We start from the raw sequence: 55,038 nt of genomic DNA, 5'->3' as shown, positions 1-55,038 counted from the left end.
GTCGGTAAAACGCGCATGGCGGAAACGGGACAGGTCGTGCCCCGGCGCGCGTCCCATGACCAGGTCCGCAGCGACGCGCCCCACAGCCGGACCGATGCCAAAGCCGTGGCCGGAAAGGCCGGTAAGGATGGTCAGGCCCGGTGTGCCATGGGCATGATCGATCACCGGCACCACGTCCGGCATAGTGTCGATCATGCCCGCCCATGCCACCTGCAACCGGGGCCGCCCCAGCTTGGGGAAAGCACGCGCAAACTGGTCGCGCAAACGTTCGACCCTGGGCGCGTAGGGGGCCGGGTTGAGGACACGCATGCGTTCGAACGGCGAAACCTCGTCCGCCGACCATCGGCGCGGCGTTGACCACGCGTCGGGAAAATCCCGTGGCGCGGCAGGAAGGAGACGCGTGCCGCTGATCGGCGTGCGTAGACCGGGACGATAGATCGGCAGGTGGCGAAAGGCATCCGGGCCCACCATGAACTCATGAAGATCGCAAGGCGCAAGGGTATAGCCGCCATCCTCTCGGCGGCGAAACGCGAACTCGGCATCAGCAGCCGCGCCGGCAAAGACCTCTGGCAGCGGTTCGGTCGCGCAGACGGTCGCGCGCACGGCAAGCTGCGGAAGGTATATGCCCTCGGCCCGCGCGAAGAGCCCCGACCAGGCTCCGCCCGCCAGCACGACGTGATCGGCGGCGATCCTCCCCCGCTCGGTGATGACGCCACAGATGCGGCCTGCCTGCCGGTCAAGCGCACGCACCGCGCAGTCCTCGGCGATCACCGCGCCGCGTTGGGCCAGCGCGTCCGCGATGGCAGGCACGGCAACCCAGGGTTCGGCCCGCCCGTCCGACGCTGTCCAGAGGCCGCCCGCCCAATTCGCCGCACTTGGCACCATCGCGTCCAGTTCGGCCTTGGTCAGCAGCCGCGTGTCCAGCGCGTGAGCGCGCGCATGAGCCATCCAACGTTCATGCGGCCCGACGTCCTTCGGCGTGTTCGCGATATATAGCACGCCGGTCTGACGGTACCCCAGATCCTGACCCACCTCTTCGGCCAAACCCGCCCAGATCCGCTGCGCTTCGGCGACCAGCGGAATTTCGTCGGGGTCCCTGCCCTGCTTTCGCACCCATCCCCAGTTGCGCGATGACTGCTCTGCGGCGATCCGGCCCTTTTCACACAGGACAACGCTGTGCCCCGCCTTGGTCAGGTACCAGGCCGTCATGACGCCCGCTATCCCGCCCCCGATGACGACCACGTCGGCCCGTGCCGGCAGTGGCGTCAAGAAGCGCGCAAGGTTCGATACTCCGATGGGAAAGGGTTTCACCTGGTCTTCTCGACATTTCTCGGGTCGGCCGCACCGGCCCCGGATTCATACGCTGCCCGATCGCCCTGCACCCTTGCCTCGCGCCCATGTGCCAGCTTTTCGGCGCCAGAGTGACGCGGCTCCCGCCTGCGGTCAAGATGCCGATACAACGCATCATATTGCAGCGCCTTACGCTACGGAATGCAGTCCACTTTGTATGTTGCCGGATGAACGAAAATCGCTAACACTCACCCAACAGCAACCCGGCGCATGATCGGGAAAATCAAAGAACAATAATCGACTGGGGAGTTTCCATGCCCGATGGGGCTGTGCCCGTCCTTGACGTCAAGGGCCTGAAAACCGTTTTCAGGACGCGCGGAGGCGAAATCCACGCCGTGAATTCCGTAAGCTTCGACCTGCGCCCGGGAGAGCTTCTGGGCGTGGTCGGCGAAAGCGGGTCCGGGAAATCGGTGACGATGATGTCCCTGATCGGCCTTCTGCCCATGCCCCCCGCGGATGTGCGCGGCGGGACGGTAATGTTCGACGGTCTCGACCTGCTGAACTGTTCCGAGCAACAGCTTCGCGCGGTTCGGGGCGCGCGCATCGGCTTCATCTTCCAGGACCCTATGACGTCGCTGAACCCCGTGTTCACCGTGGGCTTCCAGCTGATGGAGCCGCTGCGCAAGCATATGAGGCTTGGCAAAAAGGCCGCGCGGGTGCGCGCCAAGGAACTGCTGGAACTTGTGGGCATCCCCGATGCGGCGCGGCGGCTGGACGACTACCCTCATCAGTTTTCGGGCGGCATGCGACAGCGCGTGATGATCGCCATCGCGCTGGCTTGCGATCCCAAGGTGCTGATCGCGGATGAACCGACGACGGCGCTGGACGTCACGATCCAGGCGCAGATCCTTGAGCTTGTGAAGGAGCTTCGCCAGAAGCTTGGCATGGCGATCGTCTGGATCACTCACGACCTGGGTGTGATCGCCGGCATCGCCGACCGCGTGATCGTGATGTACGGCGGCCAGATCGTCGAACAGGCCCCGGCGCGCGAACTTTTCAGCAACCCGCGGCACCCTTACACCCGCGCCCTTCTCAAGACCGTGCCCTCGGTCAGAGGGGAGCGGATGCCAAAGCTCAACGTGATCGAGGGGCAGCCACCGATCCTGCGGGCCGAACCCTCGGCCTGCGCCTTTCGCGGGCGCTGCGCTCATGCCATGGCGCGTTGCGCCCAGGAAAACCCGCTTCGCCGGATCGTCGGGCCCGGCCATGACGTGGCCTGTTTCTGGGAACCGTTGGACCAGGAGTGGCAGGATGGCTGACTCGGCGCCCCGGCATCTGCAATCATGCCGCATCGCGAAAGCCGCGGAAGGAACACGTCATGCTTGACCGCGCCGAACGCGGACATCGCAAGCTGGTCGAGATCAAGGGCCTGAAGATGTACTTCCCGATCACGGCGGGCATCTTTCGCAGCAAGGTCGGCGATGTAAAGGCAGTGGATGACGTGAGCTTCGACATCTACGAGGGCGAAACCCTGGGTCTTGTCGGTGAATCGGGATGCGGCAAGTCGACCTGCGGGCGCGTGATCCTGCGGCTTTACGATCCCACCGACGGCTCGATCCGCATCGACGGCGTCGAGCTTTCCGACGCGGACAGCGGCACGCTCCGCAAGCTCCGGCCGACGATGCAGATGGTCTTCCAGGATCCGCAGGCAAGCCTGAACCCCCGCATGACCGTTGCCGCGATCATCGGAGAGCCGCTGGATGAGCACAGCCGCCTGTCGAAGGCAGAAAAGCTGGACCGCATCTACGAACTGATGGATGCCGTCGGACTGAACCGCAACTTCGCCAACCGCTACCCGCACGAGTTCTCCGGCGGCCAGCGCCAGCGTATCGGCATCGCGCGCGCCCTTGCCCTGAACCCCAAGTTCATCGTCTGTGACGAACCGATCGCGGCCCTCGACGTGTCGATCCAGGCGCAGGTCGTCAACCTGCTTGAAGACCTGCAGGACCGGCTTGGCCTGACCTACCTGTTCATCAGCCACGACCTGTCGATGGTGCGCCACATCGCCGACCGCGTCGCCGTGATGTACCTGGGCCGCATCGTCGAACTTGCACCGCGCGACGCGCTTTATGACCGCCCGATGCATCCCTACACGCAGGCACTACTGTCGGCGGTCCCGGAGCCCGACCCCGAGATCGAGACGGAGCGCAAGCGGATCATCCTGACGGGCGACGTTCCATCGCCGGCGAACCCGCCGAAGGGCTGCAACTTCTGCACCCGCTGCCCCAAGGTTATGGAGATCTGCCACAACGTGAACCCGCCGTTCCGGGAACTTGAGCCGGGCCGCTTCGCCGCCTGCCACCTGTACGAGGATACCGATACGACCGCCGGCAAAACGGCGGCGCAAGAGGAATTAACGAGCATCCAACAAGGAGTGTGACATGAAACTCAAGACTGCCCTCTTGGGCGCCGCCGCCAGCCTGGCGCTGGCCCCAGCGGCCTTCGCCGAACGCGGCGCCGATGGCCATGTGAACATCATTTACTGGCAGGCGCCTTCGATCCTGAACCCCTACCTGTCCTCGGGAACGAAGGATATCGAAAGCTCCTCGCTCGTGATCGAGCCGCTTGGACGCTACGATGAGAAGGGCAACATGGTGCCCTATCTTGCCGAAGACATCCCGACGGTCGGCAACGGCGGCGTCGCAGACGACCTGACCTCGATCACATGGAAGCTGAAGCCGGGCCTGCTTTGGTCCGACGGCAGCCCTGTCACCTCGGCCGATGTGGTCTTCACCGCGGAATACTGCATGCATCCCGAAGGCGGCTGCGCGCAGTTGGCCAAGTTCGAAGGCGTCGACAAGGTCGAGGCGATGGATGACCTGACCGTCAAGGTCACCTTCAAGGAACCCAAGCCGAACCCCTACGGCCCGTTCATGGGCGGACAGTCGCCGATCCTTCAGAAGGCGCAGTTCGAAAACTGCCTTGGGGCCAAGGCGCCGGAATGCACCGACGCGAACTTCAGCCCGATCGGCACCGGTCCCTTCACCGTCACCGAGTTCAAGCCGAACGACGTGATCCAGATGGTGGCCAACCCCAACTACCGCGACCCGGCAAAGCCGGCCTTCGCGACGCTGACCTTCAAGGGCGGCGGCGATGCGGCGGCGGCTGGCCGCGCCGTGCTGGAAACCGGCGAATTCGACTATGCCTGGAACCTGCAGCTTGCACCGGACGTGCTTGCGGGAATGGCAGCCGCGGGCAAGGGTGAGGCGCTGTCGGCTTTCGGCACGCTGGTCGAGCGGATCGAGATGAACATGACCGACCCGTCGCCCAACCTGCCCGAGGGCGAGCGCTCCACCGCCAAGCACCCGCACCCCTTCCTCAGTGATCTGCGCGTGCGCAAGGCGCTGTCGATGGCGATCGACCGCAACCTGCTGGTTGAGGTCGGCTACGGTCAGGCCGGGCGCCCGACCTGCAACCTGGTGCCAGCGCCGGAACTTTATGCCTCCGACAACACCGACTGCCTTGTTCAGGACATCGAGGGCGCCAAGGCGCTGCTTGAAGAAGCGGGCTGGACCGATACCGACGGAGACGGCGTCCGCGACAAGGATGGCGAGAAGCTGCACATCCTCTACCAGACCTCGACCAACGCCGTCCGCCAGGACTTCCAGGCGCTGATCAAGCAGTGGTGGACGGAAATCGGTGTCGAAACCGAGCTGAAGAACATCGATGCCTCGGTCTTCTTCGGCGGTGATCCGGGGTCGCCCGACACGTTCCAGAAGTTCTACGCGGACGTGGAAATGTACGCGAACAACTTCGACGGCACGGACCCGGAACCCTATCTGGCGCAGTACGGCTGCGACAAGGCGCCGACGCCCGAGAAGCAGTGGCAGGGTGAGAACATCAACCGCTATTGCGACCCGGCCTATGACGAGCTTCTGGTCGAACTGAGCCGGACCGGCGACCTGGAGAAGCGGGGCGAGATCGCCAAGAAGCTGAACGACATGCTGACCAAGGAAAGCTACACCGTCGTGGCGCTTGTCGACCGTGGCCGGGTGTCGGCGCGTTCGAACACGCTGGGCGGCGTCATCCTGAACACCTGGGACAGCGAGCTTTGGAATGCGGCCGACTGGTACCGCATGAAGTGATCTGAGCATGGGCGGCTCCGGACACACGGTCCGGGGTCGCCCTTTTCATACCGAGACCGCTGCACAGAGACGCCGATGCTGACCTACACGCTCAGACGTTTGCTCATCGCAATCCCGACGCTTCTGTTCATCAGTTTCGTCATATTCATGCTGCTGGACCTGGCCCCAGGCGATCCACTGGCCGACCAGCCGCTGACGATCCCGCCGGAAGTGCGCGAAAAGATGCGCGCCGCCCTTGGCCTCGATCAGCCGGCCTGGGTCCGCTACCTGCTGTGGCTGAAGCAGTTCTTCTGGACCGAGCCCCTGCACACCTTTGATGTCATGTTCGGCACGAGCTTTGCCGAAGGCGGGCAGAGGATCATCTCCTGGCAGTTCCGCTCGCCCGCGATGGACGTGATCTGGCAGCGCCTGCCGCAAACGCTTTGGGTGGTGGGGCTGGCCTATGTGGTCGGCGTGATCATTGCCCTGCCGATCGGAATCATTTCGGCCTATCGGCAGTATTCCTGGTTCGATCAGATCGGGACCTTCGTGTCGATGATCGGCTTTTCGGTTCCCACCTTCTTTACCGGCGTGGTCCTGATCATCGTCTTTGCGGTGAACCTGCACTGGTTCCCGTCCATCTACGACACGACGCTGAAAGTCACGGACTGGGAAAGTTTCTGGAAACAGGTGCGCCAGATGATCATGCCGGTCACGGTGCTGGCGCTGTTCAACGCCAGCCAGATCAGCCGCTTCATGCGCGCCTCGATGCTTGACAACCTGGGGCAGGATTACGTCCGCACCGCCCGCGCCAAAGGGATGAGCGAAAAGGTCGTGGTGCTGAAGCACGTCCTGCGCAACTCGCTGATCCCGGTCGTGACGGTGATCGCGCTTGGCATCCCCACGATCTTCGGCGGCGCTATCATCACCGAGCAGGTTTTCAAGGTGAATGGACTGGGCCAGCTTCTGATCACCGCCATCTACGCGAACGACCTGCCGATGGTGCAGACACTGACCTTCATCTTCGCGGCGCTGACCGTGCTGTTCAACCTGATCGCAGACATCCTGTACGGCGTTCTGGACCCGAGGATCCGCTATGACTGACATGCCCGCCTCCAAGGTCGACGCCGCGCTGAAACCGCCGCGCAATCAGTGGTGGGACGTCTGGGACCAGTTCAAGACGCACAAGGGCGCGCTGGTCGGCCTGATCATATTTTCACTCATTCTGTTCGGGGTCACGCTGGGCCCCTTCCTGTGGCGCATCGATCCGACCTATGTCGACCCAAACCCGGTCAATATGCTGAAGCTGAGGAACCAGGGGCCCAGCTTTGCGCACCCCTTCGGCACCGACCAGTTGGGCCGCGACCTGCTGGCAAGGTTGATGGCGGGGGGCAAGGTCTCGATCGCCGTGGGCATGACCGCGATGCTGCTGTCGCTGCTGCTGGGCACGCTGATCGGTGTGCTTGCCGGGTTTTTCCGGCGGCTTGACGGGATATTGATGTCGATGACCGACCTCTTTCTGTCCCTGCCCCTTCTGCCGCTGCTGCTTCTGATGGTGACGCTGTTCCGCGAACCGCTATCACAGCGCTTCGGCACCGAGGCGGGCATCTTCATGCTGATCGTGGTCGCCATTGGCGTGACAAGCTGGATGCAAACGGCGCGGATTGTACGCGGAGAGGTTCTGGCGCTGAAAGAGCGCGAGTATGTCCTTGCCGCGCGCTCGATCGGCACGCCGGCACGCCGGATGGTCCTGCGCCACATCCTGCCGAACGTGATGAGCCCCATCATGGTCTCCGCCACTCTTGGCATCGCGAATGCGATCATCACGGAATCCGCGCTGTCTTTCCTTGGCCTTGGATTTCCGCCTGATTTCCCGACCTGGGGCCGCATCCTGTTCGATGCCGTGGACCAGATGCAGCTGTATCCGCTGCGCGTCATCCTTCCCGGTGTCGCGATATCGCTTACAGTGCTATCCGTGAATTACATCGGCGACGGTCTGCGCGATGCACTTGACCCGCGGATACGCGGACGATAGCCGGGCGGGGGTCGAAAAAAGAACGCGGCGATCGCCCAGGGCTCTCATGTCGCCTCATTGTTCCGCTCGGACCCGACGGTTCGCGACCATGATCTGCGAAAGCGTCGAAAAACGGGAAATTGTTCCCGGCTCGCGCGGTTAGGCGGCCAGCAACGAGGTTTTTCGCCTGACAGACTCGGAGTATCTGCGAACAAATTCCTATATGCGGAGATGTTCAGATGTTCGAGACACTAGGGTTCGAAACCCTTGGCCCGCGCGAAGTCTCGGTCATGTTCGGCCTTGCGATAGGTGTCGCCTTCGGCGCGCTGGCCGAAGCAACGCGGTTCTGTCTTCGCCGTGGATTGGTAGGCCCCCAGGACGAACGCCGCGCGGCGCTTGGCCTGTGGTTGATGGCGCTTGCCGTGGCGGTCGCTGGAACGCAGGCCGCGGTCTGGCTTGGCTGGATCGATTTCACCGACCACCGTTTCATGGCATCGGACCTGCCGGTTCTGGCCATTCTTCTTGGCGGGCTTCTGTTCGGCGCGGGCATGGTGCTGACGCGTGGCTGCGCCTCGCGCCTGACGGTGCTGGCGGGAACGGGCAATCTGCGCGCGCTGACGGTGCTGCTGGTGTTCGCGATCGTCGCCCATGCGACGACCAAGGGCGTGCTTTCGCCGCTGCGGGAACTTCTGGGCGGCTATAGAGTGTCAATGGGCGAAGGCATTTCGCTTTCTGCACTGCCCGGCGGCGCGATCGTGTGGTCCGCGATCATCGTCGCGCTCGCGGCGGGATACGCGCTTCGCTCGGGCAACCGGCCCGCGCCTCTTCTGGGGGGCGCCATGATCGGCGCGCTGGTGCCGCTGGCGTGGGTCGGCACCGGCCTGGTCCTTTTCGATGAGTTCGACGCGATCGCCTTTGAAAGCCTGTCCTTCACTTCTCCGGCGACCGAGGCGCTTTTCTGGTCCATCGCCTCAAGCTCCATCCCCGCGGGCTTTGGCACGGGCCTGATCGGCGGCGCGCTGGCCGGCGCGGCGGCGTTGGCGGTCATCGCAGGCCGGTTCCGCTGGCAAAGCTTCGTCTCCCCCCGCGAAACCGGGCGCTACCTGGCTGGCGCGGTCCTGATGGGATTTGGTGGCGTACTGGCCGGGGGCTGCACGGTCGGCGCAGGGCTGGCGGGCGTACCGACCCTGTCGCTTGCCGCCGTACTTGCGCTGATCGCCATCGCCGCCGGGGCCGTTGCGGCGAACGCGGTGCTGCGGCACCGGTCCGCCCCGCGCTTTCAGCCGGCCGAGTAGGAACCTCGCCCGGGTCAGGACCCGGGCGTGGCTCGTCCCCGCGTCAGTGGGCCTGCTTCAGCGGGCTGAGCTTTTCAATCGCATCTTCCTGCAGCGCCGCCATCTTGAGGAACTTGACCTCAAAGACCCCGAAACGCCGCTGCCTTGGCTTGGGGGAACAGCCCCGCGACAGCCTTTCCTTCCCCTTTCATCTCGCCAAGCGCTTCGTAGTCTCGGTATTCGTTGCGGAAATCCGGGTCATCCATGAATTCCTGAAGATAACGTACGAAATCTTTCGCACATTTGAGCGTGAGGTAGGCTCCTTTCAGACTGGCTGAGAGATGCTGCATGCCGAAGCCGACCGCCTATGCGGCGCGCGGGCCGGTATGAGCGGAGTGAAGGGCGCAAGAACACGCGTGCAGGCAGCTATGGCGCTTGGCGCCGGTTCGCTAAATTCTGGCAGCGTCGCCGCGACGCCACCGCGCTAGTGCATCGACCGGCGGATACGCCGCACCAGCAGCCAGACCAGCAGCATGACAACGGGCGTCAGAGCGGCTGTAACAAGCCCCTTCGACAGGCCGATCGGCTCGGTCAGCGGATAGGCAGCGTAGGCTGCAAGGTTGACCGCGTAGTAGCTGATCGCCACGACCGACAGACCTTCAACCGTATGCTGAAGCCTTAGCGCCAGATCCGCGCGACGGTCCATGCTTTCCAGCAGCTTCTGGTTCTGGGCCGAGCGTTCCACGTCGACCCGGGTCTGGAGCAACTCGCCCGCCCGCTCGGACCGTTCCGCCATTTCGGTCAGGCGCCGTTCGGCGGACTTCACGGTGCGCATGGCTGGGTCGTAGCGGCGCATCATGAACTCGCCAAAGGTCTGCCGGCCGTTGAAGCGCGTTTCGCGCAGCACCTGCACCCGCTGGGTCACGATCGCCTCGTACGCGCCCGTGGCGCCGAAGCGGAAGGAATGTCGGACGGCAAGGCTTTCAAGACCCGCCGCGATTGCCAGAAGGTCATGCAGCGTTTCCTCGGCCGGGCGCGTCTGGTCCGCCATGGCAGCGACAAGATGCGACACCTGCGGATCCAGCGCGTTCAACTGGCTGTTGAGTTCGCGCGCGCGTCCCAGCCCCAGCATCGACATGGCGCGGTAGGTCTCGATCTCGCAAAGCCGCTGGACGATGCGGCCCACGCGCCGTTCCCCGGTTCCCGGCCGGACGAAGACCGCGAAACGCATGTGCCCCGCAGGATCGATCTGGAAGTCTCCTGCGATGACCGCCGCCTCGTCCAGCACCCAGGAACAGGCCAGGCTTTCGGGAACAAGCCAGTCATCCAGCTTGGCCTTGACGGTCGATATGTCGTCTGGCAGCTCCTCGACCCGGACCAGGACCGAGGCGATCCTGCGCCCCGGCGCCTTGGTCAGCCAGTCGGCGGGAAAGACCTCGGCCGCGCGCGGATCGAATGCAAGCGCGGACAGCCCTTTCGAAAATGCCGAATAGGTCACGAATTCCGTGTGGCTTTCCCACTTCAGGTCGTGCTTGCCGATGCGCGCCGCGTGGTGCGTGGCGCCCGGCTGCGGGTGGGGGGCGCCGTGCCTGTCCAGCAGTGCAAGCAAATGGTCCCGATCCGCGCCCTTGTCCCGGTTGTGGGCGTCCTGCATCTCTTTCACGGCGACGTAGACAGCCTGGCAGGGCACTTCCAGCGACGGAAATGGCCGGGCGTGAAGCTCGTTTACAAGCGCGAAGCGCAAGGGATGGTCGTCGATCATGGTCATACCCCGGTCTCTGGGTATCGACATACCCTGTCCGCAGTGCCGGTCCAGCCCCCGCAGGGTGCGGCGGACAGGCACACGGTGGTATACTTGCTTTTCTGCAACGTCCTGCACGCGAAACGCCCCGCCGCATGGCGGGGCGACGCATTTCTGATCAGCCCGTGAACGCCTTCACTCGACCATCGGCAGCAGATGGTCCAGGCTCTTCTTGGCATCGCCGTAGAACATCCGCGTGTTCTCCTTGTAGAACAGCGGATTCTCGATGCCCGAGTAGCCCGTGCCCTGCCCCCGCTTCGAGACGAACACCTGCTTGGCTTTCCAAACCTCCAGCACCGGCATCCCGGCGATAGGGGAGTTCGGGTCTTCCTGCGCAGCCGGGTTCACGATGTCGTTCGAACCGATGACGATGACGACATCGGTGTCGGGGAAGTCCTCGTTGATCTCGTCCATTTCCAGAACGATGTCGTAGGGAACCTTCGCTTCGGCGAGAAGCACGTTCATGTGGCCCGGCAGGCGGCCCGCGACGGGGTGGATGGCAAAGCGAACCTCCTTGCCCTTGGCGCGCAGCTTGCGCGTCAGCTCACTGACCGACTGCTGCGCCTGCGCCACCGCCATGCCGTAGCCCGGCACGATGATCACGCTGTCCGCGTCATTCAGCGCGGCAGCCACGCCATCGGCGTCGATGGCGATCTGCTCGCCCGCGATCTCCATCGCCGGGCCGCTCGTATTGCCGAAGCCACCCAGGATCACGCTGACGAAACTGCGGTTCATCGCCTTGCACATGATGTAGCTCAGGATCGCACCCGAGGAACCCACCAGCGCGCCGACCACGATCAGCAGGTCGTTCGACAGCGAAAAGCCGATCGCGGCCGCCGCCCAGCCCGAGTAGCTGTTCAGCATCGACACCACGACCGGCATGTCGGCCCCGCCAATCCCCATGATCAGGTGGTAGCCGATGAAGAACGCCAGCAGGGTCATAAGGATCAGCGTCCAGCTGCCCGCGCCGTTGAAGTACATGACCAGCAGCGCCAGCGAACCAGCCGCCGCCGCCGCGTTCAGAAGGTGCCCGCCCGGCAGCTTCATCGCCTTGGAGGTCACCTTGCCCGCGAGCTTGCCGAAGGCGATGACAGAGCCGGTGAAGGTGACGGCCCCGATGAATACGCCCAGGAACACTTCGATCTTGAGGATGTTGATTTCGGCCGGGGTCTTGTGTGCGACCTTTTCGGCAAAGCCCTTCAGCGCCTCAAGCCCGGTCGCGTCGCCTGCGGCCTGAAGGGCGGCGATGCGAACCATCTCGATCTCGGCGTTGAAGCCGATGAAGACGGCGGCCAAACCGACGAGCGAATGCATGGCCGCGACAAGCTGCGGCATTTCGGTCATCTGGACGCGCTGCGCGACCATCCAGCCGATCACCCCGCCCGCAATGACGAGGATGACCGAAAGCACCCAGTTGCCCTGCCCCGGCCCCATGAGGGTTGCCAGAACCGCAAGGCCCATGCCGACGATGCCGTACCACACCGCGCGCTTGGCGCTTTCCTGGCCCGAAAGCCCACCGAGCGAGAGGATGAAAAGAACCGCCGCAACGACATAGGCGGCCGTGGAGAATCCGTATTCCATCGCGACCGTCTCCTTACGACTTCTGGAACATGGCGAGCATGCGCCGGGTGACCATGAAGCCACCAAAGATGTTGATGCCGGCCATGAAGACCGAAAGCGCCGCCAGCAGCATGACCAGCCAGGACCCCGACCCGATCTGCAACAGCGCGCCGACGATGATGATCGACGAGATTGCATTCGTGATCGCCATCAGCGGCGTGTGCAGCGAATGCGAAACATTCCAGATCACCTGGAAGCCCACGAAGCAGGCCAGCACGAAGACGATGAAGTGCTGCAGAAAGCTTGCGGGCGCGTAAAGGCCGACCAGAAGCATCAGCGCCCCGCCCACACCCAGCAGGGTGAACTGACTACGCGTCTGCGCCTTGAAGGCCGCGATTTCGGCAGCCCGCTTTTCCTCGGGCGTGGGTTCCTTGACCTTCTCCTTCGGCTTCTGGGCGGCGATGGCCTGCACCTTCGGCGGCGGCGGCGGGAAGGTGATCGCCCCCTCATGCGTCACTGTCGCGCCGCGAATGACGTCATCTTCCATGTTGTGGTTGATGACCCCGTCCTTGCCCGGCGTCAGGTCCGTAAGCATGTGGCGGATGTTGGTCGAATAAAGGGTCGACGCCTGCGCGGCCATCCGGCTTGGGAAATCGGTGTAGCCGACGATCGTCACCCCGTTGTCGGTGACGATCTTTTCGTCGGCCTTGGTCAACTCGCAGTTGCCGCCGCGCTCGGCGGCCAGGTCGACGATGACGGAACCGGGCTTCATCGCCTCGACCATGTCCTTCGTCCACAGGACCGGCGCGTCGCGCCCCGGGATCAGCGCGGTGGTGATCACGATGTCCATGTCCGGCGCGAGCTCGCGGAACTTTTTCAGCTGCGCCTCGCGGAATTCGGGCGAGGACGGGGCGGCATAGCCGCCCGTGGCCGCGCCGTCGGTCTGCGTTTCGCTGAAATCGAGGTAGACGAATTCCGCCCCCATCGATTCAATCTGCTCGGCCACCTCGGGGCGCACGTCGAAGGCGTAGGTGATCGCGCCAAGCGCGGTTGCCGTGCCGATTGCCGCCAGACCGGCGACACCCGCGCCCACCACCAGGACCTTGGCCGGCGGTACCTTGCCCGCCGCGGTCACCTGACCGGTGAAGAAGCGGCCGAAGTTGTTGCCCGCCTCGATCACCGCACGGTAGCCCGCGATGTTCGCCATCGAGGACAGTGCGTCCATCTTCTGCGCGCGCGAAATCCGCGGCACCATGTCCATCGCGACGACGGTGGCGCCTTGGTCCTTGCAGCGCTCAAGAAGATCCTTGTTCTGCGCAGGGTAGAAGAACGAGATCAGCGTCTGTCCACTGCGCAGAAGCTCTGCTTCGGCTTCGGTGGGAGGGCGCACCTTCGCCACGACGTCTACGGCGCCGAACAGATCCACCTCGGATCCGACGACCGTGACGCCCGCCTTTTCATAGGCCGTGTCAGAGAAACCCGCCGCCTTGCCGGCGCCTGTTTCGACGAAGCATTCATGTCCAAGTTTCTGCAACTGGATTGCGCTGTCAGGCGTCATCGCCACGCGCGCCTCGCCTTCGAAGGTCTCTCTCGCTGCCCCGATCTTCACTGTCTCTCCCTTCCCAAAACGACGGTTTCCAGACGTTTTCGGCAAAACACGCCCTTTTTGCCCTTAGCACAAGGTAGTTACCGATAACGCCGCGATGCGGCAACGATTTTCTTGGACTTCAAAGCCAGCGCCGGGTTCGGGTGCGATAGGCCTCGAAGTCCTGGCCAAACGTCTGTTTCAAAACGCTTTCTTCGGATTCGATGAAACGGCGGCCGATGATCCAGACGAAAACTGCGACCAAAGGCAGCGCCAGAAGCGCGTTCCAGTAAAGCGACAGGCCCGCCAGAATCATCGCGTCCCCGAGGTAGATCGGATTGCGCGTCAGCGAAAAGACGCCACCGCTGACAAGCGCGTCCGGCGTCTTCCGCGGCACGAACGTCGTGCGCGACCAGATCATCTGCCCAACCGCGATCAGCATCAGAACCACCCCGAACCCTGCCAGTACAAGGCCGGTTGCCGGAAGCGCGGGCATCGGCGCAATGCGCCCCACAGCCCAACTGAGCGCCAGGAACCCCACAAGCCACACCGGCGGGTAATCGATCGATTTCAGCGCGCGCATCACCATCTCCCCTTGCAGCAGCGACCCTATCCGTTGGCGCGCCCATCGCAAGCGGTGGTTTTGTCGCCGCACGAATTTCCTTGGCAAGTTGCGCAAGGATGTTTTAAGCATAAAATAAATCGTCGGGGGAATTGACATGCCCACAAACTTCGCCGTGACACGCGCGATGTTCCACCTGCCCGAAGGCACGATCTATCTTGACGGCAACTCGCTTGGTCCGTTGCCGCGCGGGGCCATCGAAAAGGTCCGGGCCTGCATCGAGGACGAATGGGGGCAAATGCTGATCACGGCCTGGAACCGGGCCGGATGGATGGACAAGCCCCGCGCGCTTGGCGACCGCATCGGCCGGCTGATCGGCGCCGAGCCGGGAACCGTCGTTCTGGGCGATACGCTGTCGATCAAGGTCTACCAGGCGCTGGCTTCGGCGGTGGAACTTCGGCCCGAGCGGCGCGTCATCCTGTCGGACACGGGCAACTTTCCCTCGGACCTCTACATGGCGGATGGCCTGGTCCGCACGCTGGGTGACGGATACGAACTGCGTACCGTCGCACCGAAGGATGTGGAAGAGGCGATCACGACCGACCTTGCGGTGCTGATGCTGACCGAGGTCGACTACCGCACCGGGCGCAAGCACGACATGCGCCGCCTGATCGCGAAAGCGCATGAGGCAGGCGCGCTAGTCGTCTGGGATCTGGCCCATTCCGCCGGCGCGATCCAGGTCGACTTGTCGGGCTGCAACGCCGACTTCGCGGTGGGGTGCACCTACAAGTATCTGAACTCCGGCCCCGGCGGCCCCGCTTTCATATACATCGCACCACGTCTGGCTGCTCAGGTTCGCCCCGCGCTTTCCGGCTGGCTGGGACACGAGTCGCCCTTTGCCTTCGACCTCGACTACCGCCCCGGCGCGGGGATCGAACGGATGCGCGTGGGCACGCCGCCGATCCTTCAGATGGCCGCGCTCGAAGCCTCGATGGACATCTGGGACCAGGTCGACATGGCCGACGTCCGCGCGCGGTCCATCGAACTTTGCGAAGCGTTCCTGAGCGGGGTCGAGGCTGCCTGCCCGACACTCGCGCTTGCCTCGCCCCGCAACCCCGAAAACCGCGGCAGCCAGGTCTGCTTCCGCCACCCGGACGGCTACGCCATCATGCAGGCGCTGATCGCCAACGGCGTCATTGGAGATTTCCGAGCACCCGACATCCTGCGGTTCGGCTTCACGCCGCTTTATACCTCCATGGAGGATGTGACAGGCGCGGTTGCAATCCTGAAGCGCATCATGGACGAAAGCCTTTGGGATCGGGCCGAGTTCCAGACGCGCGCCAAGGTCACATGACGAGCGTCCGCGCCTATCGCCCCGAAGACCGGGCGGCGAAGGCCAGGGTATTCTTCCGCGCCGTGCATGAAGGCGCCGCGCAATTCTATGACCCGGCGCAGCGCGCGGCCTGGGCGCCCTCGCCCGAACCGGATTGGAACGAGCCCGACCGCCAAATGGACCAGTGGTGCTGGGTGGCCGAAACCGACGGCGCGTTGACGGGTTTCATGTCGCTGGAGCGGGACGGATACCTGGACATGGCCTTCGTGGTGCCAGAAGCCATGGGCACAGGCGTGGCGCAGGCGCTTTACCGGACGCTTGAGGATCATGCCCGACAGAACGGACTGCGCCGCCTGACCGTCCGCGCCAGCCATCTTGCCCGCCACTTCTTCGAAAAGCAGGGCTGGACGATCGATCGGTTCGAGGCCTTTCCCCTTGCAGATCAGGTCTTCGACACATTCCAGATGTCCCTGGACCTGGAGGCGGACCGATGAAAGCCGGCAGCGACCGCATCGAGCCAAGGCTTGCCCGCCCCGGCGCATGGGCGGGTCTATGGCGCACCATGGGCTGCAATGCGGTGACCGCCGCGGAAATGCTGCAGGATGGCCCTGAACGGGGCGCTTCCGGCCAGTCTTTCACGGAGAACACCCATGACCACCTATGACCCCTCGTCCGAAGGCGCCCAGATGTCCTTCGACGGCCGCATGAGCTATGGCGACTACCTGCAGCTTGACGCGATCCTTGATGCGCAATGCCCTCTAAGCGACGCGCAGGATGAGATGCTTTTCATCATCCAGCACCAGACATCCGAGTTGTGGATGAAGCTGGCGATCAGCGAATTGTCGGCAGCCCGCGCGGCGATGGCGCAGGACGCCCTGCAGCCTGCCTTCAAGATGCTTTCTCGCGTTGCCCGGATCATGGAGCAGCTCAACTCGGCCTGGGACGTGCTGCGCACCATGACGCCCTCGGACTACACGCGATTTCGCGAAGCATTGGGCCAATCCTCGGGCTTCCAGTCCTGGCAATACCGGCTGATCGAGTACGCAGCGGGCAACCGCAACGCGGCGATGCTGCGCCCCCATGCGCATCGCCCCGACATCCTTGCGAAACTTGAGGCAGAACTTGCCCGCCCCTCACTCTATGACGAGGCGCTGCGGGTTGCCGCCCGTGCGGGGTTCGACGTTCCCGCCTCGATCCTTGATCGCGACTTCACCCAGCCCTGGGCCGAGAGCGATGCCGTCATGCAGGTCTGGGCCACGGTCTACCGCGCGCCCGAGGAGAACTGGGCCTTGTATGAGCTGGCAGAAAAGCTGGTCGATTTCGAGGATTACTTCCGCCGCTGGCGCTTCAACCACGTGACCACTGTCGAACGCGTGATCGGGCTGAAGCGCGGAACGGGCGGCACCGGGGGCGTCCCCTATCTGCGGAGGATGCTGGAGGTAGAGCTGTTCCCCGAACTCTGGCGCGTCCGCACGACACTGTAGGCGCCCGTTCAGTATATGCCGTTCGCAGCCTGAAGCTTGCGGATGTAGGCGATGATCGTGCCGATCTCAGCGTCGGTCAGCCCCTCGACCGGCTGCATGGCGCCGAAGGACCAGTGATGGGCGCGGACACCGTTGCGAACGGCATTGTAGATGCTGGCATCGCCATGATGGCCCGGCTCGTAGATCTTGTGAACCAGCGGCGGCCCCACGCCGTCCTTGCCCGCGGCATTCTCGCCGTGGCATTCGGCGCACTTGGCGGCGAATGCCGTCGCGCCCATGGCCTCCGGTTCGGTCAAATCGGGAACCGTGACCTCCACCATCGCGCTGCCGGCCAGCGCGGCCTGCTCTTGCCGCCGCTCTGACAGAAGATACCACCCCGCAAGCGCGACGATGATAAGTATGACCCCAAGCACGGTCCTGATGCTCATTGCGCCGCTTCCCCTGTCACGCGATCCTGACCGTCTTTCCAGTTCCGCTGGAAGTGGCCCATTGATGCACGGCTTCCCCGAACGCCTCGAACAGGGGCCGGGAGACCGGATCGTTTGCGGCATTGTATTCCGGGTGCCACTGCACGGACAACGTGAAGCCCGGTGCGCCTTCCACATAAATCGCCTCCGGCGTTCCGTCAGGCGCCCATCCGTCGATGACGATATTGTTCCCCGGCGTCTTGATCCCCTGTCCGTGAAGCGTGTTCGTCATGACCTCGGTCGCCCCGAGCAGCTTGCGGAACGGCCCGTTTTCGGAAAACCGGACGGTGTGGCGCAGCGCGAATTTCTCCTCCAGCGTTCCGTCAGGCGGCATCCGGTGGTTCATCCGGCCCGGAAGCTCGCGGATTTCGGGGTGAAGCGCGCCGCCCATGGCCACGTTCACCTCCTGAAAACCGCGACAGATCCCAAAGAAGGGCTGCCCGCGGTTGACACATGCGCGCACCAGCGGAAGCGTGATCGCATCGCGCGAACGGTCGAAGGCACCGTGCGCCTCGGTCGCGGGCTCTCCGTATTCCTCGGGGTGGACGTTGGGGCGCCCCCCTGTCAGCACGAACCCGTCAAACAGCTCAAGCAGTTCGGCGACCGTCACAAGGCGCGGGTCGGGCGGGATCACGACGGGCATGCAGCCTGCCACCTGCGCCACCGCCATGGAGTTCATCAGCCCCCCGGTGTGCACCGGGTATTCGTCGTTCAGAAGGGTGTTGTTGCCGATGATGCCGACAATGGGACGTCGCATGTCCGATCCGCGCTGGTTTCCGCTGTCGCAAGACTAGCCCCGCTCCGGTCCGGGGTGAAGGGGCAGCGCGCACAACAGGTGTTCAGACCTGCGCCGAGGAAACGACAACCAGAACGCGGGTCGGTTCCTGGCCAATACAGGCGTAGCTGTGATCGTAATCCGACTCGAAATACATCGAGTCCCCTGCCCCCAGCAGTTTCTCCGAGTCGTGTATGAACAGCGCGAGCGTCCCCGAAATCACGAAGATCAGCTCTACCCCCGCGTGCAGGTGCGTGGGTGACGCGGGCGCCCCCGGCCTGAATTCGGCAAGGTAGCTTTCGATCGGCCGTTCGGCGACGGGGAAATCGAGGCTTTCGAAATGATAGGCCGGCGGCCCCTCTGGCGGGTTCGGCAAGCTTAGCCGGTCTTCCTTGCGCACGATCTCAAGTATTGGATCCACCGGCGGGGTGAAGAAATGCTCAAGCCCGACACCAAACACCAGCGCAATCCGCATGAGGGTGGGAAGTGTGGGAACGACCTGCCCCGTCTCGATCTTGGATAGCATTCCGGCGGAAAGGCCCGTGTGCGCGCCCAGTTGAATCAGCCCCAGACCCTTGGCCGTGCGCATGGCCCGAATCTTCGCGCCGATCCGGTAGTGGTCGATCTTTTCGCTCAAGGTTTCCGAAATCACGTCGCTTCTTCTCCTCACATGCAAACGGCGCGGACCAATTTGCACCATATTACAATCACTTTAATTTTACTCAAATTTTCTTGCAGAATAAATGTTTTTAACGATGTTCAAAGGCAGTTCAGCCGACTGCGCTGAACACGAAACAACGAAAGGACATCAGATGACCTTCCTGACGAAATCGCTTAAGCCCCTGTACCTTGCCGCCGCTCTTGCTGCCCCTGCCCCTCTTTGGGCTGAATCGGCCGATATCGTGGATACCGCCGTTGCGGCGGGTGGATTTGAAACTCTGGCTGCGGCGCTTGGCGCGGCCGGACTGGTCGACACGCTGAAAGGGGAAGGGCCCTTCACCGTGTTCGCGCCCACCGACGACGCCTTTGCCGCGCTGCCCGCCGGCACCGTCGAAGACCTGCTGAAGCCCGAGAACAAGGACAAGCTGGTGGCAGTGCTGACCTATCACGTCGTTCCGGGCAAAGTAATGTCGACCGACCTCAGCGACGGCATGATGGCCGCGACGGTGAACGGCGCAGAGGTGACGATCTCGACCGAAGGCGGCGCCAAGGTCGATGGCGCCAACATCACCGCCGCCGACATCGAGGCGTCGAATGGAGTGATCCACGTCATCGACGCGGTGATCCTGCCTCCGTCGAGCTAAGGCAACAAAGGGGGGCGCTCAGGCGTCCCCCTTTTTTCAATATCGTGGATCTGCTCGGGAAAGATCAGGCTCGCGTCTAAACTCAGGCCTCACCCGTAAGACCAACGGACTCGATGCCTGCAAGCGCCGCAACAGCGTCGTTGTCAGACGTGTCGCCTGTGACGCCCACGGCGCCGATCACCCGGCCGCCCTGATCGCGCACCAGCACCCCGCCCGGAACCGGAACGAGCCGTCCGCCGAATGCGCCGTTCACCGCGGCCATGAACGTCGGGCCGACCGCCGCGCGTTCAGCCTGGGCGCGCCCCCCCATGCCAAGCATTACCGCGCCATAGGCCTTGCCGCGCGCGATCTCGAACCGGCCGGGCGAGGCTCCGTCGGCGCGTTCGAAGGCGATGGGATGACCGCCTGCGTCCAGAACCACGACCGACAGGGGCTTCATCGCCCTCGCCTGCCCGGTTTCCAGGGCGACCGCGATGATCCTGCGCGCCGTTTGGATATCAAGTTCCATTCACCCCTCCCTTGGTGCCCGCCACAGGATATATCCGGCGGCGCGGCACGCAAGCTTGGAAGCCGAAGCGGTAATCAGCCGGCCCGCTTCACCTCAAGCCGGCGGCGGTGCAGGATCGGCTCGGTGTAGCCCGAGGGCTGCACGCGGCCCAGGAAGACAAGGTCGCAGGCCGCCTGGAAGGCCAGCCCCTGGAAGCCCGGCGCCATCGGGGTGTAGGCGGGGTCGCCCGCGTTCTGGCGGTCCACGACCTCGGCCATCCGCTTGAGGATATCCATCACCTCGGCCTCACCCACCACCGAGTGGTGCAGCCAGTTTGCGACGTGCTGGGCCGAAATGCGGCAGGTCGCCCTGTCCTCCATCAGGCCGACGTCATTGATGTCGGGCACCTTGGAACAGCCAACCCCCTGATCGATCCAACGGACGACGTAGCCAAGGATGCCCTGACAGTTGTTTTCGACCTCGCGGCGGATCTGGTCGGGCGTCCACTTGCGGTAGGTCGCCATCGGGATATCCAGCAACGCATCCACATAGGCGCGACGCCCGCCTTTCTTCAGCCGTGCCTGAACCGCGAACACGTCGATGCGATGGTAGTGCAGCGCATGCAGCGTCGCCGCCGTTGGCGACGGCACCCAGGCGGTATTCGCGCCAGCCTTGGGATGTTCGACCTTCTGCTCAAGCATCGCCGCCATCATGTCGGGCATGGCCCACATGCCCTTGCCGATCTGTGCCCGCCCCGACAGGCCGCATTCCAGCCCGATGTCGACGTTCTGGTTTTCATAGGCCGTAATCCAGCCCTTGCGCTTGATGAAATCCTTGCGGCTGAAGGGCCCCGCCTCCATCGAGGTGTGGATCTCGTCCCCGGTGCGATCAAGGAATCCGGTGTTGATGAAGGCGACGCGGTGTTTTGCGGCGCGGATGCATTCCTTGAGATTGACGGATGTGCGCCGCTCTTCGTCCATGATGCCGATCTTGACCGTGTGGCGCGGCAGCCCCAGCGCGTCCTCGACCAGAGCGAAGGTTTCGTCGGCAAAGGCCACCTCCTCCGGCCCGTGCATCTTGGGCTTCACGACATAGACCGATCCGCGGACCGAGTTCCGCGCGCCGCCGGACTTTTTCAGGTCGTGAATGGCAACAGCCACAGTGACCATGGCGTCCATCAGCCCTTCGGGGATCTCGTTCCCCTCGGCGTCGAGGATCGCGGGGTTTGTCATCAGGTGGCCGACGTTGCGAACCCAAAGCAGCGCCCGCCCCTTTACTGTCACGGGCGATCCGTCGGGCGCGGTATAGACGCGGTCGGGGTTCAACTTGCGCCGGACAAGCTGGCCCCCCTTCTGGAACGCCTCCTCCAGGTCGCCGCGCATGAGGCCCAGCCAATTGGCGTAGGCCTGGACCTTGTCCACTGCGTCCACGCAGGCGACCGAGTCCTCGCAATCCATGATCGCGGACATGGCGCTTTCCAGTTGCACATCCGCCAGACAGGCCTGATCGCGCGAACCGATGAAATGCGCACGATCGAAGATCAATTCGACATGAAGCCCGTTGTTGCGCAGCAGAATCGTTTCTGGCGCGCGGGGATTGCCCCGGTAGCCCACGAACTTAGACGGATCGACCAAAGGCAGGTCGTCCACCAGCAGCTGACCGTCCTTGACGTAGTAGCGGCGCACATCGGCATGGCTTGCCCCGGCAATCGGGAAGGATTCGTCCAGGAACACGCGTGCCCTTGCGACGACCCGCGCGCCGCGTCCGCGCTCATACCCGCCCGCCGGCGGAAGGCTGCCCATGGCGTCGGTGCCGTAAAGGCAATCATAAAGGCTGCCCCAGCGCGCGTTGGCCGCGTTAAGCGCATAACGCGCATTCGTGACGGGAACGACAAGCTGTGGCCCTGCGACGGAGGCGATTTCGGGGTCCACGTTCGAGGTGTCGATCTCGAATGCCGGGCCTTCGGGCAAAAGATAGCCGATCTCGGAAAGAAACGCCTTGTAGGCTTCGTGGTCGTGCGGCTGATCCCGGTGCTTGACGTGCCAGGCGTCGATACTGGCCTGAAGCTCTTCGCGCTTTTCCAGCAAGGCGCGGTTCTTGGGACCCTGATCCGCCACAAGGCGCGCAAGGCCGGACCAGAACACATCTGCCGTCACCCCGGTACCGGGCAGCGCCTGCCCCTCGATGAAGGCGGCAAGAACCTCTGCCACCTGAAGTCCGTGCCGTTCAACCCGCGTCATTCTGACCTCTTGGTTCCGCATACGGCGGTATGCCGAGAATACCCATTCACTACAGGACCAACCGGGCGGCATCAACGCTTGCGTCGGCAACACCTGCATATTTCCCGGCCGCGCCGGAAATCAGTTAGCCAAACGGCTAAGCATCTTGCGCGACTCGGCGGATTGCGTTACTTAGTTAATCGGCTAACAATTGAGATGCGGATGAACCTGTCACCCGGACAACTCGACACCCTGTTCCAGGCGCTTGGCGACCCGACCCGCCGCGCGATCCTCGAGCGGCTGGCACGGGGGCCCGCGACCGTGACCGAACTCGCCGGCCCATTCGACATGGCCCTGCCCTCGTTTCTGGGGCACGTGCGCCGACTGGAAGGCGCGGGCCTTGTCGAAACCTCGAAGCAGGGCCGCACCCGCACCGTGAAACTTGTTCCCGGCGCTTTCACCCCCGTCCGCTCGTGGCTCGACGAACAGCGGGCGCTTTGGGAGGGGCGGCTGGACCGGCTGGACGACTACTTAACCCGACTGATGAAGGAACGCGCAGATGGATCTTGACCCGAAGACCGACCTTCAGTTCACACGCACCCTGTCCGTGCCCCGGAAACTTATCTGGGAATGCTGGACCTCACCCGAACACATTCCGCATTTCTTCGTGCCGCGGCCGCACAAGGTGACCGCCTGCGACATCGATCTTCGTGTCGGAGGACGGTTCAACACCACGTTCAACGTCGATGGCAACGAGATGCAGAACAATGGCGTCTATCTGGAAATCGTGCCGCAGGAAAAGCTCGTCTTCACCGACGCCTATACCGAAGGATGGAAGCCCTCGCCCGATCCTTTCATGACCGCGATCCTTATGCTCTCGGACTCGGATGACGGGGGCACCGTCTATACCGCCATCGCGCGTCACCGATCGGCCGAGACCGCCGAGGCGCACAAGGCCATGGGCTTCTACGACGGCTGGGGCACCGTGGCGACGCAGCTTGAGGACTATGCGAAGGGCCTGACCAGATGACCGCCGCGGACCCGAGTGATCGCACGATGGTCATCGAACGCCTCATTGCGGCCCCCTTGGCCGCAGTTTGGGCCGCCTGGACAGACTCTGACTCCCAGCCCCGCTGGTGGGGTCCGGACGGATTTACCTGCCGCACGGATCGCATCGACCTGCGCGAAGGGGGCGACTGGGTTTTCGACATGATCGGGCCGGATGGCACGGTTTATCCGAACCACCACCGCTACACCCGTATCGTGCCGTTGGAACGCATCGACTACACGCTCCACTGGGGCGAAAACGGACCCAAGCATGCAGACGCCTCCGCCTGCTTCGAGGCGACAGGCACCGGCACCAGGATCACCCTGTCGATGATCTTCTCGACCCGCCGCGAATACGAGGATGCCAAGGGCTTCGGCGCGGTGGAACTGGGGCAACAGACGCTGGGCAAGCTCGCGGCGTTCGTGGGCGCCACCTGAGCCCGGTTGCAGTGCCTGGGACGAGCGCCTAACCTCCGGCGCGACATGTGCCGGAGTGCCACGATGAAAGACGCGAGCCCGCAGACGATCTACCTGAAGGACTATCAGCCGTTCCCCTTCCGCATCGAGCGGGTCGACCTGACCTTCCGCCTCGCGCCCAAGACGACGCGCGTGATCTCGCGTATCGCCTTCGCCCCGAATCCGGAGCGCGCGGGGCGGCACGACCTGTTCCTGCACGGCGAGAAGTTGCGCCTTATCGCCGCCCGTATCGACGGCGCCGACGTGCCCGCCGCGCTGCTGACCGTGACGGACGAAGGCGCAACCGTCGCCGCGCAGGCCCTGCCCGACGGCCCGTTCCTGTGGGAGGCGGAGGTCGAGATCGACCCCGAAGGCAACACCGCGCTGGAAGGGCTTTACATGTCCGGCGGCATGTATTGCACCCAGTGCGAGGCCGAGGGATTCCGCAAGATCACCTACTACCCCGACCGGCCCGACGTGATGGCGCCCTTCAAGGTGCGCATCGAAAGCGACATGCCGGTGATGCTGTCGAACGGCAACCCCACCGCCTCCGGTCCCGGATGGGCCGAATGGGACGACCCCTGGCCGAAGCCATCGTACCTGTTCGCGCTGGTCGCGGGGAACCTCGTGAACCTGCCCGACAGCTTCACCACCCGATCGGGCCGCAAGGTCGACCTGAACATCTGGGTCCGTCCCGGCGACCTTGATCGCTGCGCTTTCGCGATGGACAGCCTGATCCGCTCGATGACGTGGGACGAGGAGGCCTATGGGCGCGAATACGACCTGGACGTCTTCAACATCGTCGCAGTGGATGACTTCAACATGGGCGCGATGGAGAACAAGGGGCTGAACATCTTCAACTCCAAGCTCGTCCTCGCCAGCCCTGAAACCGCGACCGACCTGGATTTCGAGCGGATCGAGGGCGTGATCGCGCATGAATACTTTCACAACTGGACCGGCAACCGGATCACCTGCCGCGACTGGTTCCAGCTTTGCCTGAAGGAAGGTCTAACGGTCTTTCGCGACCAGCAGTTCACCTCGGCCATGCGGTCCGAGCCCGTGAAGCGGATCGAGGACGTGCTGAGCCTGCGCGCCCGCCAGTTCCGCGAGGACATGGGGCCGCTGGCCCATCCGCCCCGGCCATCAAGCTTTGTCGAGATCAACAACTTCTACACCGCGACCGTCTACGAGAAGGGCGCCGAGGTCATCGGGATGCTGAAGCGGCTGGTGGGGGATGACGGCTACGCCCGCGCGCTCGACCTCTACTTCGACCGCCACGACGGGGATGCCGCGACGATCGAGGACTGGCTGAAGGTGTTCGAGGATGCGACGGGCCGGGATCTGAGCCAGTTCAAGCGCTGGTATACAGACGCGGGCACCCCGCGCCTGTCCGTATCCGAGGACTGGCGGGACGGCACCTTGACGCTGACCTTCACGCAGATGACCCCACCCACGCCCGGCCAGGACACAAAGCTGCCCCGCGTGATTCCGATCGCGGTCGGTTTATTGAATCCGAACGGCGACGAAATCCTGCCGACGACGATACTGGAGATGACCGAGGCGACCCAGAGCTTCCGCTTCGCTGATCTGGCCAGCCGCCCGGTTGCGTCGATCCTTCGCGGCTTCTCAGCGCCGGTGGTGCTTGAACGGGAAGTCCCGGCAAGTGAGCGCGCCTTCCTTCTGGCCCACGACACCGACCCCTTCAACCGGTGGGAGGCAGGACGGGCCCTGGCCAAGGACGTTCTGGTGCGGATGGTAACCGACGACGACGCCCCTTCGGCCGACTACATCTCCGCGCTTGGCCGGCTTCTGACCGACGACAGCCTGGATCCGGCTTTTCGCGCGCTTTGCCTGCGGCTGCCGTCCGAGGACGACCTGGCGCAGACGCTGGCGGAGGCCGGACGCAGCCCCGATCCCGATCGCATCCACACCGCCCGCGAAACCTTGGCCCGCACCGTTGCCGAGCGGCTGGTACGTCCCCTCGCACTGACCTATGACGCGATGGCCGACCGGGGGCCGTTTTCCCCCGACGCCACCGCGGCTGGCCGCCGTTCGCTCAGGGTGGCCGCCCTGGGGCTTCTCAACCGGATCGACGGGGGCGCGCGCGCCCAGACGCTGTTCGATGCTGCCGGCAACATGACCGAAAGCGCCGCCGCGCTGGCCTGTCTGATCGAGGCGGGGCGGGCAGAGGCGGCACTGCCCGCGTTCCACGAGCGCTGGAAGGGCAACAGGCTGGTCATAGACAAGTGGTTCATGATTCAGGTCGTGCACGCCGCCCCCCATCAGGCGGCAGAGGTGGCCGAACGCCTTGCGGCCCATCCAGATTTCGACTGGAGAAACCCGAACCGCGCCCGGTCCCTTCTGGGGGGCATCGCCGCCAATCACGCCGGGTTCCACCACGCTTCGGGCGCGGCGTATCGGTTCTATGCCGACTGGCTCTTGCGGCTTGACCCGGTGAACCCGCAGATCGCGGCGCGTCTTTCGACGGCCTTCGAAACCTGGGCGCGCTACGACGCCGACCGGCGCGCCATGGTGGCGGCAGAGTTGCAGCGGATCCGGTCCGCGCCCGGCCTGAGCCGCGATCTGTCGGAAATGACGGGCCGAATCCTGGGACTTTGACCACGTAGGAACTCGAATCGCGGGCAAAACCGTCTCGTATCCGCGAGGCGGCCTTGTCGCTCTGTTCCGGGCGACATTTGCAAACAATGCGCCCAAGCCCACTGTGACCGTTTCGCAGGCTGCCCAAAACGAGGGCTGATTGGGATGCACCGCTTTGAACGGCCCATTCCGGCGTACATTCTTGGGTCAAGCGGTCGTTCAGCCGCCGCGTGTAACGAGTAGTTTGTGACCATGTTGAGAGAGACGTTCGAATACCGCGACCAGTCGCGCACGCCAGCCAGCTACCTCGCCCTGGGCGCAGCCATGGCATCCGCCTATCTGATGCACACGCTTGGCCTGCCCGGCTTTCACCAATGGCTTGCAATTCTTTTCGTCGTCGTCGTGCTTTGGCGCATCGCCGACAACTCCATCCACGGTTTCCGCCTGAGCGACGAAGGGCTGGAGTTCTTCGAGGGACGCTATCACAGGAACATCGCGCTGGAAGAGATCGCCAGCGTCACGATCTATCAGACGGGCCACAAGCCCGGCGAAGGCGAAACACGCTGCATCCTGAACCTGTATTCGGGCGATCGACTGTCGCTTCCGGGGGCCGAACGCTTCGGAACGCGTCGACTCGTCGCGGAATTCGCCAAGCTCGGGCTGCCGACGCTTTTCTGACCGCGCCTTACTGGCAATAGCTTTGTTTGCTGGTCCAGGCGGCAATCTCGGCCCGCTTGTCACGGGCGCGCATCGGCGCCCAGTCGCGCGCGATGCCGCGCCAACCGCCAGAGCCGTCGCTGACGATCGCGTCGTCCCGCGCGACCTGCGTTGCAGCAATGCGAACCGCACAGGCAAGGTTCGCAGACCCGTCCTGAAGACCCTCGCGATCGGCCGCCTCGCAGTCGTAGGCCTGCGCCGTTCGTGGCGCGATCTGCAGGAGCCCGATCCAGCGGCCGCCGCCCCCACGTGCCTCGGGGTTCCAGGTGCTTTCGTGCTTTGCCAGCGCAGACAGCAACCCCGCCCAGAAGGCGCGGCGGTCTTCCATTCCGGCCTCGCGGTAGCCGGGGCAGAACGTGTCGATATCCTGTGGAACCGTCTGGGCAAGCGCCGCGCCGTCGTCGCTGAGCGCGCGAAGCGTGGACAGGGTCCACTGCTCGGCCTCCGGCAGATGATCCCAACGCATCGGTGGCAACTGGTTGGCGCCCATCGTCGCTTGCGGCGTGACGCAACCTGTCAAGAATGACAAGGCCACGGCGGCGGCCAGAAGTCCCAAAGCTTTCGGCATCGACCTGCCCTGAAGAACCGGCCCGATGCGTCCGGCAAAAGACCAGTTCACCATCCTCCCCTCTTGCGCAAGCTTGCGATTTCGGCATCGGCGAAGATTCGCCGCTCGCGATCGGTGCTCTTGGCGATCCCTTGCGCACCCATGGCCGCACGGGCCCCGTCAATGCGCCTTGTCTGGCGGCCCCCGCTGGCCTAGAAAGCCCCCCGGACAGTTGAAGGACCCAGCCCATGCTCGACCTGACCTTTGAAGCCCCGAAGCCCAAGGTGATCGCCGGCGCGAAATCCGATTGGGAACTGGTGATCGGCCTCGAGGTCCACGCCCAGGTTGCGTCCAGGGCCAAGCTTTTCTCGGGCGCATCGACCGAATTCGGGGCTGAGCCGAACTCCAACGTCTCGTTCGTCGATGCGGCGATGCCCGGAATGCTGCCCGTCATCAACGAATTCTGCGTGGCGCAGGCGGTGCGCACCGGGTTGGGCCTGAAGGCCGCAATCAACCTGCGCTCGGCCTTCGACCGCAAGAACTACTTCTACCCCGACCTGCCGCAGGGCTACCAGATTTCTCAGCTCTACCACCCCATCGTGGGCGAGGGCGAGGTGATCGTGGACATGGCCCCCGGCATCGCGCGACGCGTCAGGATCGAGCGCATCCACCTTGAACAGGACGCTGGCAAGTCGATCCACGACCTTGACCCGAACATGTCTTTTGTCGACCTCAACCGCACCGGCGTCGCGCTGATGGAGATCGTCAGCCGCCCCGACATCCGCGGGCCGGAGGAAGCCGCCGCCTATGTCGCCAAGCTGCGCCAGATCATGCGCTATCTTGGAACCTGCGACGGAAACATGCAGAACGGGAACCTGCGCGCCGATGTCAACGTCTCGGTCTGCCGCCCCGGCGATTACGAGAAGTTCCAGGCGACCGGCGATCATTCCGTCCTCGGCACGCGCTGCGAGATCAAGAACATGAACTCGATGCGCTTCATCCAGGCCGCGATCGAATACGAGGCGCGCCGCCAGATCGCAATCATCGAGGACGGCGGCAAGATCGTGCAGGAAACCCGGCTTTACGACCCCGACAAGGGCGAAACCCGGTCCATGCGGTCCAAGGAAGAGGCGCATGACTATCGCTATTTCCCCTGCCCCGACCTCTTGCCGCTTGAGATCGAGCAGGCCTGGGTGGACGACATCGCAGGATCGATGCCCGAACTTCCGGACGAGAAGAAGGCGCGGTTCGTGACGGACTACGGCATGACCGAATATGACGCCAGCGTGCTGACCGCCGAGGTCGAAAACGCCGCATTTTTCGAGGCCGTGGCAAAGGGCCGCGACGGCAAGCAGGCCGCGAACTGGGTCATCAACGAGTTGTTCGGGCGGCTCAACAAGGAAGGGCTGTCGATCGCCGAAAGCCCGTTGTCGGCCGCCCAGCTTGGCGGCGTGCTGGACCTGATGGCCAAGGGCGACATCTCGGGCAAGATGGCCAAGGACCTGTTCGAGATCCTGTGGACCGAGGAAAAGGGCGCAGATCCCGCCGAGGTCGCGGCGGCACGCGGCATGAAGCAGGTGACGGACACCGGCGCCATCGAGGCCGCCGTGGACGAGGTGATCGCCCAGAACCCCGCGCAGGTCGAAAAGGCCAAGCAGAACCCGAAACTCGCGGGCTGGTTCGTGGGTCAGGTGCTGAAGGCCACGGGCGGCAAGGCAAACCCGGCCACCGTCAACGAACTGGTCGCCAAGAAGCTCGGGCTCTGAAAGACGCCGACAGCGACAGGCGCAAGGTCTCGCGGGCGCAGGCCCGCGACCGCAATGCTTTGTCTCCGACAAGCCGCGTGCGGTCGTCATTCCGAGCGTTGGGAATGGGTTGTTCGTCGGATTTAGCGCACCTGCCCGCGATCGAGCTTGACGGTCACCGTCAAGACCGAACGCGAAAAGCCTTCGACACGATCTGCCAACGCCCTTCACTGCGAAGCAGCAGCAGGTAGTCGTCGAAGCTGGAACCTGCCCACTCGTCCTCGATGTGAACGGAGGCGATATCGCCGGCCACGGACAGACTCAGAATCTTCCAGATCATGGGTGCGTCCTGCGATGCCGCCTCTTGGCAAAGCGCGATGAATTCCTCTCGGTCGTTCCATAGCAATTCACCCTGAAAATGGCCGATCTCGTTCATCTTCGGATGAAACGCGCGTTCCAGCAGCTTGCGATCGCCGTGCACCATTCCGTCTATGTAGGTGCGTACGACAGCCTCGATTTCTGTCCGATCCTGAGAATCCATTGCCAAGGTCCTTTCCTGCGCAGACGTTTAAAGAGCGCGGCTTCCGCCGGCGGTCGGGACGAACTGGTCCGCCACCGGATCGCTTGCAGAGTTAATCCCCAAAGACCTTACGCGCCTGCGCCTCAAGCCGCGCGCGCTGAAAGTCCGCCATGTCGGGCGCGGGCTGGTTGCCGATCAGCGTTGCCAGAAGCGGGTCTTCGACCCCCGTACGGTGTCCGGACAGCTCCTCGACGATGGCAAGGCCGCAGAACGGCACCGCGATTTCGGAATAGCCGCCCTCATGCACCGCGACCAGCCTGCCGCCACACAGCGCGCCCGCCTCGGCCATCAGGATGCGCGTCATCTCGCGGAAGGTGTCGGAATGGGCCAGCATCCGCGCCAGCGGGTCGACGCCACTGGCGTCCAGCCCGCTGGCGACGACGATCAGGTCGGGCCGGAAGGCGCGCAAGGCCGGCACCACCAGGACCTCCATCGCGTCCAGGTAGGCGCGATGCCCGCCGCCTGGCAGAAGCGGTACGTTCAGGTTGAAACCCGCACCCGCTCCCTTGCCCCGATCGTCCACCCGGCCGCTGTCGATCGGATAGCATGCCTCCTGATGAAGCGAGATGGTCAGCGTGTCGTCGCGGTCGTAATAAATCGCCTCGGTCCCGTTGCCGTGGTGAACGTCCCAGTCCACCACCGCCACGCGTGCCGGGCCGTAAGCCGCGCGCATCGCCTCAAGCGCAACAGGGATGTTCGCCATCAGGCAGAAACCCATCCCCCTGTCCGGCAGGCAATGATGGCCGGGCGGGCGGGCAAGAACGTAGGCGTTGGAAACCTTGCCCGACATCACGTCCGCGATGCCCCGCATGGCCAGTCCCGCCGCCAGGGCTGCGATCTCATACCCGCCGGGGCTGAAGCGTGCGTCCTCCCCCATGTCGCCTCCGCCCGCATCCGACATCATCTTGAACCGGTCTAGGTAAGAGGCCGGATGAACACGCTCCAGATCGGCGCGGGTCGCGGGCGGCGCGCTGTGCAGATCAAGATGGGCCATCAGGCCCGAAACCTCGACCAGGTTGCGGAAGCGCCGCTTGATGAATCCGCTTTCGACATGTGTACCATTGGCCGGAGGTTCGACAAATCCGCCAACCGGCAGGTAAAGTGCATGCTCCCCCTGCGAATGCCACATGCAGCGTTCGTCGTAGTAGAACCCTGTCGCCACCGCCCATCCTCCATGCCCACACCTTCAGCCTGCCGGTATTGACTGCGGATTCAAGCGATCTGACAACCGCCGTGCGCGTCCCATTCCACAAACGGCACGGTATGTTGCAGGCTTTCCCCCATTTCCGCCAGGGATTTTCTCAGGCAGGTGCGCGCCGCCATCGAATCGGTCTATTCTGCGATGGCATGAGTGGAGACCGTCGATGCAGCGTTATGAATACAAAGCCGTTCCCTTGCCCGAGAAGGGCGAAAAAGCGCCCGGCGCGCGGACAGCGGACGAACGCTACGCCAATGCTATCGTGCAGCTCATGAACAAGCTTGGCCGTGACGGCTGGGATTATGTCCGCACCGACACCTTCAGCCGCGAAGACCGGGTCGGGCTCGCCCGCCGCTCGGTCACCGTTCACCAGACCTTGATGATCTTCCGTCGGCCGATCGCGGACAGCTTCGCCAGCATTCCGTCGGAAACCCCGCGCCCCTCATTCGCCGCCAGCCGCACCGCCGAGGGCACCCCGGCATGGGAGCCGCTTGTGCTTGAGCGCAGGGAACCCAAGGTCACCAAGGACGAAGGCTGACGCATCCCCGGCTGGCTGCGACAAGCGCCTCCGTCAACATTTTCCAAGCTGCAGCCGAACTTTTCCCATAGCGGGAACGGTGAACGCCGGCGCCTTGGCCGAAAATGCGAGGATTTGCGCGCGCCACCCAATGATCGAAACTTGAAGAATAATTCTCAAGATATTGCTTTTTATTGCTTTAATTGATTTCCGCTTGGCGTCCACCCGACTTGAGTGCGGGATCCGCGTCTTGCCGAAGCTCGCCAAGCGCGGTACCCCTTACCCAGTGTTAAACGGTGACGAATATGTACGAGTTCAAGTATTTTCAGGCGCCCAAGCCTGCCCGCAACGGCGAAAGGGCACAATCCGACCTTGCCGCACGCGAAATTGATCTGCTGTCTGACGCGGGCTGGGAATTTGTCGGCATCGAGGAGCGACCGGTGGTCTCCCGCGGCTGGTGGGGAAAGGCCCGCAAGCGCAACGAAAGCTTCATGGTATTCCGCCGCCCGCAGGACATCCGAGCGCACGTGCCGCTTCTGATCGGGCCGAATCCGGGGGAGAGCGTTGAATCTTGGCGTGAACCCGCCGTTTTGCCAAGGCGCGTCAGGGTGCTGAATCCGGGCGATGGAAGCCATCGCCCGCAGAACGCCCGCCGCCCCCTTCTTCCGCTGTTGGCGCGATAAGCAGCGAAGCCGGGAAGGTCCGCGTTCCAGGCGCGGCCGCGTCATGAGGCGAAAACCCGCACGATTCAGGCGGACAAGACACGGTAACGCGCATTTTTTTCGTATGCCTCTTCCAAGCCCAGCCAAAAGCCCTAAACTCGGTGCCCCGAGTCGAAACGCGAGCTTTCGGAAGGCAGGATGAGCAGGAACGACCCTTTCACATTCGACATCTCGGCCGCGTCTGACAAGAAACGGCGCGCCAAGACCAAGCGTGGCATGTCGGGCGCCTTCGAAACCTCGACCCGCAAGTGCGACCATGTCGGCTGCGCCGAGGCCGGCCAGTACCGCGCCCCGAAGTCACCCGACAACCTGGATGACTATTACTGGTTCTGCCGCGACCATGTGCGCGAATACAATCTGAAATGGAACTTCTTCCAGGGCTCGACCGAGGACGAGTTCGAGAAGTTTCTGGACAAGGAGCGCGTCTGGGGGCGCGAAACCAAACCCTTCGGAAAGAAGGGCGGAGAGGACCGCGCCTGGGCCCGCCTTGGCATCGCGGACCCGATGGAGCTGCTCGGGGCCAATGCGACCCAGAATCCGGGCCGCAGCGCAGGCCGCAAGCTTCCTCCGACCGAACGCCGCGCGCTGGATATCCTTGAGGCGAAGGACAGCTGGACAAAGGTTGAAATTCGAAGGCAATACAAAAGCTTGGTCAAGGACCTTCACCCCGACATGAACGGCGGGGACCGATCGGACGAAGATCGACTGCAAGAAGTTGTCTGGGCCTGGGACCAGATCAAGGACAGCCGCAACTTCAAGGACTGAGGCCCCTTGGCGGGCGGAACCGGGTCCCGAAACGGGTCCCTCCGCCACCAGGAGGCGACTGTTAGGCCGGGCGGAAGGTCAGCGCCACCCCGTTCATGCAATAGCGCTTGCCGGTGGGCTGTGGGCCATCGTTGAACACATGACCCAGGTGGCCGCCACAGCGTCGGCAATGAACCTCGGTCCTGCGGCCCAGGATCCCCCAGTCGGCGCGGGTCCGGACGGCATCGGGCAACGGCTTCCAGAAAGACGGCCAACCGGTGCCGCTGTCATACTTGGTCTCGGACGAGTACAGCGGCAGGTCGCAACCGGCACAGTGATACGTGCCCTCGCCGTATTCCTTGTCCAGCGGGCTGGAAAACGCGCGTTCCGTGCCTTCTTCACGAAGGACCTCGAACTGGGCCGGGGTCAACAGGCGGCGCCATTCCGCCTCGGTTCGCGTGATCTCAAACGTTTCCTCTGCGCGCAGGCGGCGCGAAGAACTGGTAGCGGCCACTCCCGCGCCGGCAAGGTAAAGAGCCATTCTGCGAGTGATCATCATATCCTCCATCCTCGGGCGGGTCTTCGCGCCTATCATGCACAGATCGGGCACCGGCGGCAGTAACAGGTTGACCGCGTGCATTCGCAATGCTGTGATCAGAAGGCGTACCCGATGCCAAGGCCCGCCGGAAAACCCGGAGCGATCCGTCCGACATCTGGACCCATCGTTTGTCGCGATCTGGCGGGCAGAATTCGCCTGCCGCCCTTGCGCCCCCGGACGATATGCTCCATCAATCGCGGGTGGCGGCCCCGCCCCTTGGGGCCTTTAGTCAGAATGGGCAAGACGATGCTGGACACGACCGCGAAACCCACCGAAGAAATCTCTGTCCGCGAGGTCTTCGGGATCGACACCGACATGAAGGTGAAGGGCTTTGCAGAGCGTACCGACCGCGTGCCCGAGATCGATCACACCTACAAATTCGATCCTGACACGACGCTCGCCATCCTTGCGGGCTTTGCCTACAACCGCCGCGTCATGATCCAGGGCTACCACGGGACGGGAAAATCGACCCACATCGAACAGGTGGCGGCGCGGCTGAACTGGCCCTGCGTGCGCGTCAACCTTGACAGCCACATCAGCCGGATCGACCTGATCGGCAAGGACGCGATCAAGCTGCGCGACGGCAAGCAGGTGACCGAATTCCACGAAGGCATCCTGCCCTGGGCGCTGAGGAACCCCGTTGCCATCGTGTTCGACGAATACGACGCAGGCCGCGCCGACGTGATGTTCGTGATCCAGCGCGTTCTGGAACATGATGGCAAGCTGACCCTTCTGGACCAGAACGAGATCATCACGCCGCATCCCTGCTTCCGGCTCTTCGCGACCGCAAACACCGTGGGCCTTGGCGACACGACCGGGCTTTATCACGGCGTGCAGCAGATCAACCAGGCGCAGATGGACCGCTGGTCGCTGGTCGCGACCCTGAACTACCTGAGCCACGATGCCGAGGCCGCGATCGTCCTTGGCAAGGCCCCGCACTACAACAGCGAAAAGGGCCGCAAGACCATCAACCAGATGGTCACGGTTGCGGACCTGACGCGGACGGCCTTCATGAACGGCGACCTGTCCACGGTCATGAGCCCGCGCACCGTGATCAACTGGGCCTGGAACGCCGAGATCTTCCGCAACGTGGGATACGCCTTCCGGCTGACCTTCCTGAACAAGTGCGACGAGCTCGAACGCAAGACCGTGGCAGAGTTCTACCAGCGCTGCTTCGACGAGGAACTGCCGGAAAGCGCGGCGAGCCAGAGCATCCGGTGATGGTATGCACATTGGCCTGATCGGTGGAATCGGCCCGGCAGCGACGGTCGCCTACTATCAGCGCCTGTGCGCGGAAATGCGTCGGCGGCAAGCACCGCTGGAGGTGACCATCGTCCATGCACAGACCATGGATGTGGTCGACCGCTTCAACCGAGACCGGCGCGAGGAACAGGCAGAGGACTATCTGCGCCTGATCCGTAGGCTTCAGGCGGCCGGGGCGGATTGCGTTGCCATAACTTCGCTGGGCGGCCATTTCTGCTTTGCGGAAACGCGGGCGATCTCGCCCTTGCCGCTGGTGTCGGCCATCGCGCCGCTGGACGAATTCTTTGCCAGTCGCGGCGTGATGCGCATCGGCCTGCTTGGAACGCGGCTCGTCATGCAGACGCGCCTTTACGGCCAGCTCGCCCGAACCGAGGCGGTGGCGCCGGGCGATGACATTGCCGAGATTGGGCAGGCCTATCAGGATATGGCGATCGCGGGTGAATGCACTGAAGACCAGCGCAGGCTGTTCCTTGAAGCGGGGCGCCGCATGGTGGAAGATCAGGGTGCGCAGGCCATCGTGCTTGCCGGAACCGATCTGAACCTCGCCTTCGACGGGTGCGACCCCGGCTATCCGGTGATCGACGCGCTTGATGTGCATGTGGCCGTGCTGGCCGATCTGGCCTCGGGCTTACGTAATCTTGAAGAAGTGGCGGACGACCAATGACCCTACGCAACGACAACCCCGCCGATCCATTCAAGAAGGCACTGGCCGAGGCGACCAAGACGCTGGCCGACGACCCGGACCTGACGGTCACCTATTCGGTCGATCCGCCGGGCATGACGGCCGATGCGATGCGTCTGCCGCAGGTGTCGCGCCGGATGACGCGGGATGAGGTGCTGATCGCGCGCGGCACGGCCGATGCCCTGGCGCTGCGGCGCAGGCACCACGATCCAGCTCTTGCCACGAAATACGCGCCCACCGGGCAAATGGCGCGCGACCTCTACGAGGCGATGGAGACCGCGCGGTGCGAAGCTGTCGGCGCGCGCGCCATGCCCGGCACGCTTGGCAACATCGACGCCAAGATTGCGCATGAGGCCGAGCGCAAGGGCTATGCCCAGATCCGCTCGACGCAAGAGGCGCCGCTTGCGCAGGCTGCGGGATATCTTGTCCGCCATCTGGCCACGGGCCGAAAAATGCCGGGCGGCGCAGGCAATGTCATGGACCTTTGGCGCCCCTTCATCGAGGAACAGGCTGGCGGCACACTGGAACATGTCAATGACGTTCTGGCCGACCAGGCCGCCTTCGCCCGCCTCGCGCGGCAGGTGATCAAGGATCTTGGCTACGGCGATCAGCTGGGCGATGACCCCGATCTTGACGATGAGGACGAGGGCGAAGGCGAAGAGGCCGATGAACAGCCCGACACCTCGGAAGGCGAGGAGGAAAGCGAAGGCGAGGAGGCCGAGGCCGAGCCGGACCAAAGCCAGGACGACACGCAGGACACCACCGAGTCCAAGGTGATGATGGACGAGGCGGCCGATATGGAAGAGGGCGAAGAGGCCGAGCTTCCCGAAAGCGACGCGCCTCTGGAACCTCCGCCACCCGCCCCCTATTCCGACGCAGACCCAAATTACAGCGTATATACCACTGATTTCGATGAAGAAATCAAGGCGGAGGAGCTGGCCGAACCGGCCGAGCTTGAGCGTCTGCGCGCCTACCTGGACCAGCAGCTTGACCCCCTGAAGGGGGCCGTCAGCCGGCTTGCGAACAAGCTTCAGCGCCGGCTACAGGCGCAGCAGAGCCGCAGCTGGGAGTTCGACCTGGAGGAAGGCATCCTTGACGCCGGGCGCCTTGCGCGTGTCGTGGCGAACCCCACCACGCCGCTGTCCTTCAAGATCGAGAAGGACACCGAATTCCGCGACACCTGCGTGACGCTGCTTCTGGACAACTCCGGCTCGATGCGCGGCCGCCCGATCTCGATCGCGGCGATCTGCGCCGATGTTCTGGCGCGCACGCTGGAGCGCTGCCAGGTCAAGGTCGAGATCCTTGGCTTCACCACCCGCGCCTGGAAAGGCGGGCAATCGCGCGAACGCTGGCTGGCACAGGGCCGGCCGCAACAGCCCGGACGCCTGAACGACCTGCGCCACATCATCTACAAGGGCGCGGACGCGCCGTGGCGGCGTGTGCGGGCGAACCTTGGCCTGATGATGAAGGAAGGGCTTCTGAAGGAAAACATCGATGGCGAGGCGCTTGAATGGGCGCATCGGCGGATGGTCCAGCGGCCCGAGCAACGCAAGATCCTGATGGTCATTTCCGACGGCGCGCCGGTCGATGATTCAACCCTGTCCGTCAACCCCGCCAACTACCTGGAAAAGCACCTTCGCGATGTGATCGCCATGGTCGAAAAGCGCAAGGCAGTCGAACTGATTGCCATCGGCATCGGCCACGACGTCACGCGCTACTATCAGCGTGCGGTCACGATCACCGATGTCGAACAGCTCGCGGGCGCCATGACCGAACAGCTGGCAAGCCTGTTCGACAGTGACCCGAGAGCGCGGGCGCGGATCTTTGGCATACGCAAGGCCAGCTAGCGCCTTCGCGCCGACACGACGGCTGCGGGGATCGGAATGTGCCAAGGCGGCCCCTTGTCCGCGCAGGCGCCGATGACCCAGTTCGCGACCGATGCGCGGATCGCGTTCAGGGCGCGGTTGCTCTGCTGGCGCAGAACATACCCACCGCGCGCCGTCCCCTGCTGAAACAGGCGCACGGGCGCGTCCGGCTGGTCAAGTGACCATACGCTTGAAACAGTGGCGAAATCGGGGGGTAGAAAACCGGCGGCGTCCAGCGCGGGCCCGGCAATGCCGGGCTGGGCATAGTCGTTCGCGCCGGGTCCTGGCGGCAGCGACACGCCGGGGTCTCCGAACCTGGCGATAGCCTCGAAGACAGCGTTCAGAACGCTTTCGCGCTCCGGCCCGTGCCACACGCTGTAGACCAGCACGCCGCCCGGCCTCAGAACACGCGCGCATTCGCGAAAGACGCGCACCGGATCAGGGACGTGCGGAATGCCGAAGCCGATCGTCACCGCGTCGAACTCGGCCTCTGAAAAAGGCAGGTCCATCGCATCCGCTTCGACCAGGCGCGCCTCGGGCACAAGCTCCCGCGCAAGATCCAGCATTGCCGGAGAGAAGTCCGCGGCCGTGACCTCGCACCCCCGGTCCAGAAGGCCGCGGGCGATGATCGCGTGTCCGCAACACAGGTCGAGCGCCCGGCATGGCCTGCCGACCTTGTCCACCATCGCGGGCACGCACTGTTCCGCCGCCAGGGCGAAATGGCTGGCGTAGTTCATGGCGACGGCGCCCTTGCGCCATTCCTGCCGTTCGACTGCCGCGAAATTCATGGCGCAGAATACCACCGATCGCCGCTTCGGCAAAATCGACGCGCACGACGCTGGCGTTCGGGCAGGAAGCGAGTCACAAAGTCCCTGAGCAAACGGAGTTCGCGATGTTTCAGACCTTCAACACGACTGCCCGCCCGGAACAGGGTCCGTCACGCCTTGCCGCCCTGCGCGACAAACTTTCGCGGGCCGGGGTCGACGGCTTTTTCGTGCCGCGCGCTGACGTGTACCAAGGTGAATATGTCGCCCCGCATGACGAACGGCTGCTGTGGCTGACTGGCTTCACGGGTTCGGCCGGATTCTGCATCGTCCTTCCGGAAATCGCCGGCGTGTTCGTCGACGGGCGCTACCGCACCCAGGTCAAGGCGCAGGTGGACCTTGGCCATTTCACCCCGGTCAACTGGCCCGAGGTCAAACCCGCAGAATGGCTGAAAGAGATGTTGCCGAACGGCGGCCGTGTCGCCTTCGATCCATGGCTGCATACCGAAAAGGAAATCTCCGATCTTCGTGCAGCGCTTGAAGGCAGCGGTGTAGAGCTCTGTGATTCCATGAATTTCATTGACGAGATCTGGGCCGATCAGCCCGCACCGCCCCGAGGTAAGGTCCGGGTTCATCCGCTTGACTACGCGGGCGAGTCGGCGGCCGAAAAACGTGCCCGTCTTGGCGATGAGCTTTCCCGTGCAGGCCAGACGGCGGCCGTCCTGACCCTGCCCGATTCAATCTCGTGGCTGCTGAACATCCGCGGCGCGGACATTCCGCGCAATCCGGTCGTGCACGCCTTCGCGATCCTGGATGCGGGCGGTCACGCCGCGCTTTTCGTGGACGAGGGAAAGCTGTCAGAGGCGGTCCTTGCGCATCTGGGGCCCGACATCACGATACGCCCGCCCGATGCTTTCGCAGACGCCCTGCGCGCGCTGGAAGGACCGGTTCGCGTGGATCGCGCGACCGCGCCGCTGGCCGTGTCGCAGGAACTGAAGGCGGCCGGTGTCACGGTTGCCTGGGGTCAGGATCCCTGCATCATGCCCAAAGCCCGCAAGAACAAGGCCGAGATCGCCGGCATGGCCGAAGCGCACCTGCGCGACGGCGCGGCGATGGTCGAGTTCCTGGCCTGGTTCGACCAGGAGGCGCCGAAAGGCGGCTTGACCGAGATCGCGGCGGTCCGGGCGCTGGAAAGCTTCCGGCGTGCAACCAACGCGCTTGAGGACATCAGCTTTGAAACGATCTGCGGAACCGGGCCCAACGGCGCGATCATGCACTACCGCGTGACCGAGGACAGCGACCAGCCGATCCGATCGGGCGACATCGTGGTGATCGATTCCGGCGGCCAGTACCTGGACGGTACGACCGACATCACCCGGACCGTGTCCGTCGGACCGGTGGATACCGAGGTTCGCGCCTGCTTCACCCGTGTCCTTCAGGGGATGATCGCCATTTCCCGCCTGCGCTGGCCGCGTGGCGTCGCGGGCGCGCATCTGGACAGTCTGGCGCGCTACAACCTCTGGCTTGCCGGACAGGACTTCGACCATGGCACGGGCCACGGTGTCGGCGCGTTTCTCTGCGTCCACGAAGGCCCGCAGAGGCTATCGCGCGTGTCGGACGTTCCGCTGGAGCCGGGCATGATCCTGTCGAACGAGCCCGGCTACTACCGCGAGGGCGCCTTTGGCATACGAATCGAGAACCTGGTGGTCGTCAAGGACGCGCTCCCCCTGCCCGGTGGCGATGCGCACCGCAAGATGCTGTGCTTTGAAACGCTGACCTTCGCGCCGATCGACCTGAGGCTGGTCGACGCCACGGCCCTGTCCGCAGGCGATCGCGAATGGCTGAACGCCTACCACGCCGAGGTGCGCAACCGGATCGGCCCACGACTGTCGGACGACGCAAGACGCTGGCTTGAGGCGGCGACATCAGCCGTGTGACGGAGCAGACCGAACAGCCGTGGAAACGCGAATGGTACCTTGACCTTGGCGCCAAAGCCCACGCAGCCGGCATCTGCCGGCCGCTTCTAGCTGTGTTCCTCGGCCGCCGCTTCGGCCAGCGCGCGGTTGTAGGCGCGCAAGGCATCGGCTTCGAACACCGCACCAAGCAGTTCGGGCGGCCCCTCTGCCGTCGTCGAGCGCACGACCGGCAGGAAATCCGCGCCCGAGGTTTCGAAAAGCCGCAACGCTGCGTCAAGCGTCTGTCCATCGGTCAGGTACATGTCCCTCGATAGAAAGTCGCGGCAGATATCTTCGGGCGCAGCACGGCGCGCATCCCGGGCGCGCAGAACGCGGGCGACGGGAATGGTTGCCGCAAGATAGGCCTGCGGCCCAGCCGAAAGCCGCACACCGCGCCGTTCAAGCTGCGACAGGAAGAAGGATCTGTGAACCAGACGCGACGCCAGAGCGGTGGAGAGTGACACGGCCGTCATGACCGCCATTCCGGTTTCCCAGTCGCCCGTCAACTCGAACACGATGAGCGTCGTGGATATCGGCGCACCCAGAACGGCGGCGGCGACCGCGCCCATCCCGGCCAGCGCATAGACGGACTCGGCCCCCGAGACCTCGGGCAGGATCCCAGTGGCGACAAGGCCGAACGCCAGACCCGTCAGCGATCCGACGACAAGCGCGGGCGAGAATACCCCGCCCCCCATGCGCCCGCCCAGGGTGACCGCGACCGCAAGCACCTTGACGGCCGCGAAAAGGATCGCTGTCCCCAGGCCTATCCGTCCCGTCAGTGCCGCCGAGGTCGTTTCGTATCCGACGCCGATCACATGCGGAAAGGGAATGGCGATGGCCCCGACGATCCCACCCGCAATGGCCGGGCGCAGCCACCGCGGCATACCGGTCGCAGCCTGCACGTGATTGCCGAAATCCTCGGCGATGAAGACCGCCCGCATCAGAACCACCGCAACCAGCCCCGACAGAAGCCCCAGAAGCAGGAAGGCGGGCAGTTCCCAGAAGAAGGCCAGCCCGCCTTCGGACGGCAGCATGAATTCGGTCACCCCGCCGTATTCGATCCGATTGATGACCGTGCCCGCGACCGAGGCGATCGCGATCGGGGCAAAGGCATGCACGGCGAAGTGGCGAAGAATGACCTCAAGCGCGAATATCGCCCCTGCGATCGGGGCGTTGAAGCTGGCCGAAACGGCCGCCGCCACGGCGCAACCCAAAAGATCGCGTCCGGTGATGCCGTTCGCGTTGATGCGGCGCGACACCCAAGTGGCAATGACGGCCGCCATATGCACGACCGGCCCTTCGCGACCCGATGAGCCTCCGGTAGACAGCGTGATGAGTGAAGCGAAGGCCGAGGCGACGCCAGCGCGCCGCTCAACCCGTCCTTGACGGAGTGCCGCCCCCTCGATCACGTCGGCCACCGCCCTGACGCGTCCGTCCGGCGTGAAGATGTGCAGAAGGACCCCCACGGCAAGCCCACCCGCGATCGGGACAAGAAGCACCCACCACCACGGCAGCCACTCTGCGACCGACGCCAGAAAGACGTCGTCGGTCCCGTAGATCGCCGTCTGTATCACCGAGATCGACTTGCGGAACAGAAGCGCCGCCGTCCCCGCCGCCAGCCCCACGGCCAGCGCGATGAACCAGAACTGCACCTGGCTGGGGCCACGCGCCCTTATCACGGTCAGCGCATGTTTCGCCTCTGCGCCAAGCTCGTGCGCGATCCGGCGAAGGTAGCCCTGTTCCGGCTCCGTCATCCGGCGCCTTTCCGCGGGTCGATATTTCCGGGACTTCCCCAGGCTGCCCGCTTGGCCTAGGGTCGCCCGCGCCAACAGCCGGAAGGACATCATGCCCCACGACGCGGCGCTTGCCGAACTCAGACAACTTCTAGGGGATCGGCTGAGTTGGTCCAAGCCCGATCTCCTTCAGCACGGCCAAAACGAATCCTGGTTCCCCGAGACACCGCCGGACGCCGTGGCCTACCCCGCCACGACCGAAGAGGTTGCGCGCATTGTGGGCATCTGCGCGCGTCATGGATGTCCCGTGGTGGCTTGGGGCGCGGGCACCTCGCTTGAGGGGCACGCGCTTGCGATCCAGGGTGGCGTCGCTGTCGACTTTTCGCGCATGGACAAGGTGCTTCAGGTTCGGCCCGGCGACATGCAGGTCGTCGTGCAACCCGGAATCACGCGCGAGGCGTTGAACGCCGAACTGCGGGCGACGGGGCTGATGTTCCCGGTCGATCCGGGCGCGAACGCCACTATCGGCGGCATGGCGGGCACCCGCGCCTCGGGCACCACCACGGTGCGATATGGAACGATGCGCGACAACGTCGTCGCGCTTGAGGTCGTGCTGGCCGACGGGCGCGTAATCCGGACCGGCTCAGGCGCGCGCAAGTCGGCGGCGGGTTACGATTTGACGGGACTGTTCGTCGGCTCGGAGGGCACGCTTGGCCTGATCACCGAACTGACCTTGCGCCTGCATGGCCAGCCAGAGGCGATATCGGCCGCCGTCTGCGCCTTCCCCGAATTCAACTCGGCTGTCGAGGCCGTGATCGCGACGATTCAATCCGGCATCCCCATGGCGCGGATCGAGTTCGTGGACGAAGCCGTGGCGCGGATCTTCAACGCGCAGTCGGGCACGGCCTTCCCCGAGCTGCCGCACCTGATGGTGGAGTTCCACGGCTCCGCGACCGGCGCCGCCGAGGACGCCCGGCGCTTCGGCGATATTGCAGACAGCTTCGGAGCACTCGGATTTGACTGGGCCACCACGACCGAGGACCGCAACAGGCTATGGCGGATGCGCCATGGCGCCTATCGCGCCTGCATCGCGTCACGTCCGGGTTGCATGGGGATGGTGACCGACATCTGCGTCCCCATCTCTCGTCTGGCCGAGGCCGTGGCGGAAACCCGCGCCGACATCGCGGAACTGGACCTTGTCGGCCCGATCCTGGGCCATGTGGGCGACGGCAACTTTCACGCCATCCTGCTTTTGGGGCGCGACGACGCGGACGAACTTGCCCGCGCCAAGGACCTGACCCGGCGGCTGGCCGAACGCGCGCTTCGCCTGGGCGGCACGATCACCGGCGAACATGGCGTAGGGCTGGGCAAGAAGGGGCTGATGCTGCTTGAACATGGAGAGGCATGGGAGGTGATGGCCCGGATCAAGCGCGCGCTGGACCCCGAAGGCATCCTCAACCCCGGCAAGGTCGTCGAGGTATCGCAATGACCCTGCAAGACCCCGCCGACTTCCCCCGCGCGTTTTCGCACGCCTTCTCGTCCCGCGATCTTGCGACGATAACCGGCTTGTTCACCGCGGACGCCGATTTCCTGTCGCTGACCGGCGCCTGGGCCGAAGGCCACGAGGCGATCGAACAGGTGCTGTCCGCCGAACTTGCCGGCACCCTTGCCCGCGTGCGACTGGTCAGCGGGCGCACGAAGATGCGCCCCGTGGCGCCAGGCGTCGCGCAGGCGATGCAGCGTTTCGTGCTTTCGGGTCTTTCGAACCCGGACGGCAGCGACGCCGGTCGAATCGGTGCCGTACTGTCCGCCCTTCTTGTGCAGACCCATACTGGATGGCGTGTCGTCTCGGCGCAATTTTCGGCAGAGGGCTGAAGCAGGCCCTGCCGGAACGGGTGCTCAGTTGCAGGCAGCGTTGGCCCCTGCCGTGGCGCCCACGCCCGCACCAGCAAGCGTGGTGATCGTGGTTCCGGTGCCGCTGCCGAACTGGTTGCCGATGAACCCGCCCACGGCGGCGCCCGTCAGGGTACCGCCCGCGCAGCGAAGTTCGGCTTCGGACGCTTGCTGCGTGGCACAGCCCTGAAGGGCAAACGCGGCGGCAAGAACTCCGCCAATGATCACGCTTTTCTTCATGTCTTAGCCCCCTTGAAGGAGTTTACCCTTCAAAGGTATCGCGCCAGAGCCAGATTGAAAGTGCGTTGCCGCAGGTTTTCGGGCGATTTCCCTCCGCCCGTGTCCGCCGGGCGCGCTAGGCGTTGAACAGGAAGTGAAGGACGTCGCCGTCCTTGACCTCATAGGTCTTGCCTTCGACGCGGAACTTGCCTGCCTCGCGCGCGCCCGCCTCACCATTGCCGGTGACGTAGTCGTCATAGGCGATGGTTTCCGCCCGGATGAAGCCGCGCTCGAAGTCGCCATGGATGACGCCCGCCGCCTGCGGCGCCAGCGTGCCCTTGGTGATCGTCCAGGCGCGGGCTTCCTTGGGGCCGACGGTGAAGTAGGTTTGAAGGCCCAGAAGGTCGTAGGCGGCGCGGATCAGGCGGTCCAGCCCGGCCTCCTCCAGCCCCATCTCCTCAAGAAACATGGCCGCGTCCTCTTCGGGCATCTGGGCCAGTTCCTCTTCGATCCGGGCAGAGATCACGACGACGCCTGCGCCCTGTTTCGCGGCCATCTCGGCCACGCGGTCGGACTGGGAATTGCCGGTCGCGGCTTTCGCCTCTTCGACGTTGCAGACGTAGAGAACGGGCTTCGAGGTCAGAAGCTGCAGCATCCGCCACGCTTTCTCGTCCTCGTCGGCGACGCTCACCGTGCGCGCGGGCCTGCCGTTTTCCAGGGCGGCCAGCGCCAGCTTCATAAGCCGTTCCTGCGCCACCGCCTCCTTGTCGCCGCCCTTGATCTTTCGCGCGATGTTGGCCAGCCGCCGCTCGATCGACTCCATGTCGGCGATCATCAGCTCGGTCTCGATGGTTTCGGCGTCGGCCACTGGGTCGATGCGCCCCTCGACATGGGTGATGTCGCCGTCCTCGAAGCAGCGCAGGACGTGGGCGATGGCGTCGACCTCACGGATGTTGGCCAGGAACTGGTTGCCCAGCCCCTCGCCCTTCGATGCGCCGCGGACGAGGCCCGCGATATCGACGAAGGTGATCCGCGTCGGAATGATCTGCTTCGATCCGGCGATGGCGGCAAGCTTGTCAAGCCGTGCGTCGGGGACGGCGACCTCGCCCACGTTGGGCTCGATGGTGCAGAAGGGGAAGTTCGCTGCCTGCGCGGCGGCCGTCCGGGTCAGCGCGTTGAAAAGCGTGGACTTGCCCACGTTCGGCAATCCGACGATGCCCATCCTGAAGCTCATTTTCCCGCTCCTTGCCCCGAAAATCGCGCGCATCTAGGGGGCAAGGCCAAGGGGCGTCAAGCCCTGCCGCCCAGTTGGGCGCCATGCCCCATTGATTTTCCCGACGCTTTTCTGCAAGACCCGCTGGACGCTCAAGGAGATTTCGCATGACCCGGATCGACCGCAAGTTCGCCGCATTGAGAGCAGAGGGCAAAAAGGCCTTTGTCTCCTACACCATGGCGGGCGATCCCGACTATGATAGTTCCCTTGAATTGATGAAGGGGCTTCCGGGCGCGGGCGTCGACATCATCGAACTGGGAATTCCCTTCACTGACCCCATGGCCGACGGTCCGACGATCCAGCTTGCGGGTCAGCGCGCGCTTGACGGCGGGCAGACGCTGCAAAAGACGCTCGACATGGCGGCGGAGTTTCGCAAGGGCGACGATGATACGCCGATCGTGATGATGGGCTATTACAACCCGATCTATTCGCGCGGCGTCGAGCGCTTCCTGGCCGACGCGAAGGCCGCCGGGATCGACGGGCTGATCGTGGTCGACCTGCCGCCCGAAGAGGATGACGAGCTTTGCATTCCCGCACAGAAGGCGGGTCTGAACTTCATCCGTCTGGCCACGCCCACGACCGATGACAAGCGCCTGCCCAAGGTCATGCAGAACACCTCGGGCTTCGTTTACTATGTGTCCATCACCGGCATCACCGGCGCCGCCGCCGCTCAGGCGACCGACGTGGCCCCCGAAGTCGCGCGCATCAAGGCCGCGACCGACCTGCCCGTCATCGTGGGCTTCGGCATCCGCACGCCGGACGCCGCCCGCGCAATCGCGACCGTCGCGGACGGCGCCGTGGTGGGGTCCGCAATCGTCAAGATGGTCGAGCAAAAGCATTCGGTGCCGGAAATCCTGTCCTTCGTTCAAAGCTTGGCCGAAGGCGCGCACAGCGCCTGACCTCTCGGAACCGGGAAGGCCTTCATGTGGCGTCTGATGCAGAAAATCCCGCATCAGACGCCACTTTTGCATCCGCGCAGCGAAAACGTTGCAGATCGCAGCCAATATCGGTAAAGAAATATTACCAATCCGGAGGCACCCATGCCCGTGATCACCAACATCTACGACCTGAAGAAGATCTACCGGCAGCGCGTCCCGAAGATGTTCTACGATTACACCGAAAGCGGCAGTTGGAGCGAGCAGACCTTCCGGGACAATGTCGCGGATTTCGCGGAAATACGGCTGCGCCAGCGCATCGCGCGGGACATGACGGGCAGAAGCGTCTCCACCCGGATGATCGGGCAGGACGTCGCAATGCCGGTCGCACTGGCCCCCGTCGGGTTCACCGGGATGCAGAATGCAGACGGTGAAATCAAGGCGGCACGCGCTGCGCAGAAGTTCGGCGTGCCCTTCACCCTGTCCACGATGTCGATCTGTTCGATCGAGGACGTGGCGGAACACACCCAGGCACCATTCTGGTTCCAGATCTACACGTTGAACGACGACGACTTCAACGCAAGGATCATCAACCGGGCCAAGGCTGCGGGATGCTCGGCGCTGGTGATCACGGTCGACCTTCAGATCCTCGGGCAGCGGCACAAGGACCTGAAGAATGGCCTGTCCGCGCCACCCAAGTTCACCATCCCGACCATGCTGAACCTGGCCACGAAGTGGGCCTGGGGGCTTGAGATGCTGGGCACCAAGCGGCGCTTCTTCGGCAATATCGTGGGGCATGTCGAAGGCGTGGATGACCCCTCGTCCCTGTCCGCCTGGACCGCGCAGAAGTTCGATCACGCTCTGAACTGGGACAAGATCGCGAAGCTGCGCGACATGTGGGGCGGCAAGGTGATCCTGAAAGGGATCCTTGACGCCGAGGATGCCGAACACGCCGTGGGCGTGGGCGCGGACGCGATCGTTGTTTCCAACCACGGCGGGCGGCAGTTGGATGGGGCGCTGTCGTCGATCCGCATGCTGCCGGAAATCGTGGCGGCCGTGGGCGACAGGACCGAGGTCTGGATGGATGGCGGCATACGTTCGGGACAGGACGTGCTGAAGGCGGTGGCGCTTGGCGCCAAGGGCACGATGATCGGCCGCGCCTATGTCTACGGCCTGGGTGCTATGGGCGAACGGGGCGTGACCACCGCGCTTGAGCTTATCCGCAAGGAGCTTGACACTTCGATGGCGCTCTGCGGAGAGCGCGCCATATCTGCGGTCGGGCGGCACAACGTGCTCTTGCCGAAGGGGTTTCTGGACGCCTACAGCTGATCAGCGCAACCGCGTCTGAAGTCGGGCAAGATGGATGGTAACCGGCAGGATCGCGGCCATCAGCAGAGCGATCGTGCCAAAAGCCCAACGGAGCCCGAAGGCGTCCGAGACCTGCCCCATCAGGGAAGGCCCGATGAAGAAGCCCGCGAAGCCGAACATCCAGGCCCGCGACAACGCCAGGCCGCGTTGGTCGGGACGGACCAGGCGGCCGAGGATCGTGTTGGCCGAGGGGACAAGGACCGCAGAGCCGAAGCCAAGGAAGGCCACGCCCGCCACCCCGACCCAGGGCGCCCAGGCCAGCGCCGTCAAGATCGCACCGAAGGCGCCGACGACGGCCGACCACAGGATCAGCGACACCTCGCCCAGTCGCTGTGCAGCGACTTGCCCCCCAAGACGGCCGATCCCCATCGTCAGCCCAAGCATCGCAGGCCCATACCCGCCAAAGCCGATCGGCGCGCCCAGCGTCCGTTCGATGTGTAAAGCGGACCAGCTGTCGGTCGCGTTTTCACATATGAATGCCAGGAAGAGGATGATCGCCACCGGCCAGACCGCGCGCATGATCCCGTCCAGGGGGCTGGCACCCTCGGGCACTGCGGGCGCGGCGCGCCAGCTTGCGCCCTCCGCCGTGCCGATGCCAAGGGCCAATATGACCAGCGCCGACAACGGCAGGAACGCCTCGGGCGGCCAGCCGGCCTGACGCGCGTGGGCTGCCGCGAAGGCAGCCAGAGCGAAGGCAAGCGAAAAGGCCGCATGGCTGAGATTCATCAGGGGCAGGCCGGTTGCCGCCTCCTCAAGCGAAAGGCGGATGTTCGAGGTGATGTCGATCATCGCGATCGACGCGCCCATGAGAAACAGAGCAATCCCAAGCCCGACGGTGTCGCCGGCTGCGAGCGGGGAAAGGGAAAACAGCGCCGCCACCACCCCTGCCGCCGGCATCGTCGCCCGGCCGAACCGGGCGAGGACACGGGGCGCGGCCTGCATCGAAACGATCGCCCCCGCAGCCGCCATCATCAGCGCAAGCCCGAAGGCCCCGTCAGGAGCACCGACGCGCGACTTGATATCGGGAATATAGGCGGCGAAGGCCCCCCAGAAGACCCCTACCGCCATCAGGCCCAGGCTTGACGCGCGCGACAGTCGCGCCGCCGAAACCAGCGAGGCCACACCGCCATGCGACACCGCGGTCACGCAACACCCAGGGGTGGCTTGCCCGGCGCGGGCGTCTGGGCGCCGCACGCCAGAAGCCGAGGGAACAGCAGCAGGACAACAAGGATGACGCCGGAGATGCCCAGGAAGGCCGCGCGCAGACCGAACAGCTCTGCCACGAGACCAAGCGCGGGCGGGCCGAAGAAATATCCCAGATAGCCAAGCGTCGTTGCCCGCGCGATCATCAGAGCGCGCCGTCCGGGATCGGACAGCCTCCCCACAACCGAAAAGGCCGTGGGCGCAATGACCGATGTTCCAAGCCCCGTCACGATCAGGCCAAGGTGGACCGCCTGCGGCGAGGGCGCCAGCGCGGTCACGACCATTCCAAGCGCCGCGACAACGACACCCCATCGCATCAGGCGCGTCTCTGCGACCTTCGCGACGACGACCTGCCCGACAGTCCGGCCCAGCCCGGCGGTCAGCGCCATGACCGCGGGGCCGAAGCTGCCCTCCTGGACGGACCCGCCCAGCGTCCGCTCGATATGCAGGGCCGACCAGTTTTCAGCCGCGTTTTCGGCAAGAAAGGCAATCAGCACGATCAGCCCGCCCCAGACGGGCAGCATCCCCAGCCGGCCGGAAAGGCCCGTGCTGCGCCCGAACCCGTTGATATCGGGACCGCGTTCGTAGGTCAGCAGGCCAAGCACGCCGATCGTCACCGCAACCGCGCCAAGGATCTCGCCCGGAGCGTGGCCAGCGGCACGCGCGACCCCCGTGGCAACCGCGGACGCCGCGTAGCCGAAGGAATAGGCCGCGTGATTGATGTTCATCAGGTGCAGCCCGTGCGCGATTTCAAGCGCGCTGACGCGGGCGTTCATCGCGACGTCAAGAAACCCGTTGCTTGCCCCCACCGCCATCATCGCGATGGCAAAGAAGAGCGGAACCGTCATCCAGCCAGGCAGAAAGAAGGACAGCGCCAGCGCCAGCATCGAGACCGGCAGGACGTTGCTTCCCAAACGCGGCGCGATCCGTGGCGCCATCAGCATCGCGGCAACGGCGGCAAGCGGGGTCGCAAACAGAAGTGTGCCATATTGCGCGTCCGAGGCGCCAAGCATCGCCTTGATGTCCGGGACCAGCGCGGCGAAGGCACCCCAGAGCATGCCCATCGCGCCAAAGGCGACGAGCGGCGCGCGGGCAAGACGGATCTGGACCAGAAGCGACATCACGAATACTCCGTACCTTCGGCTTCTACACCGGACAAGTCCGGACAGGCATTCCCGCGCGCGACACGCATCCTTGCGTTTTTGCGCTTCCCATCGTCGCGTTTTGCCTCTATAGCCCCCCGCTCATGGGCATGCACCCTTGGAGGATGCCCTTAACTTGAATGGAGAGACCAATGGCTGGTGAGATCCCCGATCTTATCGCCGAGGTACGGACGGGGACAGGCAAGGGGGCCGCTCGTCAAGCTCGTCGTGAGGGCAACGTACCCGGCATCGTTTATGGCGGCGGCGCAGAACCGCTTGCGATCAACATCAATTACTACTCGCTGCTGAAGCGCCTCAAGGCGGGCCGCTTCCTTCAGACGCTTTTCAACCTCAAGGTTGAAGGCCACGAAGACGTGCGCGTGATCTGCCGCGGCGTTCAGCGCGACGTGGTCAAGGACCTGCCGACGCACGTCGACCTGATGCGCATCCGCCGGACCACCCGCATCAACCTTTTCATCCACGTCACCTTCGTCAACCACGAAAAGGCGCCGGGTCTGAAAAAGGGCGGAACCGTCACGATCGTGCGCCCGGAAGTCGAACTGGAAGTGACCGCGGGTGACATCCCCGATCACATCACGGTTGACCTGACCGGCCGTGAAATCGGCGACGTGATCCACATCGGCGACATCGAGCTGCCCTCGGGTGCCAAGCCGACGATCACGCGCAACTTCGTCATCGCCAACATCGCGGCGCCTTCGGGCCTGCGCTCGGCGGAAGACGAGGCTGAAGAAGAGGCCGAAGAAGCCTGATCCTCTGCCAGTTAGAGGGACAGTGACGCAGGGCCCCAGGGCCCTGCGTTTTCGTTTGCGGACCATTGATGGCCGGACAAACGGCCGCCAAACAGTTGACGGCGTTGCATTCACGACCTTGCCGCCCTAGCTTGCCTGCGCGGAAAACGGAGCACCCCATGCGGCTTTTCGTCGGCCTCGGCAATCCGGGGCAGAAATACGCGGGCAACCGCCACAACATCGGCTTCATGGCGCTGGACCGGATTGCCGAAGATCACGGCTTTCCGCCGTTTCGCGCAAAGTTCCAGGGGTTGATCACCGAGGGGCGACTGGGTTCGGAACGTGTCGCCCTTCTCAAGCCCCAGACCTTCATGAACCTTTCCGGCCAGTCGGTGGGCGAGGCGATGAGGTTCTTCAAGATCGACCCGACCGAGATCACCGTCTTTCACGACGAACTCGATCTGGCGCCAGGCAAGTGCCGCGTGAAGATGGGGGGTGGGCACGCCGGTCACAACGGCCTGCGTTCGCTTCACGCCCACATCGGGGATGGCTATCAGCGGGTTCGCCTGGGCATCGGCCATCCCGGTCACAAGGACCGGGTCGCGCCCTACGTGCTGTCCGACTTCTCCAAGGCGGACGCCGATTGGCTGGACGATCTGATGCGCGGCATTTCCGACGGCGCGGTGGCGCTGGCCGAAGGGGACGCCGCACGCTTCCAGAATGCGGTCGCGCTGCGCACCGCGCCGCCGCGGTCGTCGGCGGGGACCACGGGCGGGACCAAGCCTGCCCCGGCCCCGGAAGCAGACCCCGCGGCCGAGCCGGAACCGGATCAGCGCAGCGCATTGCAAAAGCTGATGGACAGGTTCAGATGAGCACCGCGCTGCGGGACGCCTTTCACGAACAGGCGGCCAACTGCGCAGCGCTTGGGTCGCCCTTCTTGGCCAGGCTCATGACACTTCTGGCCGATCGCCTGACGCCGGGAACCGCGCTGACCGACCGGTTGTTCGGCTGGTCCGGCGAACTGGGGCCAAGAGGCGACTCGGTGCCGCTGCGGCTGGCGGGCGCGCTTCACGCGCTGAAGTTGTCGGGCAACGCGGGCTTGTGCGCCGCCTACCCTCCGTTTGGCGTGGATGACGACAGCCTTTGGCGCGCCGTTTCCCTGGCGCTTGAGACAGAGGCGACGGCGATCGACCGGTTCATCGACAGTCCGCCTCAGACGAACGAAGTTCGCCGGGCGGCGGTCCTGATCGCGCTTGCCCACTGGCTGGCGGCGCGGGTCCCACTCCCGCTTCGGGTCCGCGAACTGGGTGCGAGCGCGGGGCTCAATCTGAACTTCGACCGGTTCGCCTTGTGTGCGGGCGGATCGCGGTTCGGCGCAGCGCGGCCGGTCCTGACCCTTATGCCCGAATGGCGGGGGGCGATTCCGCCTGGCGCCGCCTTCTTCGTGAAGGAACGGGCCGGGGTGGATCTGGCGCCCATCGATACCCGGCAGCCTGCGGACCGCCTGCGGCTACGGTCCTATCTTTGGCCCGATCAGCCCGAACGCCTGGCGCTGACCGATGCGGCGATCGCTGTTGCGGGTCGAGCGCCGGACAAGGGCGACGCCGTCGACTGGCTGAGCGGCCGGCTGACCTCCCTGCCCGGCACGCTCTTGCTGGTCTACACAACGGTCGCCTGGCAATACTTCCCCGAGCCGTCCAAGGCACGCGGCCGTGCCCTGATCGAGGCCGCGGGAGAGGCGAGCACGACTGACACCCCTCTGGCCTGGTTCGGGATGGAGGCGGACGCGGACCGGACCGGCGCGGCGCTGAGCTTGCGGCTTTGGCCCGGCGATCATAGGATCGTGCTTGGCCGCGCCGATTTTCATGGCCGCTGGGTCGACTGGCAGGCGCCCGGAACCACTGCCTTGCCCTTTGCGTGAAAGGCCCGCGATGATCCAGAAGGATGAAAGCGTGAACGTCCTTGGAAGCAGGCTGGAACCTTGCTCCACCGCGCCCATGACCGGGTTCTTCCGCGACGGGCACTGCAACACCTGCGCCCAGGATCACGGCAACCACACGGTCTGCGCGGTCATGACGGCCGAGTTTCTTGCCTATTCGAAATATGTCGGGAACGACCTGTCCACACCGCGACCCGAATACAGGTTCCCCGGCCTGAAACCCGGAGACCGCTGGTGCCTGTGCGCCGCCCGCTTCATGCAGGCACATGAGGAAGGCTGCGCGCCGCGCGTCGATCTGGCCGCAACTCACAAACGCGCACTTGAGATCGTGCCGCTTGCCGTCCTGCAAGAAAACGACGCACAGGTTTAGCTGGCCTTCGCCTTGACCCGCGACAATGCCCCCTCTTCCATCAGATCTTCGATGAACAGGCTAAGAAGCTGGGGCCGCCCGGCGACGCCTGCCTTGCGATAGATCGCGTTCGTCTGCGCCTTGACCGTGCCTTCCGAGGTGCTGCGCAGGTTGGCGATTTCCGCCGTGCTCATGCCCTTGATCGCGAAAAGCGCAACATCCTGCTCTGCAGGCGTCAGGCCCCATTCGTCGAACCGCTCGGCCAGAAGTTCCATGAACGCCCCCGAGGCGCGGCGCAGCTTTTCCTCGGCCAGGCGGCGTTCCCGATGATTGTGGTGAATGACCGTGGCCCCCAGGACGAGCCCCAGGATCAACCCGACCGCCGCGCCGATCTCCAGGTACTCGCGCGTCTGCCATGGGATCGGCGACGCATAGATGTTGAAAACCGAAAGCACGATGTCAGAGACGAAGAAGATCGCGCAAATGGCCTGAACCAAAAGAATTGTGACAACAACGATTTTTCCTGTCACCCCGGCCTCGCCTTCGTTTCAGAGCGCGGAATGGGTCGCCTGTATCGGTGGACGTCAGTCATCGTCACTCCCACCTGAACCAGAATTGTCCGACGACCCGGAGTTGTCGTCCTCCTTGTCTTCCTTGTCATCGTCGTCTTCTTCATCGTCATCGTCATCGTCATCGTCGTCACCCGAGCCAGTGCTGATGATCGACATGTCCTCGTCAGAGCCGATCGAGGCTCCGGAGAGCACCGACCAATAATCGCGCAGGATCTCCCCGGTACGCGGGTTGACGATGATCTCGCGCTGATACTCGCTGCTTCGCGCGAATATGCGCTGCCTTCCCAGAAGCGTGCGAGTGACAGAGATAGAGGTGTATCCCTGCTTGCGAAGCTGAGCGGTGATCTCGGAAACGATATCGGACGCATGAGCGGGAGCCGCGGCAATCATCGCGGCCGTCGCAGCCAAAATAAACTGGCGTCGCTGCATCACGTCTGGCCTCGGACGGCGTTTGCTGAACTGGGTCTCACTATCTGAAAACCACTATAAGGGCGCAAGGCCAATGATGAGCGCGCCCCTATTGGGGCGCGATCGCGGATCAATCGTCGTCGCCGCCGTGATCATCGTTTTCGTCGTGGCCGGAACCACTTCCACCATTGTCATCGTCATCGTCATCGTCGTCGCTGTCATCGTCGTCGTCATCGTCGTCGCTGTCATCGTCATCGTCATCGTCATCGTCGCCGGACCGATCGTCATCGTCGTCGTCATCCAGGAAATCCTGGCCTTCGTTCTCGATCTCGATTCCGGAATCCACGTCGGACCCCTGGCCTTCGTAGATCTCGCTTTTCAGGACGTCGCCCGTTTCCTTGTCGAAGATGACTTCAAGCTTGTCCGTCCCGTTGGACGCCTCGGCCTTGATCTGGCTTGGACCGACCTTGACCTCGATGTTTGTGTATCCCTGAGCCTGCAGACCCGAAATCACCTCCTCGGTGGTGATCGCAAGCGCAGGCGTGCTGCTGGCAAGAACGCCGGCGGCTGAGAAGGCCGCGAAGGCGGAGGTCAGCATGAGTTTTCTGAACATGTGATTTCCTTTCGTTGTCCAAGGGTGCGGGGCGCCATGGGGCGAACGCAGACACACGATCGGACGCCCAGAGAACCAGGGAAATCTGTCCGATGTTTACGCCGGTGTCTCTACAACCCTGGGTCAAGGCGCATAAACCAGGGTTTATCCCGGCCTTCGCGCCTGCCAAATGCGGGAATGAAAAGGGGGTGTCCGCAAACCATGTTGGTGCGCTTCGTTGTTTCGCAGAAGGGCCTATATCACTCGGCTTTTACGCGGAGGATACCCAAGCGCGCCATGAAGCCGCTGGTTCCGAGCGATGCCGTGCTCTGTTCCGACGGCGCCAACGGCTACAAGAACGTCGCAGCTGCAGGCGGTCTCGAGCACTTCGTCGTGGGCAGCAAGCCAGGCACGCGAGTGGCCTCAGGCTGCCATCACATTCAGAA

At 64.3% G+C, this 55,038-nt stretch carries 56 protein-coding genes (1 of these 56 only partly in view); 32 read left to right on the top strand and 24 right to left on the bottom strand.

Annotated features, from left to right (window positions below):
• On the bottom strand, window positions 1–1,311 hold the 5' portion of the coding sequence (locus OEW28_RS14100) for an NAD(P)/FAD-dependent oxidoreductase (protein ID WP_263735439.1). The gene continues 33 nt to the left of window position 1, outside the view; 1,311 of the gene's 1,344 nt are visible here — the first part of the coding sequence; it begins with the start codon at window positions 1,309–1,311; its stop codon lies beyond the left edge, outside the window.
• Between the two features lie 293 nt (window positions 1,312–1,604).
• Here OEW28_RS14100 and OEW28_RS14095 point away from each other — a divergent pair, with 293 nt between their 5' ends.
• From OEW28_RS14095 to OEW28_RS14070, 6 genes are all read left to right on the top strand, one after another.
• Window positions 1,605–2,609 (top strand): ABC transporter ATP-binding protein, encoded by a 1,005-nt coding sequence (locus OEW28_RS14095; RefSeq protein ID WP_263735438.1) that lies wholly within the window; start codon window positions 1,605–1,607, stop codon window positions 2,607–2,609.
• Window positions 2,610–2,668: 59 nt separating this feature from the next.
• Complete coding sequence (locus tag OEW28_RS14090; RefSeq protein WP_263735437.1) at window positions 2,669–3,730, top strand: ABC transporter ATP-binding protein; 1,062 nt, start codon at window positions 2,669–2,671, stop codon at window positions 3,728–3,730.
• A gap of 1 nt (window position 3,731) precedes the next feature.
• Window positions 3,732–5,435 (top strand): peptide ABC transporter substrate-binding protein, encoded by a 1,704-nt coding sequence (locus tag OEW28_RS14085; protein WP_263735436.1) that lies wholly within the window; start codon window positions 3,732–3,734, stop codon window positions 5,433–5,435.
• A 75-nt stretch (window positions 5,436–5,510) separates the two neighbouring features.
• Window positions 5,511–6,518 carry an ABC transporter permease gene (locus OEW28_RS14080; RefSeq protein WP_263735435.1) on the top strand — a complete coding sequence of 336 codons (1,008 nt, stop codon included), beginning with the start codon at window positions 5,511–5,513 and terminating at the stop codon, window positions 6,516–6,518.
• Window positions 6,511–7,449: an ABC transporter permease gene (locus OEW28_RS14075; protein ID WP_263735434.1), complete on the top strand. Its 939-nt coding sequence runs from the start codon at window positions 6,511–6,513 to the stop codon at window positions 7,447–7,449. The genes OEW28_RS14080 and OEW28_RS14075 overlap by 8 nt, the downstream gene beginning before the upstream one ends.
• Before the next feature lie 218 nt (window positions 7,450–7,667).
• The gene (locus OEW28_RS14070) at window positions 7,668–8,723 is read left to right on the top strand and encodes a YeeE/YedE family protein (protein WP_263735433.1); all 1,056 of its coding nucleotides are present in this window, start codon (window positions 7,668–7,670) and stop codon (window positions 8,721–8,723) included.
• Window positions 8,724–8,842: 119 nt separating this feature from the next.
• On the opposite strand, the gene OEW28_RS14065 is transcribed toward OEW28_RS14070, so the two are convergent.
• The 5 genes from OEW28_RS14065 to OEW28_RS14045 all read right to left on the bottom strand — a co-directional run bounded on the left by OEW28_RS14065 (window position 8,843) and on the right by OEW28_RS14045 (window position 14,231).
• Window positions 8,843–9,052, bottom strand: a complete 210-nt coding sequence (locus tag OEW28_RS14065; RefSeq protein WP_263735432.1) for a hypothetical protein — start codon at window positions 9,050–9,052, stop codon at window positions 8,843–8,845.
• Between the two features lie 134 nt (window positions 9,053–9,186).
• A complete protein-coding gene (locus OEW28_RS14060) occupies window positions 9,187–10,470 on the bottom strand; it encodes a DUF3422 family protein (protein WP_263735431.1) in 1,284 nt (427 codons plus the stop codon).
• A gap of 168 nt (window positions 10,471–10,638) precedes the next feature.
• The gene (locus OEW28_RS14055; RefSeq protein WP_263735430.1) at window positions 10,639–12,084 is read right to left on the bottom strand and encodes an NAD(P)(+) transhydrogenase (Re/Si-specific) subunit beta; all 1,446 of its coding nucleotides are present in this window, start codon (window positions 12,082–12,084) and stop codon (window positions 10,639–10,641) included.
• A 13-nt stretch (window positions 12,085–12,097) separates the two neighbouring features.
• Window positions 12,098–13,672, bottom strand: a complete 1,575-nt coding sequence (locus OEW28_RS14050) for a Re/Si-specific NAD(P)(+) transhydrogenase subunit alpha (protein WP_263735429.1) — start codon at window positions 13,670–13,672, stop codon at window positions 12,098–12,100.
• Window positions 13,673–13,790: 118 nt separating this feature from the next.
• A complete protein-coding gene (locus OEW28_RS14045; protein WP_263735428.1) occupies window positions 13,791–14,231 on the bottom strand; it encodes a methyltransferase family protein in 441 nt (146 codons plus the stop codon).
• Window positions 14,232–14,367: 136 nt separating this feature from the next.
• On the opposite strand from OEW28_RS14045, the gene kynU reads away from it, so the two are divergent.
• Genes kynU through kynA form a run of 4 tightly spaced genes read left to right on the top strand, consistent with a single transcriptional unit; the run spans window position 14,368 to window position 17,027 of the window.
• Window positions 14,368–15,564: a kynureninase gene (kynU, locus tag OEW28_RS14040; RefSeq protein ID WP_263735427.1), complete on the top strand. Its 1,197-nt coding sequence runs from the start codon at window positions 14,368–14,370 to the stop codon at window positions 15,562–15,564.
• The gene (locus OEW28_RS14035; protein ID WP_263735426.1) at window positions 15,561–16,037 is read left to right on the top strand and encodes a GNAT family N-acetyltransferase; all 477 of its coding nucleotides are present in this window, start codon (window positions 15,561–15,563) and stop codon (window positions 16,035–16,037) included. The genes kynU and OEW28_RS14035 overlap by 4 nt, the downstream gene beginning before the upstream one ends.
• The gene (locus tag OEW28_RS14030) at window positions 16,034–16,207 is read left to right on the top strand and encodes a hypothetical protein (RefSeq protein WP_263735425.1); all 174 of its coding nucleotides are present in this window, start codon (window positions 16,034–16,036) and stop codon (window positions 16,205–16,207) included. The genes OEW28_RS14035 and OEW28_RS14030 overlap by 4 nt, the downstream gene beginning before the upstream one ends.
• A complete protein-coding gene (kynA, locus tag OEW28_RS14025; protein WP_263735424.1) occupies window positions 16,194–17,027 on the top strand; it encodes a tryptophan 2,3-dioxygenase in 834 nt (277 codons plus the stop codon). The genes OEW28_RS14030 and kynA overlap by 14 nt, the downstream gene beginning before the upstream one ends.
• An 8-nt stretch (window positions 17,028–17,035) precedes the next feature.
• On the opposite strand, the gene OEW28_RS14020 is transcribed toward kynA, so the two are convergent.
• The 3 genes from OEW28_RS14020 to OEW28_RS14010 all read right to left on the bottom strand — a co-directional run bounded on the left by OEW28_RS14020 (window position 17,036) and on the right by OEW28_RS14010 (window position 18,906).
• Window positions 17,036–17,455 carry a c-type cytochrome gene (locus OEW28_RS14020; protein WP_263735423.1) on the bottom strand — a complete coding sequence of 140 codons (420 nt, stop codon included), beginning with the start codon at window positions 17,453–17,455 and terminating at the stop codon, window positions 17,036–17,038.
• Between the two features lie 16 nt (window positions 17,456–17,471).
• Window positions 17,472–18,251 carry a gamma-glutamyl-gamma-aminobutyrate hydrolase family protein gene (locus OEW28_RS14015; protein WP_263735422.1) on the bottom strand — a complete coding sequence of 260 codons (780 nt, stop codon included), beginning with the start codon at window positions 18,249–18,251 and terminating at the stop codon, window positions 17,472–17,474.
• A gap of 82 nt (window positions 18,252–18,333) precedes the next feature.
• Window positions 18,334–18,906 carry a helix-turn-helix domain-containing protein gene (locus OEW28_RS14010; protein ID WP_263735421.1) on the bottom strand — a complete coding sequence of 191 codons (573 nt, stop codon included), beginning with the start codon at window positions 18,904–18,906 and terminating at the stop codon, window positions 18,334–18,336.
• 175 nt (window positions 18,907–19,081) lie between these two features.
• On the opposite strand from OEW28_RS14010, the gene OEW28_RS14005 reads away from it, so the two are divergent.
• Window positions 19,082–19,573, top strand: a complete 492-nt coding sequence (locus tag OEW28_RS14005) for a fasciclin domain-containing protein (protein ID WP_263735420.1) — start codon at window positions 19,082–19,084, stop codon at window positions 19,571–19,573.
• An 82-nt stretch (window positions 19,574–19,655) separates the two neighbouring features.
• Here OEW28_RS14005 and OEW28_RS14000 read toward each other — a convergent pair whose 3' ends face one another.
• Window positions 19,656–20,081, bottom strand: a complete 426-nt coding sequence (locus OEW28_RS14000; RefSeq protein ID WP_263735419.1) for a GlcG/HbpS family heme-binding protein — start codon at window positions 20,079–20,081, stop codon at window positions 19,656–19,658.
• A gap of 74 nt (window positions 20,082–20,155) precedes the next feature.
• Entirely contained in the window at window positions 20,156–22,300 is a 2,145-nt protein-coding gene (locus OEW28_RS13995) for a malate synthase G (RefSeq protein ID WP_263735418.1), read from the bottom strand.
• A 201-nt stretch (window positions 22,301–22,501) separates the two neighbouring features.
• Between OEW28_RS13995 and OEW28_RS13990 the strand changes: the two genes are divergently transcribed.
• The 5 genes from OEW28_RS13990 to OEW28_RS13970 all read left to right on the top strand — a co-directional run bounded on the left by OEW28_RS13990 (window position 22,502) and on the right by OEW28_RS13970 (window position 27,058).
• A complete protein-coding gene (locus OEW28_RS13990; RefSeq protein WP_263735417.1) occupies window positions 22,502–22,849 on the top strand; it encodes an ArsR/SmtB family transcription factor in 348 nt (115 codons plus the stop codon).
• Window positions 22,839–23,309, top strand: a complete 471-nt coding sequence (locus tag OEW28_RS13985; RefSeq protein ID WP_263735416.1) for an SRPBCC family protein — start codon at window positions 22,839–22,841, stop codon at window positions 23,307–23,309. The genes OEW28_RS13990 and OEW28_RS13985 overlap by 11 nt, the downstream gene beginning before the upstream one ends.
• The gene (locus OEW28_RS13980; RefSeq protein ID WP_263735415.1) at window positions 23,306–23,764 is read left to right on the top strand and encodes an SRPBCC domain-containing protein; all 459 of its coding nucleotides are present in this window, start codon (window positions 23,306–23,308) and stop codon (window positions 23,762–23,764) included. The genes OEW28_RS13985 and OEW28_RS13980 overlap by 4 nt, the downstream gene beginning before the upstream one ends.
• Before the next feature lie 63 nt (window positions 23,765–23,827).
• On the top strand, window positions 23,828–26,401 hold the full coding sequence (gene pepN / locus OEW28_RS13975; RefSeq protein WP_263735414.1) for an aminopeptidase N: 2,574 nt from the start codon (window positions 23,828–23,830) through the stop codon (window positions 26,399–26,401).
• A 225-nt stretch (window positions 26,402–26,626) separates the two neighbouring features.
• Window positions 26,627–27,058 carry a hypothetical protein gene (locus OEW28_RS13970; RefSeq protein ID WP_263735413.1) on the top strand — a complete coding sequence of 144 codons (432 nt, stop codon included), beginning with the start codon at window positions 26,627–26,629 and terminating at the stop codon, window positions 27,056–27,058.
• Between the two features lie 7 nt (window positions 27,059–27,065).
• Here OEW28_RS13970 and OEW28_RS13965 read toward each other — a convergent pair whose 3' ends face one another.
• Entirely contained in the window at window positions 27,066–27,665 is a 600-nt protein-coding gene (locus OEW28_RS13965; RefSeq protein WP_412174807.1) for a transglycosylase SLT domain-containing protein, read from the bottom strand.
• Window positions 27,666–27,892: 227 nt separating this feature from the next.
• Here OEW28_RS13965 and gatB point away from each other — a divergent pair, with 227 nt between their 5' ends.
• Complete coding sequence (gene gatB, locus OEW28_RS13960) at window positions 27,893–29,410, top strand: Asp-tRNA(Asn)/Glu-tRNA(Gln) amidotransferase subunit GatB (RefSeq protein ID WP_263735411.1); 1,518 nt, start codon at window positions 27,893–27,895, stop codon at window positions 29,408–29,410.
• 160 nt (window positions 29,411–29,570) lie between these two features.
• Here the strand turns inward: gatB and OEW28_RS13955 are convergent, their stop codons facing one another.
• Entirely contained in the window at window positions 29,571–29,930 is a 360-nt protein-coding gene (locus OEW28_RS13955) for a nuclear transport factor 2 family protein (protein ID WP_263735410.1), read from the bottom strand.
• A 91-nt stretch (window positions 29,931–30,021) separates the two neighbouring features.
• Window positions 30,022–31,131, bottom strand: a complete 1,110-nt coding sequence (locus tag OEW28_RS13950) for a class II histone deacetylase (protein ID WP_263735409.1) — start codon at window positions 31,129–31,131, stop codon at window positions 30,022–30,024.
• Between the two features lie 202 nt (window positions 31,132–31,333).
• Between OEW28_RS13950 and OEW28_RS13945 the strand changes: the two genes are divergently transcribed.
• The 3 genes from OEW28_RS13945 to OEW28_RS13935 all read left to right on the top strand — a co-directional run bounded on the left by OEW28_RS13945 (window position 31,334) and on the right by OEW28_RS13935 (window position 33,171).
• On the top strand, window positions 31,334–31,705 hold the full coding sequence (locus OEW28_RS13945; RefSeq protein WP_263735408.1) for a DUF4177 domain-containing protein: 372 nt from the start codon (window positions 31,334–31,336) through the stop codon (window positions 31,703–31,705).
• 284 nt (window positions 31,706–31,989) lie between these two features.
• Window positions 31,990–32,367 (top strand): hypothetical protein, encoded by a 378-nt coding sequence (locus tag OEW28_RS13940; RefSeq protein WP_263735407.1) that lies wholly within the window; start codon window positions 31,990–31,992, stop codon window positions 32,365–32,367.
• A 177-nt stretch (window positions 32,368–32,544) separates the two neighbouring features.
• Complete coding sequence (locus OEW28_RS13935) at window positions 32,545–33,171, top strand: J domain-containing protein (protein WP_263735406.1); 627 nt, start codon at window positions 32,545–32,547, stop codon at window positions 33,169–33,171.
• Between the two features lie 61 nt (window positions 33,172–33,232).
• Here OEW28_RS13935 and msrB read toward each other — a convergent pair whose 3' ends face one another.
• Window positions 33,233–33,706 (bottom strand): peptide-methionine (R)-S-oxide reductase MsrB, encoded by a 474-nt coding sequence (msrB, locus tag OEW28_RS13930; RefSeq protein WP_412174802.1) that lies wholly within the window; start codon window positions 33,704–33,706, stop codon window positions 33,233–33,235.
• 288 nt (window positions 33,707–33,994) lie between these two features.
• Here msrB and cobS point away from each other — a divergent pair, with 288 nt between their 5' ends.
• The 3 genes from cobS to cobT are packed head-to-tail and all read left to right on the top strand — an operon-like array spanning window position 33,995 to window position 37,540.
• Window positions 33,995–34,969, top strand: a complete 975-nt coding sequence (gene cobS, locus OEW28_RS13925) for a cobaltochelatase subunit CobS (protein ID WP_412174801.1) — start codon at window positions 33,995–33,997, stop codon at window positions 34,967–34,969.
• A gap of 4 nt (window positions 34,970–34,973) precedes the next feature.
• Window positions 34,974–35,675: an aspartate/glutamate racemase family protein gene (locus tag OEW28_RS13920; protein ID WP_263735404.1), complete on the top strand. Its 702-nt coding sequence runs from the start codon at window positions 34,974–34,976 to the stop codon at window positions 35,673–35,675.
• The gene (gene cobT, locus OEW28_RS13915; protein WP_263735403.1) at window positions 35,672–37,540 is read left to right on the top strand and encodes a cobaltochelatase subunit CobT; all 1,869 of its coding nucleotides are present in this window, start codon (window positions 35,672–35,674) and stop codon (window positions 37,538–37,540) included. The genes OEW28_RS13920 and cobT overlap by 4 nt, the downstream gene beginning before the upstream one ends.
• Here the strand turns inward: cobT and OEW28_RS13910 are convergent.
• Window positions 37,537–38,346 (bottom strand): class I SAM-dependent methyltransferase, encoded by an 810-nt coding sequence (locus OEW28_RS13910; protein ID WP_263735402.1) that lies wholly within the window; start codon window positions 38,344–38,346, stop codon window positions 37,537–37,539. The genes cobT and OEW28_RS13910 overlap by 4 nt on opposite strands.
• 104 nt (window positions 38,347–38,450) lie before the next feature.
• Here OEW28_RS13910 and OEW28_RS13905 point away from each other — a divergent pair, with 104 nt between their 5' ends.
• Window positions 38,451–40,259 carry an aminopeptidase P family protein gene (locus OEW28_RS13905; RefSeq protein WP_263735401.1) on the top strand — a complete coding sequence of 603 codons (1,809 nt, stop codon included), beginning with the start codon at window positions 38,451–38,453 and terminating at the stop codon, window positions 40,257–40,259.
• Between the two features lie 86 nt (window positions 40,260–40,345).
• Here OEW28_RS13905 and OEW28_RS13900 read toward each other — a convergent pair whose 3' ends face one another.
• The gene (locus OEW28_RS13900; protein WP_263735400.1) at window positions 40,346–42,031 is read right to left on the bottom strand and encodes a chloride channel protein; all 1,686 of its coding nucleotides are present in this window, start codon (window positions 42,029–42,031) and stop codon (window positions 40,346–40,348) included.
• A gap of 91 nt (window positions 42,032–42,122) precedes the next feature.
• Between OEW28_RS13900 and OEW28_RS13895 the strand changes: the two genes are divergently transcribed.
• On the top strand, window positions 42,123–43,499 hold the full coding sequence (locus tag OEW28_RS13895; RefSeq protein ID WP_263735399.1) for an FAD-binding oxidoreductase: 1,377 nt from the start codon (window positions 42,123–42,125) through the stop codon (window positions 43,497–43,499).
• Window positions 43,496–43,885, top strand: coding sequence for a nuclear transport factor 2 family protein (locus OEW28_RS13890; RefSeq protein WP_263735398.1), 390 nt, complete (start codon window positions 43,496–43,498; stop codon window positions 43,883–43,885). The genes OEW28_RS13895 and OEW28_RS13890 overlap by 4 nt, the downstream gene beginning before the upstream one ends.
• 24 nt (window positions 43,886–43,909) lie before the next feature.
• On the opposite strand, the gene OEW28_RS13885 is transcribed toward OEW28_RS13890, so the two are convergent.
• Together OEW28_RS13885 and ychF are read right to left on the bottom strand one after the other, a co-directional pair.
• Window positions 43,910–44,143, bottom strand: coding sequence for a glycine zipper 2TM domain-containing protein (locus tag OEW28_RS13885; RefSeq protein WP_263735397.1), 234 nt, complete (start codon window positions 44,141–44,143; stop codon window positions 43,910–43,912).
• A 115-nt stretch (window positions 44,144–44,258) separates the two neighbouring features.
• Window positions 44,259–45,356, bottom strand: a complete 1,098-nt coding sequence (gene ychF, locus OEW28_RS13880) for a redox-regulated ATPase YchF (protein WP_263735395.1) — start codon at window positions 45,354–45,356, stop codon at window positions 44,259–44,261.
• Between the two features lie 146 nt (window positions 45,357–45,502).
• Here ychF and trpA point away from each other — a divergent pair, with 146 nt between their 5' ends.
• A complete protein-coding gene (gene trpA / locus OEW28_RS13875) occupies window positions 45,503–46,294 on the top strand; it encodes a tryptophan synthase subunit alpha (RefSeq protein ID WP_263735394.1) in 792 nt (263 codons plus the stop codon).
• 141 nt (window positions 46,295–46,435) lie between these two features.
• Window positions 46,436–47,599, top strand: a complete 1,164-nt coding sequence (locus OEW28_RS13870) for an alpha-hydroxy acid oxidase (protein WP_263735393.1) — start codon at window positions 46,436–46,438, stop codon at window positions 47,597–47,599.
• Here the strand turns inward: OEW28_RS13870 and OEW28_RS13865 are convergent, their stop codons facing one another.
• Both OEW28_RS13865 and OEW28_RS13860 read right to left on the bottom strand, forming a co-directional pair.
• The gene (locus OEW28_RS13865; RefSeq protein ID WP_263735392.1) at window positions 47,600–48,784 is read right to left on the bottom strand and encodes an MFS transporter; all 1,185 of its coding nucleotides are present in this window, start codon (window positions 48,782–48,784) and stop codon (window positions 47,600–47,602) included.
• Complete coding sequence (locus OEW28_RS13860) at window positions 48,781–49,962, bottom strand: MFS transporter (protein WP_263735391.1); 1,182 nt, start codon at window positions 49,960–49,962, stop codon at window positions 48,781–48,783. Before OEW28_RS13860 ends, OEW28_RS13865 begins: the two co-directional genes overlap by 4 nt.
• Window positions 49,963–50,135: 173 nt before the next feature.
• Here OEW28_RS13860 and OEW28_RS13855 point away from each other — a divergent pair, with 173 nt between their 5' ends.
• The 4 genes from OEW28_RS13855 (at window position 50,136) to OEW28_RS13840 (ending at window position 53,041) form a co-directional block, all read left to right on the top strand.
• Window positions 50,136–50,753: a 50S ribosomal protein L25/general stress protein Ctc gene (locus OEW28_RS13855; RefSeq protein WP_263735390.1), complete on the top strand. Its 618-nt coding sequence runs from the start codon at window positions 50,136–50,138 to the stop codon at window positions 50,751–50,753.
• A 158-nt stretch (window positions 50,754–50,911) separates the two neighbouring features.
• Window positions 50,912–51,604 (top strand): aminoacyl-tRNA hydrolase, encoded by a 693-nt coding sequence (gene pth / locus OEW28_RS13850; RefSeq protein ID WP_263735389.1) that lies wholly within the window; start codon window positions 50,912–50,914, stop codon window positions 51,602–51,604.
• Window positions 51,601–52,653: a DUF2332 domain-containing protein gene (locus OEW28_RS13845; RefSeq protein WP_263735388.1), complete on the top strand. Its 1,053-nt coding sequence runs from the start codon at window positions 51,601–51,603 to the stop codon at window positions 52,651–52,653. Before pth ends, OEW28_RS13845 begins: the two co-directional genes overlap by 4 nt.
• Window positions 52,654–52,663: 10 nt before the next feature.
• Window positions 52,664–53,041: a DUF2237 family protein gene (locus tag OEW28_RS13840; protein WP_263735387.1), complete on the top strand. Its 378-nt coding sequence runs from the start codon at window positions 52,664–52,666 to the stop codon at window positions 53,039–53,041.
• On the opposite strand, the gene OEW28_RS13835 is transcribed toward OEW28_RS13840, so the two are convergent.
• The 3 genes from OEW28_RS13835 to OEW28_RS13825 form a co-directional block, all read right to left on the bottom strand.
• Complete coding sequence (locus OEW28_RS13835) at window positions 53,038–53,550, bottom strand: helix-turn-helix transcriptional regulator (protein ID WP_263735386.1); 513 nt, start codon at window positions 53,548–53,550, stop codon at window positions 53,038–53,040. The genes OEW28_RS13840 and OEW28_RS13835 overlap by 4 nt on opposite strands.
• A 54-nt stretch (window positions 53,551–53,604) precedes the next feature.
• Window positions 53,605–54,021: a hypothetical protein gene (locus tag OEW28_RS13830; protein ID WP_263735385.1), complete on the bottom strand. Its 417-nt coding sequence runs from the start codon at window positions 54,019–54,021 to the stop codon at window positions 53,605–53,607.
• A 109-nt stretch (window positions 54,022–54,130) separates the two neighbouring features.
• Window positions 54,131–54,613 (bottom strand): PepSY domain-containing protein, encoded by a 483-nt coding sequence (locus OEW28_RS13825; protein WP_263735384.1) that lies wholly within the window; start codon window positions 54,611–54,613, stop codon window positions 54,131–54,133.
• Between the last annotated feature and the right edge of the window lie 425 nt (window positions 54,614–55,038).

Source organism: Albidovulum marisflavi, assembly GCF_025751435.1.
In the GTDB taxonomy this organism is placed as follows: Bacteria; Pseudomonadota; Alphaproteobacteria; order Rhodobacterales; family Rhodobacteraceae; genus Albidovulum; species Albidovulum marisflavi.
The sequence above is the reverse complement of the archived record's forward strand: the minus strand, read 5'-3'. Positions and strand labels throughout refer to the sequence as shown.

Excerpts from the sequence above, each read along its gene's own strand:
- OEW28_RS14095 (WP_263735438.1), top strand. The coding sequence starts at position 1,605 with ATGCCCGATGGGGCTGTGCCCGTCCTTGACGTCAAGGGCCTGAAAACC.
- OEW28_RS14090 (WP_263735437.1), top strand. The coding sequence starts at position 2,669 with ATGCTTGACCGCGCCGAACGCGGACATCGCAAGCTGGTCGAGATCAAG.
- OEW28_RS14085 (WP_263735436.1), top strand. The coding sequence starts at position 3,732 with ATGAAACTCAAGACTGCCCTCTTGGGCGCCGCCGCCAGCCTGGCGCTG.
- OEW28_RS14080 (WP_263735435.1), top strand. The coding sequence starts at position 5,511 with ATGCTGACCTACACGCTCAGACGTTTGCTCATCGCAATCCCGACGCTT.
- OEW28_RS14075 (WP_263735434.1), top strand. The coding sequence starts at position 6,511 with ATGACTGACATGCCCGCCTCCAAGGTCGACGCCGCGCTGAAACCGCCG.
- OEW28_RS14070 (WP_263735433.1), top strand. The coding sequence starts at position 7,668 with ATGTTCGAGACACTAGGGTTCGAAACCCTTGGCCCGCGCGAAGTCTCG.
- OEW28_RS14065 (WP_263735432.1), bottom strand. The coding sequence starts at position 9,052 with ATGCAGCATCTCTCAGCCAGTCTGAAAGGAGCCTACCTCACGCTCAAA.
- OEW28_RS14060 (WP_263735431.1), bottom strand. The coding sequence starts at position 10,470 with ATGACCATGATCGACGACCATCCCTTGCGCTTCGCGCTTGTAAACGAG.
- OEW28_RS14055 (WP_263735430.1), bottom strand. The coding sequence starts at position 12,084 with ATGGAATACGGATTCTCCACGGCCGCCTATGTCGTTGCGGCGGTTCTT.
- OEW28_RS14045 (WP_263735428.1), bottom strand. The coding sequence starts at position 14,231 with ATGCGCGCGCTGAAATCGATCGATTACCCGCCGGTGTGGCTTGTGGGG.
- kynU (WP_263735427.1), top strand. The coding sequence starts at position 14,368 with ATGCCCACAAACTTCGCCGTGACACGCGCGATGTTCCACCTGCCCGAA.
- OEW28_RS14035 (WP_263735426.1), top strand. The coding sequence starts at position 15,561 with ATGACGAGCGTCCGCGCCTATCGCCCCGAAGACCGGGCGGCGAAGGCC.
- OEW28_RS14030 (WP_263735425.1), top strand. The coding sequence starts at position 16,034 with ATGAAAGCCGGCAGCGACCGCATCGAGCCAAGGCTTGCCCGCCCCGGC.
- kynA (WP_263735424.1), top strand. The coding sequence starts at position 16,194 with ATGACCACCTATGACCCCTCGTCCGAAGGCGCCCAGATGTCCTTCGAC.
- OEW28_RS14020 (WP_263735423.1), bottom strand. The coding sequence starts at position 17,455 with ATGAGCATCAGGACCGTGCTTGGGGTCATACTTATCATCGTCGCGCTT.
- OEW28_RS14015 (WP_263735422.1), bottom strand. The coding sequence starts at position 18,251 with ATGCGACGTCCCATTGTCGGCATCATCGGCAACAACACCCTTCTGAAC.
- OEW28_RS14005 (WP_263735420.1), top strand. The coding sequence starts at position 19,082 with ATGACCTTCCTGACGAAATCGCTTAAGCCCCTGTACCTTGCCGCCGCT.
- OEW28_RS14000 (WP_263735419.1), bottom strand. The coding sequence starts at position 20,081 with ATGGAACTTGATATCCAAACGGCGCGCAGGATCATCGCGGTCGCCCTG.
- OEW28_RS13995 (WP_263735418.1), bottom strand. The coding sequence starts at position 22,300 with ATGACGCGGGTTGAACGGCACGGACTTCAGGTGGCAGAGGTTCTTGCC.
- OEW28_RS13990 (WP_263735417.1), top strand. The coding sequence starts at position 22,502 with ATGAACCTGTCACCCGGACAACTCGACACCCTGTTCCAGGCGCTTGGC.
- OEW28_RS13985 (WP_263735416.1), top strand. The coding sequence starts at position 22,839 with ATGGATCTTGACCCGAAGACCGACCTTCAGTTCACACGCACCCTGTCC.
- OEW28_RS13980 (WP_263735415.1), top strand. The coding sequence starts at position 23,306 with ATGACCGCCGCGGACCCGAGTGATCGCACGATGGTCATCGAACGCCTC.
- pepN (WP_263735414.1), top strand. The coding sequence starts at position 23,828 with ATGAAAGACGCGAGCCCGCAGACGATCTACCTGAAGGACTATCAGCCG.
- OEW28_RS13965 (WP_412174807.1), bottom strand. The coding sequence starts at position 27,665 with ATGCCGAAAGCTTTGGGACTTCTGGCCGCCGCCGTGGCCTTGTCATTC.
- gatB (WP_263735411.1), top strand. The coding sequence starts at position 27,893 with ATGCTCGACCTGACCTTTGAAGCCCCGAAGCCCAAGGTGATCGCCGGC.
- OEW28_RS13955 (WP_263735410.1), bottom strand. The coding sequence starts at position 29,930 with ATGGATTCTCAGGATCGGACAGAAATCGAGGCTGTCGTACGCACCTAC.
- OEW28_RS13945 (WP_263735408.1), top strand. The coding sequence starts at position 31,334 with ATGCAGCGTTATGAATACAAAGCCGTTCCCTTGCCCGAGAAGGGCGAA.
- OEW28_RS13940 (WP_263735407.1), top strand. The coding sequence starts at position 31,990 with ATGTACGAGTTCAAGTATTTTCAGGCGCCCAAGCCTGCCCGCAACGGC.
- OEW28_RS13935 (WP_263735406.1), top strand. The coding sequence starts at position 32,545 with ATGAGCAGGAACGACCCTTTCACATTCGACATCTCGGCCGCGTCTGAC.
- msrB (WP_412174802.1), bottom strand. The coding sequence starts at position 33,706 with ATGATCACTCGCAGAATGGCTCTTTACCTTGCCGGCGCGGGAGTGGCC.
- cobS (WP_412174801.1), top strand. The coding sequence starts at position 33,995 with ATGCTGGACACGACCGCGAAACCCACCGAAGAAATCTCTGTCCGCGAG.
- OEW28_RS13920 (WP_263735404.1), top strand. The coding sequence starts at position 34,974 with ATGCACATTGGCCTGATCGGTGGAATCGGCCCGGCAGCGACGGTCGCC.
- cobT (WP_263735403.1), top strand. The coding sequence starts at position 35,672 with ATGACCCTACGCAACGACAACCCCGCCGATCCATTCAAGAAGGCACTG.
- OEW28_RS13910 (WP_263735402.1), bottom strand. The coding sequence starts at position 38,346 with ATGAATTTCGCGGCAGTCGAACGGCAGGAATGGCGCAAGGGCGCCGTC.
- OEW28_RS13905 (WP_263735401.1), top strand. The coding sequence starts at position 38,451 with ATGTTTCAGACCTTCAACACGACTGCCCGCCCGGAACAGGGTCCGTCA.
- OEW28_RS13900 (WP_263735400.1), bottom strand. The coding sequence starts at position 42,031 with ATGACGGAGCCGGAACAGGGCTACCTTCGCCGGATCGCGCACGAGCTT.
- OEW28_RS13895 (WP_263735399.1), top strand. The coding sequence starts at position 42,123 with ATGCCCCACGACGCGGCGCTTGCCGAACTCAGACAACTTCTAGGGGAT.
- OEW28_RS13890 (WP_263735398.1), top strand. The coding sequence starts at position 43,496 with ATGACCCTGCAAGACCCCGCCGACTTCCCCCGCGCGTTTTCGCACGCC.
- OEW28_RS13885 (WP_263735397.1), bottom strand. The coding sequence starts at position 44,143 with ATGAAGAAAAGCGTGATCATTGGCGGAGTTCTTGCCGCCGCGTTTGCC.
- ychF (WP_263735395.1), bottom strand. The coding sequence starts at position 45,356 with ATGAGCTTCAGGATGGGCATCGTCGGATTGCCGAACGTGGGCAAGTCC.
- trpA (WP_263735394.1), top strand. The coding sequence starts at position 45,503 with ATGACCCGGATCGACCGCAAGTTCGCCGCATTGAGAGCAGAGGGCAAA.
- OEW28_RS13870 (WP_263735393.1), top strand. The coding sequence starts at position 46,436 with ATGCCCGTGATCACCAACATCTACGACCTGAAGAAGATCTACCGGCAG.
- OEW28_RS13860 (WP_263735391.1), bottom strand. The coding sequence starts at position 49,962 with ATGTCGCTTCTGGTCCAGATCCGTCTTGCCCGCGCGCCGCTCGTCGCC.
- OEW28_RS13855 (WP_263735390.1), top strand. The coding sequence starts at position 50,136 with ATGGCTGGTGAGATCCCCGATCTTATCGCCGAGGTACGGACGGGGACA.
- pth (WP_263735389.1), top strand. The coding sequence starts at position 50,912 with ATGCGGCTTTTCGTCGGCCTCGGCAATCCGGGGCAGAAATACGCGGGC.
- OEW28_RS13845 (WP_263735388.1), top strand. The coding sequence starts at position 51,601 with ATGAGCACCGCGCTGCGGGACGCCTTTCACGAACAGGCGGCCAACTGC.
- OEW28_RS13840 (WP_263735387.1), top strand. The coding sequence starts at position 52,664 with ATGATCCAGAAGGATGAAAGCGTGAACGTCCTTGGAAGCAGGCTGGAA.
- OEW28_RS13830 (WP_263735385.1), bottom strand. The coding sequence starts at position 54,021 with ATGCAGCGACGCCAGTTTATTTTGGCTGCGACGGCCGCGATGATTGCC.
- OEW28_RS13825 (WP_263735384.1), bottom strand. The coding sequence starts at position 54,613 with ATGTTCAGAAAACTCATGCTGACCTCCGCCTTCGCGGCCTTCTCAGCC.